This is a genomic window from Actinomyces oris (assembly GCF_001929375.1).
In the GTDB taxonomy this organism is placed as follows: domain Bacteria; phylum Actinomycetota; class Actinomycetes; order Actinomycetales; family Actinomycetaceae; genus Actinomyces; species Actinomyces oris_B.
The window spans coordinates 57,672-108,571 of the sequence record NZ_MSGO01000009.1; the positions used below are offsets into that span (position 1 = coordinate 57,672).

The window sequence follows — 50,900 nt, forward strand, 5'->3', positions numbered from 1 at the left end:
GGGGCGTCCGGCGCCGCCGACCTGCCCGGAGTGGTCGGAGTGATCGGGGTGCTTGGCCGGCTGCTCGGTGAGGTCTTCGGCTGCCTGGTGAATCGGCTGCTTCGGCATGGCTGTCTCCTCAGTGGAGGGTTTTCCAGGTGATGGTGACCAGCGCCCAGGTGAGCGCGACGACGCTCCAATCGCGCGCCCTCCAGGGGTCATCGGTCATCTCGGTGCGCCGCTTGTGGGCACCGAAGGCGCGCGAGTCCATGGACAGGGCGACGCGCTCGGCGTGCTGGATGGCCAGGATCATCAGCGGCAGGATCGATCCGGTCCAGCGGACCACGGGGGCGAGCAGCCCCCAACGCCCTCCGACTCCACGCAGTGCCCTGGCGGTGCGCAGGAGGACGAAGTCGTCATGAAAGCGGGTGATGAAGGCGATGGCCGCGGTGCCTGCCGCCCCGAGGCGGTAGGGCATGCGGAAGGTGGTGGTCAGGGTGCGGATGAGGGCCTCGGGGTCGGTGGAGACTCCTGAGACGAGGACCAGTGCGATGAGCGCGCCGATGCCGGTGCCTCCGGTCACCGCGTCGCCCAGGTCGTAGAGGCGCGCGGCCGTCTCCCGGTACTGGCTTCCGCCGCTGAGGATCCAGGTCATGAGCGCGGTGACCACCCAGGGGGCGATCACCGAGGCCACGGTGCGTCGCAGGGAGGCGCGCGCGGCGACGATCAGGACCGAGGCGGCCAGCAGGATGCCCAGGTTGAGGTGATGGTTGCGCAGGGCGAAGACCATCACCATGGCCGGCAGGACCGATGCGAAGAGGGTGAGGGGGTTGAGCGAGGTGAACAGGCCTCGCCGCGGCTGGGGCCTGGGCGGCACCGGAGGATGGCTGGGCAGGCAGGTGAACGCCGCACCGGCGTCGTCGGTCGCGGTGACCTCGTGTGCGGCTTCCGGCCCCGTTCCGGTCCGTACCGGCGCCCCCGGTAGAGCGATGATGTGGGTGCAGTGCTTCAGGGCGAGCTCGAGGTCGTGGGTGGCCATGATGACCGTGCGCCCCTGGTGGCGCAGCTGGTCGATGAAGTCCATGAGCTCGCAGGTGTTGTCCCAGTCCTGCCCGTAGGTGGGCTCGTCGAGGACGATCACGTCGCGCTCCTCGCTGACCATGGTGGCCACCGAGAGCCTGCGGGCCTGGCCGCCCGAGAGGGTCAGCGGGTGGTGGCCGCGGTGGGCGGTCAGGTGGAACTGCTCGAGGAGCTGGTCGACCCGCTCCGGCCGGGTGCCTCCGACGGCGAGCTCGGCTCTCACGGTGGTGGCCACGAACTGGTGCTCAGGGTTCTGGAAGACGTAGCCGACCAGGTGCCTGTCCTTGCCGACGTTCCGGCCCCCGACCGTTGCCTTGTCGGCACTTGAGCGGATGAGTCCGGCCAGGGCGGACAGGATCGAGGACTTGCCCGCGCCGTTGGGACCGACCAGCGCCACGAGCTCTCCGCCTCCCAGCCGCAGGGACACTCGCGGTGTGCGCCCCGGGACCTCGAGGTCGACCAGCTCGACGCTGGTGCGGGGCTCGGGCCGGGTGCGACCGGCGAGTGCCTCGCGGGTGTCGATGGCCTCGACCTGATGCCAGCTCTCGGCGGAGCCGCACGTCCGCCTCTCCAGGTAGCGCACCTCGTCGTCGGCGCACAGGTCGGCGAGCCGGGGCACCCGGATTCCGGCCTCAGCGCAGGTCAGCGCCGCCTCCGACGCCAGCGCCCCCGCGGGGAGGTCGTCGTCGGCCTCACGCAGGGCTCGGGGCATCCACACTCCGGCGTCGATCAGCTCGCGGCGGTGGCTCATGAAGACCTCGCGCGGCGAGCCGACGGCGATGGTCCGCCCGTCGGCGTCGAGGGCCAGGACCTGGTCGATGATGGGCAGTACCGGGTCGAGGTCGTGGTCGATGACGACGACTGCCGTCCCGGAGGAGGTCAGGGAGGAGATGAGTGCGTAGAAGTCCTCACAGCCGGTGGTGTCGATGGTGCTGGTCGGCTCATCGAGGACGAGGAGCTGTGGGCGCATGGCCAGGGCGACGGCGACCGCGAGCCGTTGACGCTGCCCGCCCGAGAGCGTCCAGGGGTCGTCCCAGATGCGCTCGATGAGTCCCACCGTACGCAGAGCCTCCTCGACCCTCGCCGTGATCTCGGACCTGGGCAGGCAGAGATTCTGCAGCGGGAAGGCGACATCATCGTGGACGGTGCGGGTGACGACGGCGGCATCGGGGCTCTGGCCGACGTAGGCGACGGTCTGGGCCAGGGTCTGGACGGTGGCGTCGGCGACCTCGGTGCCGGACAGTCTCAGGCTGCCGGCGTACTCCGAGGGCAGGCAGTGCGGGATGAGCCCGCACAGCGCGCGCACGAGCGTGGTCTTGCCACAGCCCGAGGGGCCGATGACGGCGGTGACCTGAGCGCGCAGATGGGTGAGGCTCACCGAGTCCAGGACCCAGCTCTCACGCCCGAGGTAGTGGACACTGAGGCCCTCGATGCTCACCAGCACCGCTTCTGCTGTCCCCGCCGCAGGCTGTTCGGCCTCGGGCTCGGTGAGCACGGCGGGCGCTGACTCAGGCACGGCCGGTCGAGCGGTGGTCGATGCCGACGCCGGCGCGGTTGAGCAGCCGGGTCAGGAGGATGGTGAGGCCGCCACCGACCAGGGCCGAGACGACGGCGATGACGACGCCGGCGCTCGCGGAGACGATGCCCGCCGAGGCGCTCATGACGGAGACGTACATGATGCCGTTGAGCAGGCCGAAGGTCATCGCCGAGAGCAGGTAGGACCACCAGGTCCACTTCCGGTAGAGCAGGAGAGCCAGGGGTACCTCGACGAAGGCCCCGCCGATGAGGTTGCCGACGATGGCCGCGGGGCCGACCGGGGTGGTGAAGACACTCATGATGCCCATGAGAAGGGCCGCGATCATCACGGCGCCGGGGCGGCGCACGACGGTGGCGGGCAGCAGGTACGGCACGAGCCACAGTCCCATGATCGCGCACCCCAGGAGCACGGCGTCTCGGGAGGCCCCCGCCGCCGGGGCCAGGTAGTTCAGCGGCACGAGGAGAATCATCGAGACGACCGCCAGGGCGGCGATCGTCATGAGATTGCGGGTGCCGAGCGCGGAGTCGGCCAGGCCCGAGCGCGACGACGTGCGCACGGTGGGTCGCTCCTGCCCAGTCGATGTCGCTGTGCGGTTGGTGGGGCTCATGTCTTCTCCTTGTGTGTTCTCGCAGGTCGTGGTGAACAGTCCGACGTCGTACCGGAGTACCGAGGACGCACCACCTCAGGCGCGCCAGCGCGATGACCGCACATCTACTCGAGCATCGTCATATTTGCAAATCATTATCATTATCTACCTTCAGTGAGATGTCATTCAATCTCGATGACGCGGTCGGCGCACTCATTGAGGAACTCGACGTCGTGGCTGATGACGATGACGACGCGACCCTCGCGCGCCAGGTCCCGCAGCTCAGCGGCGATGGCCACGAGATGACGGTGGTCGACACCGGAGGTGGGCTCGTCCAGGATGAGGACGCGGGTGCCCTGGTCGATCGCGGTGGCGATGACGAGGCGCTGCTTCTGCCCGCCACTGAGCGAGAGCGGGTGACGATCGGCCAGGTCGGCCAGGTCGAGGCGCTCGAGCTGCGGAAGGCCCGCCTCTCGAGAGACCGACTCGGTGAAGAGCTGGCGGTGGACGTCCTGCATGACGAGGAAGGCCTGCCCGGCGGCGAGCTCCTTGCCGCCGTACGTGACGCGCGCGTCCCGCTGGGTGCGTTGTAGGCCGCAGACTGCCCGCGCCAGGGTCGTCTTCCCGATCCCATTGGCCCCCATGACGCCGGTGATCGCACCGGCGGGAAAGGTGAGCTCGGGGATGTCGAGAATGAGGCGACCGCCTCGCTCCACCTTGAGGTTCTCAATGCGCAGCCCGCCCTCCCCCTCCTCTCCGGGCATCTCGTCAGGATCGACCTGGACAGTGCCAGCGATTGGTGGGGTACTGCGCTCGACGCCGCCGCTCGTGCCGTCGTCGACCCGCCTGTCCGCATGGCCGGCCAGCGCGGCGATCCGTGCGGGGCACAGGTCCAGGCGGGGCCGCTCCAGGGTCCGCAGACCCAGCCGCCTGCGCCGCACATCGTCGATCCGCCACAGCTCCTCCCCCGCCATGCGGTGCACGACGCGCCCCTGCCCCATGATGACGACCTCGTCGACGAGGCCGCGCAGGAAGTAGACGCGGTGCTCGGCCACCACCAGGGTCCGCCCCGCCGCCTTGAGCCGCCCGATGGTGGCGCGCACGTCGTCGATGGCCCGCGGATCCAGGTTGGAGGTGGGCTCGTCCAGGAGGATGACGGGGGTCTGCTGGGCCAGGGCCTGGGCGCAGGCGACCTTCTGGGTCTGTCCGCCGGACAGGCCGCGCAAATCCCTGTCGGCCAGGTCGGTGATGCCCAGCTGCTCCAGGGCCTCAGTACGACGCCTCCGGATCTCCGGGGCGGGTACCTGGTAGTTCTGGGGTGCGAAGGCGAGCTCGTCGGCTACGGTGGTCGTGAAGAACTGGGCGGCGGGATTCTGGAAGACCGTGGCGGTGCGCAGCCCGGAGCGCTCGATCGGGGTATCGCAGACCTCCTCGTCCCCGACAAGGACCCGGCCAGTGCGCTCGCCGTCGTGGAAGTGCGGGATGAGCCCGTTGAGCAGCCTCAGCATGGTGGACTTGCCAGATCCCGAGGCCCCGCACACGAGGGTGAGGCTTCCGGGTGGGATGTCCAGGTCGATGTCGTCGAGGACCCGCTGGCCGGTGGGATAGGCGTAGGAGACGCCACGAAGATGAAGGCGAGAATCGTGGGAGGGCGTCATCATCACCTCCCCCAGACGGGTTGCAGCGCCAGGACCACCAGGCCGGCGCTGAGCGCGAGGAGCACGGCATCGGCAGCCCCGAAACGCAGGCGGTCGACAACGGTGGGGCGACCACCGCTGCCCAGGCCCCGAATGAGGGCCGCGGCCGAGAGGTCGTCGGCGCTGCGAGCCGAGGTGGCCAGGACCGGGACGACGAGCTTCTCGATGCCGTCCAGCGGGTGGCGCCACAGGTAGGAGCCGCTGTAGCCACGCAGTCTCATGGCCTCGATAACACCCCTGGCCTCATCGAGGGCCACCGGCACGAACCGGAAGAGGACCGCCAACGGGACGGTGAGGAACTGTGGCGCGCGCAGCTGGTTGAGGGCCGCCAGCAGGGCACTGACGCGCGTGGTGGTGACGAACCAGGCCCCCAGCGACAGTGAGATGGCAAAGCGCAGCAGCCAGTAGGCGACGACCCCGAAGAAGACCGCGACCCCGGAAGGCCACCACAGGGGCACCTGAGTGAGCCCCCAGAACACTGCGGTGATGGCGGAGTAGCTGATGAGCACGCGCACCGGCTCGTCCAGGGCGATGAGCGCACCCACCAGAACGGCGATGAGTCCAACGGCTCGGTTGGAGGCCATGCCCATGACCAGCACGTTGCACACGAGCAGCAGGATGAACTTGCTGCGCGGATCGGCGTGGACACGAGGAGCAGCGGCACCCCTGGGACGGGGACGTCCCCCAAAGGCGGCATCCAGGACAGAGCGGCCCTCTCGAGCGAGCTCCTGCGGTGAGGCCGGGGACTCCTCCACGCCCACCGCAGGAACGTTGGACCCCCGGGGTCGCGTGCGCCGCATGCTCAGGCGACGCCCGCTCGCTTGAAGTGCTTGCGCAGCACCCTCATTCCCAGCAGGGCGCCGGCGCAGGCAAGGAGCGCGATGAGGAGCATCCACGCCAGGAGGAACATCGGGCTGATCAGCGCCTGGAGATCACTGGCGTACGTGTCACCCATGGACTCGCGGATGTGGGCGAAATAAGCCTCTGAGGCCCATACCACCGGCAGGATCGGGCTGATGGCCCACATGGAGAAGACGGCGAATCCCAGGGCATTGGTGACGGTTCTGTCGTATCCGCCGGCACGGGTGATGGCGTCGGCGGCGAGTCCCAGGACGGTCGCGACCAGCGGCGTGACCCAGGCGTGTCCGGTAACGACCATGAGGATGCCGATGATGAGACCCAGGATGGTGTAGGCGCCCATGGCCCGCGTCCGGGACACGTACAGCATGCAGATAATCGCCTCTACGATGACACCGATGATCCCGCCGACGAAGATCATGATCGGATGGATCGCCCCGAGCATCCCGGTGCCGAACAGGGCGATGAAGTACAGGGCGGTGAAGACTCCCACGTTGATGAGGTTGCGCGGTGAGGTGATGCTCGCCGCCCGACCACCACTGTTGCCGGCTGGGTTGGTCGCTGCTGTTCCGGCCGAACCGGCTGTACTGGCCATACCGAATCCTCGTCCTTTCGTCAGCACACCACCAGCTTTGGTGAGGCACACCTAAGTTTCTACTCCTTCTCAGAGGCTCCCGCAAGGGCCGAACAGGCGGTTGACAGGAACTTGACAAGTAGAATTAACCGTTGAAATGACGGGGAAACCGGGCTGCAAGGTGAGCCGGCCGCGTCTGGTCCTGCCCCGGGATAGCGAGCGGAGGCTAGCCCGGTGCACCCAGGCCGCCGCGACCCACGAGGTCGATGCGGTGCATCTCCTCGGGACGCAGGCGCCGCACCCGCCCCGTCAGGGACTCGGCGGCCTCATGGGCCGTCTCCAGCGGGTCCGGCAGATCCACGGGCGCGGTGGGCGGCGAGTCCAGGCGCAGGCTCTCCCAGGACACGGAGAAGTCGGCGCCCACCTTCAGGCAGGCCGCCACGAACGCTCCCCGCAGGGCGGCGCGCGTGGCCGGGGGAACCTGGCGGGCGCGCTCGATCTCCTCCGGCTCGCACAGGTGAGCCATGGCCCCCTGGGCGGTCAGGCGCGGCACCAGCCCGGTCTCGGCGTTGAGGTCGTGGTAGGCCAGGTCCACCCGCGAGCGCAGGGTCTCCAGGACCTGGCCGGACAGCTGGGGGTGGCGCTCGCGCTGGGCGCGCATGAGGCGACGCTTGATGGCCCAGTCGATCTCGGTGTCGATGGCGCCGTCGTCATGGTTGCGCAGCGCGGAGATGACGCGGGGCGCCAGGTCGGTGAGCAGGTGCTCGGCGCCGCGCAGGAAGTCGGGCGCTCCGGCGTCGTCCAGGTAGGCGGTCAGTCGCTCCAGGAATGCCTCCTGGATGTCGACGGCGCTCAGGCGCCGGCCCTGGACGGTGGTGGCGGGGACGTCCCCCCAGGGGCTCTCCCCCAGTGCGGACAGTGTGGCCAGGGGGTCGACCAGGGCCAGGTCGTTGAAGTCCCACCCCGCCTCGAGGGCGTCCAGGAGCAGGAGGGTCACGGCGCTGCGCAGCCCCGTTGTCGGTTCGGCCATGGTGGTGTCGGCGCAGGTGACGTGCAGGCGGCGCAGGCGGGCGGCGTCGGCGTGGGGCTCGTCGCGGGTGTTGACCAGGGCGCGCTGCCCGGTGGTGTCGGCCGAGGTCAGGGCCTGCAGGTGGGGGGCGCGCGGTGACAGGCCCCAGGCGGCCTCCTCCCCCGCACCGGGGCCGTCCTCGTTCGGCTCCGCTGGGCCGCCTGCCAGTGGGCGCCCGGAGCCGACCAGGACGGGGCGCGTGGCCAGGAAGGAGGTGAGGACCGCCATGGTGGTCTCACGGCTGGCGCCGGCTGCGTCGTCGGTGGCGTCGAGCAGGCTGCGGGGCACGGAGTAGCTCTCGTGGCAGCCGTAGGTGTGGCCGGCGGAGTCGGTGTTGTTGGCCAGGAGGTGGAAGCGGACCGCGACCCCCTCCTGGGCGAGGCTCGTGGCGGCGCGCTGTGCCATGGCGGACAGGATCGCCCGCCCGGCCTGGTCCTGGGCGACGAGGTCGCGCACGCTCACGCACTCGGCGGTGGCGTACTCGGGGTGGGCCCCGATGTCGAGGTAGAGGCGCCCGCCGTTGGGCAGGAAGAGGTTGGTGCTGCGGTAGCCGGCCGGCCGGTGACGGAAGATGAGCGCCGCCGCCCGCTCGACGTCCGGCAGGTCCGCCTTCACCGCGTCCTGCGGCCCTGCGGGGGCGCACAGGACGCCGAACTCGGTCTCCAGGCCGGTGACGCGCGGTCCCGGGGCGCTGGTGCTCACTGGCCGCCCTTCTGGACGAAGCCGCGCACGAACTCCTGGGCGTCAACGGCCAGGACGTCATCAATCATGTCCAGCACCGAGTCCAGGCCCTGGCCCCGGGCGGGGCCGGCGGGGGCGGGTGTCGGGTCGTCGTCGGGGGCGGGGTCGTCCTGGCGGCTGCGGGACGGCTGGGCGAACTCACTCATGTCTGCTCTCCTGACAGGGTGGCGGATGTGGTCACTGCTTCGGCAGCCCGCCCGGGGTCGCCGGGGCTCTCGCCCGTCAGTCGCGTCAGGACCTCGACGACGTCGACGGCGTCCTTGAGGGCCGGTGCCGTGGCGGTGCGGGTGAAGGACAGGATGTCGGTCAGGGGCAGGCGGCGCTGAGCCCTCTCACCGGTCTCCAGGACCATGGAGTGCCAACCGGCGGCGACCACCTGCCCGGGGAAGTCGCTTACGAGCCTACCTCTCAGCCAGGCCCGGGTCGTGGTGGGCGGCTCGGCGAGGGCCGCCTCAACCACCTCGTCACTGAGCCCGCCACGCGCGTCGACGCCGGCGGGCACCCGCTCGGCCAGGCCCCGTCCGGTCGGGGAGAGCTCGGACCAGGCCAGGTCGACGGCGTGGAGGACGTCGTGTCCGCCGGTGCCGGGATGGCGGCGGGCGGTGGCGTCCAGGAGCTGCTTCTTGGCGACCCACTCCAGGTGCCCGGCCGCTCCTTGCGACTCCCCCGGCTCGTGGCCACCGGCGCACTGGGCCTGAAGCTCGCGCAGTGAGGCCAGCGAGGCCTCCCAGAAGGCGAGGATCGCTCCGGTCTCGGCGCCTTCGGTGTCGGCGCCGTCGGCCAGCGCGGCCAGGTCCGGGCGCAGGGGGTCGCCCGTTGGCGCCGGCGCGGGGCGGCCGCGGTCCTTCAGGTGGCTGCGCACCGTCTGAAGGTAGTGCTCCAGGATCTCCAGGGCGCTCAGGCGCCGACCGTCGGCGAGCTCGAGCACGCCTTGAAGGCCGGTGTCGCGGGAGACGTCCCGGGCCTGGGCCACGGGGTCGGCCAGGCGCAGGCGGCGCCAGGCGGCGGGGACGCCGTCGGCCAGCACCTGGAGGACGAGGGCGGTCATGCCGAGCTTGAGCCAGGCGATGGTGTCGAAGCAGTTGGCGTCTCCGGCCACGAGGTGGAGACGGCGCCAGCGCTGGGGGTCGGTGTGGGGCTCGTCGCGGGTGTTGACCAGGGGGCGGTCCACCGTGGTGCCCAGGCCGACGATCCTCTCCAGGTAGTCGGCCCTCTGGCTGATCTGGAAGTCGGCGCCCTGGGCGACAGCACCGGTACCGACCCGGCCGGAGCCCACCAGGAGCGGGCGGACCACGAGCAGGGGGACCAGGGCCTGGACGAGGTCGTCGAAGTCGAGGGCTCGGGGCACGAGGTAGTTCTCGTGGGTGCCGTAGGTGGCGCCCTTGCCGTCGACGTTGTTCTTGAACAGTCGGGCCTTCACGCCTCCACGGCGCAGCCGCTCAGCGCCCCTGGCCACCAGGATGTCCCCCGCCCGGTCGGCCAGGGCGGCCTGCGCGGCACCGGTGCACTCGGGTGTGGCGTACTCGGGGTGGCCGTGGTCCACGTAGAGGCGCCCGCCGGTGCCCACGCAGGTGGCGGTGCCGCGCTGCCAGGCCTCCTCCTGGGCGGTCAGGCGCACGACGGCGGTGGTGCGCACCCGTCCGGGGACGGGGGCCTCGACGGAGGCGGCTCCGGGGATGTCGGTGAGCATGGAGGGGTCGGCCGCTGCGCGGTCCATCTCGAAGCCGCGGGCGTCGCGCAGGGGGTACTCGCCGGAGTAGTCCCAGCGCACGCCTCGGCTGCGCCCCGCCTCGCCCTCGGCGTCCAGGCAGGCGGCCACGACGTCCTCGGGCTCGGCCCCGAGGACGCCGTACTCGGTCTCCAGGCCCATGACCGTGACCTCACGGCCGGGGACCCGCTGGGTGCTCGCCTGCGCCACGGCTCTCACTCCTCCCGCGAGCGCTGGAGCACGCTCATGGAGACCACGGGGGTGCCGCGCCGCCCGCTGACGCGGGCCCAGTCGTCGGGATGGACGGTGGCGGGCAGGCCCTCGTTCTCCATGATCTCCTCGATGACGGCGCGGCGCAGGTGCTCTGACGTCAGGCCGCGCCTGCCGTTGGTGACCAGGTCCTTGACGGCCGCCTTCTTGGCGCGGTCGACGATGTTGGCGAGCATGGCGCCGCTGACGAGGTCGGCGACGTGGAGGATCTCGACCTGCCCGTCGGAGCGGGCGAGCTCGACCATCTCGGTGGCGCGGCGGCGGGTGTAGAGGGCCTCGATCACCTGCTCGATGAGGGCCTCCACCGCCCCCTGCGCGTCGCCGTGAGCGGCCAGGAGCTCCTCGCTGATGGGGAGGTCGGGGGTCAGGTAGGTCGCCAGGATCTCGGCGGCGCCGCGCCGGTCCGGCCGTCCGATGCGGATCTTGACGTCCAGGCGGCCCGGCCGCAGGATCGCCGGGTCGATCATGTCCTCGCGGTTGGTGGCGCCGATGACCACGACGTTGTCGAGCTCGTCGACGCCGTCGATCTCGGCGAGCATCTGCGGGACCACGGTGGTCTCCACGTCTGAGGACCGCCCGGACCCGCGGGTGCGGAAGAGGGAGTCCATCTCATCGAAGAAGACGACGACGGGCACGCCGGTGGCCGCCTTCTCCCGGGCGCGGGCGAAGATGACGCGGATGCGCCGCTCGGTCTCCCCGACGTACTTGTCCAGCAGCTGGGGGCCCTTGATGTTGAGGAAGTAGGCCTCGCCACGCCCGCCCGCACCCAGGGAGGCGGCGACGGCCTTGGCGATGAGGGTCTTACCGCATCCGGGCGGCCCGTAGAGCAGCACTCCGCGCGGCGGGGTGAGCCGGTGCTCGCGGTAGAGGTCGGGGTGGAGGAAGGGCAGCTCGACGGCGTCACGGATGAGCTCGATCTGCTCACCCAGTCCCCCGATGTCGCCGTACCCGACGTCGGGCACCTCCTCCAGGACGAGCTCCTCGACCTCGGAGCGCACCACGGGGCGCAGCGCCATGCGCACGGCCAGGTCGGCCACGAGCGCGTCACCGACCCGCGGACGGTGGTCGCTCAGGGTCGCCGAGAGGCTGAGGACCTGCTCCTCGTCGTGGCGGGCCAGGACCAGGACGGTGCCGTCGTCGTAGGTCTCCTTGACGGTGACGACCTCCCCGAAGCGCGGCGAGGGGCAGGTGGCGGTGATGACGAGGTGCTCGTTGAGGACGACGTCGTCGCCCGGGTGGAGGGAGGAGGACACGACGGCGGGCCCCACACCCACCCGGTGGCGCCTCCCGGCGATGGAGACGTCGGCGGTGCGCGCGGTGGCGTCCACGGCCAGGACGGTGGCGTGCGCCAGGGGCGGGAGCTGAAGGGCCTTGACGTCCTCGTGGAGGGCCGCCAGCTCCTGGCGCGCCGCCCTCAGGGCGTTGGCCAGGTGGGTGTTCTTGCGGCTGAGGACGCCGGCGTGCTCGCTGAGCTCCCGCAGGCGGTCGGTGACGTCCCCTCCGGCCTGGCTGCCGGCCTGCGCTGACGGGTCCCGGGAGACGCCCGTCAGCGTCTGCGCCACCGGGTCCTTGTGCTCCTCCGGCTCCTCATCCATGCGCGTCCTCCTCGACTGCGGTCCGGGGGTGCTGCGGGTCCCCCTCGATCCGTGTTGGTACAAGCGTACCAATCGACGTCCGTTTCGTAACCCGGATCCATGTCTATTGAGGAAGGCGGAGCGGCGTCGACGCCCACCGACCTCACACCGGACCGTGTCGAGGGCCCGGGCCGGGCCGTGACAGAATCGGCCCCATGTCTGAGACCCCCACGAGCCACGCCGCTCCCTCGTCATCGTCCAGCCGCCTGCTGCCCTCCGAGCCCCACAGCCCGCGAGTGCCGGCCAAGGTGTCGACCGATGGCCTGGAGACCACCTGGGGCGAGCGCTGGGAGTCCGAGGGGATCTACGCCTTCGACCGCAGCGCCGAGCGCGCGGAGGTCTTCTCCATCGACACTCCGCCGCCGACGGTCTCCGGCTCCCTGCACGTGGGGCACGTCTTCTCCTACACCCACACCGACACCGTGGCCCGCTTCCAGCGCATGCGCGGCAAGGCGGTGTTCTACCCCATGGGCTGGGACGACAACGGCCTGCCCACCGAGCGCCGCGTCCAGAACTACTTCGGGGTGCGCTGCGACCCCTCCCTGCCCTACGACCCGCACTTCACTCCCCCGCACACCGGCGGGGAGGGCAAGTCGATCAAGGCCCGCGACCAGGTGCCGGTCTCGCGTCGCAACTTCGTCGAGCTGTGCGAGCGCCTCACGGTGGAGGACGAGAAGCAGTTCGAGGCCCTGTGGCGCAGGCTCGGCCTGAGCGTGGACTGGTCGCACACCTACCAGACCATCGGCGAGCGGGCCCGCAAGGTCGCCCAGACCGCCTTCCTGCACAACCTTGAGCGCGGGGAGGCCTACCAGGCGGCGGCGCCGGGTCTGTGGGACGTCACCTTCCAGACGGCGGTGGCCCAGGCAGAGCTGGAGTCCCGCGAGTACCCCGGCTTCTACCACCGCCTGGCCTTCCACATCGTCGATGAGGAGGCCGCTGCCAAGGCCGAGGCCGCCGGCGCCCCGGTGGAGGGCGGCGTCGACGTGTGCATCGAGACCACCCGTCCCGAGCTGCTGCCGGCCTGCGTGGCTCTGGTGGCCCACCCCGACGACGAGCGCTACCAACCCCTGTTCGGCACCACCGTGTCCTCCCCCGTCTTCGGCGTCGAGGTGCCGGTCCTGCCGCACCCGGCCGCGGAGAAGGACAAGGGCGCCGGCATCGCCATGTGCTGCACCTTCGGTGACACCACGGACATCGACTGGTGGCGCGACCTGCAGCTGCCGCTGCGCGCGATCCTGCGCAAGGACGGGCGCATCGAGACGGAGACTCCCGAGTGGATCACCTCCGAGGCCGGCCGCGAGATGTACGAGGCCATGGCCGGCAAGACCACCTTCTCGGCACGCGAGGCCCTCGTGGCCCGCCTGGCCCAGACTGGTGAGATGCGCGGTGAGCCCGTCAAGACGGTGCGTCAGACGAACTTCTTCGAGAAGGGCGACAAGCCCCTGGAGATCGTCACCTCCCGCCAGTGGTACATCCGTAACGGCGGCAAGGAGTGGACGAACCCGGCCTCCGGCACGGACCTGCGCGAGGAGCTGCTCGAGCGCGGCCGCCAGCTGGAGTTCCACCCCGACTTCATGCGCGTGCGCTACGAGAACTGGGTACGCGGCCTCAACAACGACTGGCTGGTCTCGCGTCAGCGCTTCTTCGGCGTCCCCTTCCCGCTGTGGTACAAGGTCGGGGCCGACGGCGAGGTCGACTACGACGCGATCCTGACGCCGTCCGAGTCCGAGCTGCCGGTGGACCCCTCCTCCGACGTCCCAGCCGGCTACACCGAGGACCAGCGCGGCGAGCCCGGTGGCTTCGTCGGTGAGCTCGACATCATGGACACCTGGGCCACCTCCTCCCTCTCTCCCCAGCTGGCCTCGGGCTGGCTGAGTGACGAGGACCTCTTCGGCCGGGTCTACCCGATGGACCTGCGCCCGCAGGGTCAGGACATCATCCGCACCTGGCTGTTCACCACGGTGGTGCGCGCGGACCTGGAGTTCGCGGCCCTGCCGTGGCGGAACGCCGGACTGTCGGGCTGGATCCTGGACTCCGACCACAAGAAGATGTCCAAGTCGAAGGGCAATGTCGTCACCCCCATGAGCCTGCTGGAGCAGTACGGCTCCGACGCCGTGCGCTACTGGGCCAGCTCGGCCCGCCTGGGCCTGGACGCGGCCTTCGAGGAGACCCAGATCAAGATCGGCCGTCGCCTGGCCATCAAAGTCCTCAACGCCTCCAAGTTCGCTCTGTCGATGGGGATCCCCTGGGACGCCGACGAGGCCACCGTGGCCGCGGCTCCCGCCCCCTGCCTGGACGCCTCGGTGGTCAGTGAGCCGATCGACCGCGCGGTGCTGGCGGCCCTGGCCGACGTCGTCGACGTCGCCACGGCGGCCTTCGAGGACTTCGGTCACGCCCGGGCCCTGGAGGTCACCGAGTCCTTCTTCTGGACCTTCTGCGATGACTACATCGAGCTGGTCAAGGACCGGGCCAATGACTTCGATGGCTCACACGACGACGCGGCCGTCCGCTCGGCTCGGGCGACGTTGGCGATCGCCGTGGACACCTTCGTGCGCCTGCTGGCCCCCTTCCTGCCCTTCGCCACCGAGGAGGTGTGGAGCTGGTACCGCACCGGCTCGGTGCACCGGGCCGCCTGGCCGCAGTCCGATGGTCTGCGGGAGGCCTCCGCCGGGGCCGACGCCGAGCTGGTGGCCCGCGCCGGGGCTGCTCTGGCGGCGCTGCGCAAGGTGAAGTCGGAGGCCAAGACGAGCCAGAAGACGCCGATCCTCTCGGTGGAGCTGGCCGTTGCCGCCGACCGGCCCGAGTACGCCCAGGCCATTGAGGCGGTGCGTGCGGACCTGACGGAGGCCGCCAAGGTCACCGGCCCCTTCACCGTGGAGCAGACCGCCCCGGCAGCCGACTCGGCTGAAGGCGCCTCCCCGGTGACCGTGACCGCCGCCGAGCTCGGTGAGGCCCCGGCCAAGAAGAAGTGAGCCGCGAGCACCCGGCCCTGTGACGAACAGTGGCGCCGCCCCCTCCTCGGGGCGGCGCCACCGCTGTCGTTCTAGGGCCTGTCGAGCAGGTCCGCGCCTCCGGTTGTCTGTCGGAGGCTCAGCAGAATCCTGTACTCGATGAGGACGATGGCCACGGCGGCCAGCAGGGCAGCAAGCACGTCGATGCGGCTCTGAGTCGCGCAGTCGCGGCTGAGGAAGGGGATGAGTCGGGAGTCGAGCGAGGTCACGCGCTCCCCGAGGCAGCTCATCGCGTCCCCGTCGTCGTCCTGAATGCCCGCGTTTCCGACCGTGTAGCCCCAGGCGATCCCGATCATCAGTGCGAAGGCGCCGCCGAAAGGCAGCCGGGCGAAGCCACGAGGCAGATGGGCTCGATTCCGCCAGGACAGCACCACCGCGACGACGGCGATGGAGACGAACACGATGCTCACCCCCAGCCCCATGAGGTCGGCGCGGCGGCGGATGTCAACGGGAGGACTGGGACGCGCCGGATCAACGATCTCGTCGCTCACCACCGAGTACCCGCGGTCATCGTTCCCAGTGAGGACGAGAGTGTGACGGTTCGTCTCCACGCTGGTCGTGCCGGAAACGTCTGCGTAGGTCTTGGAGGTGGAGACCTCGGCTATCACGTGAACACTGCCGTCACCCTGGTAGGTGGCCCTGATGCGCCTGACCTCGCTCGTCGCGGAGGTCACCGGGATACCGTCCTGGGTCAGCTGTTTGCGCGCATCTCGGATCATCAGCTCGGCCTGCATAGGTGGGGCGACTCCGGTGGAGGCCTCAGGATTGGTCCATTCGGCGTCCAGCACCGCTTGATGCTTCTTGACCGCAGTCAGGACGAGGTCGGGGTCAGGGTGCCCCCGCATCGACTCCTGGACTCTAGGGACCAGCCACGGGAGAATACTCAGACCGACCACGGCCACGGTCAGAAGGACGATCAGAGTGTCGACCACGCGGGTTCTGCTCAGCGTCATCCCTTCTCCTTCAATGCCGCACGCTCACCGTCGAGTCTGGCACACCACGCGCCTCCTCGGGTGACGTCACCTCAGCTGCTGTCCCGTCATCACCAAGCGTCACTGTCCAGGCGGGCTGCATCCCAGGCAGGGCTTCGTACACTGCATCTATGACGATCAGCCTGAAGCCCCTGGATGCCGTCGACCGTGAGGAATTCATCGCCGACCTGCAGGAGGCCTTCGAGCACTTCGTAGGCGACGCACGAGCCTCATTCATCGACACATCCCTGCTCGAGGACGGAACCGTCAACCCCGCCGCCCCTCCGATCCTTCCGCGAGAGGACATTGAGGAGTCACTCAGCAGGTCCGAGGCCCAGGCTCTACGCATCATTGAGGACGGCACTGCGGTCGGCGGCGTCATCCTCACAGTGAAGGGAGATCGCGGAGAGATCGAGATTCTCGCGATCAATGCGAGCGCGCACGGACGCGGCATCGGCGCACGCGCATGGACCGCCATCGAGGAGGCGTACCCCGATGTGCGGGAGTGGGAGCTGGTGACCCCTTACTTCGAGGTGCGCAACATCCACTTCTACGTCAACAAGTGCGGTTTCCACATCGTGGAGTTCTTCAATGAGCACCACCCCGCCCCCTGTGCCCCGGGCATGGACAAGGACCTCTCCTTCCGCTTCGTCAAGTATGTGGGGCTCCCGGAGTAGGGGGACGCAATCCGTAGCGGCTCCGGCTATTCCTGATGGCGCGCCGTGGAGCCGCGGTCGGTGAGGACCGTGGGTATGAGCCTGCGGCGCTGGGGCGGATCCGGTTCTCCCCTGAGGTGCCTCAGCAGGAGCGAGCCGGCCTCGGCGCCCATGGCCTCACGGTCCACACTGAGCTCGCTGAAGGCCTCTTCTTTGCGGCCGCTGTCCTGCGTGATCCCGAGGGTGAGCACGGACAGGTCGGCGGGAACGGACAGGCCGTGGGCCTGCGCCGCGCAGGCCAGTCCTACCACGGCGGCGGGGTTGTTGGACAGGACTGCGCTGCACCCCTCGATGAGGCCGCCGGATCGCACGATGTCGGCGCCGGCCAGCGCCGCCTCCGGGACCTGGCGCACCAGGATCTCCACCCCCAGCTTCTGCGCGGCGTGTAGGAGCTCGTGGGTGTGGTCCTGGCGGGCGTGAGCGTCGTCGGAGGCGGTCTGCCGCATGAGAGCGATGATGCGGCGGTGCCCGAGCCCGGTCAGGTGCTCGACGCCGGCGCGGGCCATCTGAGCAAAGTCCGCGTCGATGCCGGGCGCCCCACCGGCGCGATCGGAGGAGCCGATGAGGACGGTGGGGACCTTCTCCTCCAGCAGCATCGCCTCGCGCTCATCGCCGTCAGCCACATCCATGAGAACCACCCCGCCCAGGGCGCCGGAGCGCACAAGCGAGCGCAGCTCGATCAGCGGCGTCGAGGAGGTCATGACCGGGATGACGACCTGGATCCCTCTCAGTGCCAGTGCACGGCGCACCCCATCGACGTAGTCGAGGTCATTGGCGTCAATGATGGAGCGCTGGCGCCGGAACAGGACCCCCACGGTGCGCAGCACCGGCGAGGCCAGTGAGCGGGCGGCGGTGTTGGGGTGGTAGTCGAGCTCGCGCACGGCCCGCATGACCCGTTCCCGAGTGCTCGAGCTCGTCGAGCGCTGGCCGCTCAGGACGTAGGTGACGGTCGAGGGCGACACCCCCGCCGCCCGGGCCACGTCAGCGCGGGTCGCCGCCATCGGTTCCTCCAGCGGACGCATCCAGCCAGCAGGCACCGTTGGGTGGTACGACGACGGCGCCCACGGCACCCGCAGCATCCGCTGCATCCGCCCCGTCCGCCTCGCTCCAGTGCCAGGAGGTGATGAGGGGCGTGCCGGCTGCCTTGATCGCCACCGGCTGCTCGGTGGTGTTGAGGACGATCCCGGTGGTGCCGTTGCACAGGTGCAGGATCCCGGGCTCGCTGTCCAGCCACTCCACTGCCCCGCGCCCGAGTCGGAGCTCGCGCCGCAGGGCGATGGCCCGCCGGTACAGGGTGAGGGTGGAGTCCTCGCGCCCCTCCTGGGCCTGGGGCGAGTACTCGCCCCAGCCCTCGGGCTGGGGCAGCCAGGTGCGGCCGGTGGCGTTGTAGCCGAAGGAGGCCCCGTCCCGCGTCCAGGGCAGGGGGACCCGGCAGCCGTCGCGCCCCGGGATGACGTGGTTGGTGCGCTCCCACAGGGGGTCCTGGCGGGCCTCGTCCTCCATGGTGGTGTGCTCGGGCAGTCCGAGCTCCTCACCCTGGTAGAGGTAGGCGCTGCCGGGCAGGCCCAGCATGAGCAGGGTGGCGGCGCGCGCCCGGGCCAGGCCGAGCTCGGCGTCGGGCTGGGGATCCTTGGGGCCGATCCCGGGGTCGGTGTCCATGTCGGCGGGGTAGGCCAGGCGGGAGGCGTGGCGCACGACGTCGTGGTTGGACAGCACCCAGGTGGCGGGCGCCCCCACGGCGCCGTACTCGCTCAGGGAGACGTCGATGACGCGGCGCAGCTCGTCGGCGTCCCATCCGGCGCCCAGGAAGGGGAAGTTGAAGGCCTGGCTCATCTCGTCGGCGCGCACGTACTGGGCGGCATCGGCCTCCGTGGGCACCCAGGCCTCGGCGACCAGGAGGATGTCCTCACCAACCTCGTCCAGGACACGGCGCCACTCGCGGTAGATGTCGTGGACCCCGGGCTGGTTGAAGGCCGGTCCGACGTCGAGCAGCTTCTCGTGGGCCGTGTCTTCGTCCGGGGAGCCGGCGGTGTTCCACCGGTCGGGGCCGAGGTCGTCGTCGGGCAGGCCCTCGGCCTTGACCAGGCCGTGGGCGACGTCCACGCGGAAGCCGTCGATACCGCGCTCCACCCAGAAGCGCAGGAAGGTGCGGAAGTGCTCGTGGACGTCCTCGTTGGACCAGTTGAAGTCGGGTTGCTCGGCGGCGAACAGGTGGAGGTAGTACCAGTCCCGGTCCTCGCTGCGGCCGGTGAGCGGCTCCACCGGCTGCCAGGCCGGCCCACCGAAGAGCGAGCCCCAGTTGTTCGGGGCGCCGTCGTCACTGTGGCGGAAGATGTAGCGGTCACGCTCGGGAGATCCCGGGCCCGCCTCCAGGGCGGCACGGAACCACTCGTGCTGGTCGGAGGAGTGGTTGGGGACCAGGTCAATGATGACGCGGATGCCGACCTCGTGGAGGTCGGTGATGAGCGCGTCGAGGTCCTGCAGGGAACCGTACTCGGGGGCCAGGTCGAAGTAGTCCGAGACGTCGTAGCCGGCGTCGACCTGGGGCGAGGGGTAGAAGGGCGAGAGCCACACGGCGTCCACGCCGAGTGCCACCAGGTGGTCGATGTGCTCCCGGATCCCCTGGATATCGCCGATGCCGTCGCCGTTGGCATCGGCGAAGGAGCGGGGGTAGATCTGGTAGATGACGGCATCGCGCCACCAGGCGTCGATGTCGGTGCGCTGCAGGAGGCCCTGCGAGCGGTCACTGGTCGAGGTCATGAGCAGGTCCTGGTCGGGCCGCGGCATTTCGGCCGGGTGAATGAAGAGGAGGGATGGTGGAGTGGGAGGTCGGAGGAGGCATCCAGCGTAGTCCCGAACGATCTCTGTGGGGCGGCGCGGTGCTGCCGCCCCACAGAGACGAACGGGTGGGTGGGCGGGCTCTCCAGTGAGCCGGGCCCGGACTGCGTCTGTCCTTACTGCTTGAGTCCTCCTGCGGCCAGTCCGGCCACGATGCGGCGCTGGAAGAGCAGCACCATGATGACCAGCGGCAGCGTCATGATGACTCCGGCCGCCATCTGGGAGCCGAAGGGAGTGTTGAACTGGGAGTCCCCGGTGAACTTCGACAGCAGCACCGTGGCCGGCTGCATGGAGGGGTTGATGATCATCGTGACGGCCACGAGGAACTCGTTCCAGGCGCCGATGAAGATGATGATGGCGGTGGTGAAGATTCCCGGCGCGGCCAGCGGGAGGATGACCTTGCGGAAGGCCTGGCCGGGGGTGCATCCGTCAACCATGGCGGACTGCTCGAGCTCCTGGGGCATCTGCCGGAAGAAGCTCGTCAGGTTCCACACCGCCAGCGGCAGCGAGAAGGACAGGTCTGGGACGATCATCGCCTGGTAGGTGTCCGTCCAGCCCCAGGCGGCGAAGTTCTTCAGCAGGGGCACGATGATGGCCACGAGCGGGAACATCGAGGTGGCGATGATGAGGAGCATGAGCAGGCCCTTGCCCCGAAAGTCGAGGCGCGCCAGGGCGTAGGCGGTGAAGGTCGCCACGGCCAGCGCCACGATCGTCACGACGATCGAGACGACCAGGGAGTTGATGAGGCCGTTGGCGAAGTCGTTCTTCTCGGAGAAGACCGCCTTGTAGTTCTCGAAAGAGGCGTGGCGGGGCCACCAGCTGTTCTCGAAGATCTCACTGTCGGGGCGCAGCGAGGAGACCAGCATCCAGTAGAAGGGCGCCAGGCAGTAGATGACGATGAGGCCGATTCCGACGGTGGAGAAGAGGCTTCCCCAGTCTCTCTTGGTTTTGCGGACAGGTGCGGCGGTGGAGGTGCTCATGCCTGCTGGCTCCTTTCAGTAGCCGTCTGGGAGGCCGGGGTGGAGGAGCCGGAGCGCTTGAAGAAGGCGCTGACCGGCAGCTTGCGCTCATTGCGCTTGCGCCGAGCCTCGTCGTTACCGCTGAGGTCGGTCCTGGTGATCTTCAGGAACGCGACGGCGAAGACGAAGACGTAGAGGAACAGGATGAGGGCGTAAGCCGCGGCGCTGCCGTAGCGGGAGTTGGAGCTCTCGTCCTGGACCAGCATGGAAAGGGTCTCCACGCTGCCCTTCCTGGGGCCGATGAGGATGTAGGGCAGGTCGAACATGCGCAGGGCGTCCAGAGCACGGAAGACCACGGCCACGACGAGTGCGGGCTTGACCAGCGGCAGGGTGATGGAGGTGAAGCGCTTCCAAGCGCTGGCGCCGTCGATCTTGGCGGCCTCGTAGACCTCGTCGGGGATCAGCTGGAGCCCGGCCAGGGTGAGCAGCCCGATGTAGGGGGCCGTCTTCCACACGTCGGCGATGATGATGGCCGCCTTGGCGCTCAGGTCCCCCGAGGCCCACATGACGTGCCTGCCCAGGATGGCGTTGGCGACACCGTTCTGGTTGAAGATCCAGCCCCACAGGATGGCGGAGACGGCGGTCGGGATCGCCCAGGGCACGAGGATGGAGGCGCGCACGATGCCGCGCCCCCTCATCGCCTTGTGCATGATGAGCGCCATGGCCACACCCAGGATGGTCTCCAGGACCACGGTGACCACGCCGAAGAGGGTCGTGTTGTAGAAGGCGACCCAGAACCGCTCACCGGCGCTGGAGAAGATGTCGGTGTAGTTCTTCAGACCCACGAAGGGCTCGGTGGTGGAGAAGAAGCCGTCGTCCTCCAGGCGGGGCCGCCCGAAGAGCGACTGGTAGAGGGACTGCGCGATGGGGATGAGGATGACGATCGTCAGCACCAGCACCGTGGGCGAGATGAGCAGCCAGGCCAGACGGGCCTGGGCCTTGGAGCTCTTGGACTGGCGGTTGACGACTTGCTCGGAGTGCGTCGTTGTACTCATGACTGTCCTTTGACCGTCCTTTTGACTGTCCTTGTTGACCTAAGTTGACCTGACCGGATTCATACGGGACGCCGCCTGCGGCACTCGCCGGTACCGGCGCCTATCCCTCCAGCTTCTTCAGGTTGCTGCTCAGGCCGGTGATGACGTCCTTGGCTGTCCTGCTCCCCGGCTGCTGGATCGCGGGATAGATGCTGTCCTGGATCGTGGCGGTGACGTCGCCGTAGTAGACGGCCTGGGGACGGCTCTTGGCGTTCTCAAGGCTCTGCTTGAGGATCGGCAGGTAGGGGAAGTCCTTGAGGAGCTCGGGGTCGTCGTAGAGGGATCCGAGGATCGGGGCGAGCGTCTGGGTCTTGAGCTGGTAGCGCTGGGACTCCTCGTTGATCCACCACTTGACGAACTTCAAGGCGGTTGCCTTGTTCTTGGAGCCCTTGGTGATGGCGCAGTTGTGCCCACCCAGGGTCGGCACGAATGACTTGCCATCGATGCTCGGCAGGGCGGCGACGTCGAACTTGTCCGTTCCCAGCGACTCCTTGTTGTTGGCGTACTGGTAGGGCCACTGACGGAGGAACAGGAGGTCGCCCGCCTCGAAGGCGTTACGTCCGTCCTCCTCCTTCCACTCCAGGGACTCCTTGGGAATGTAGCCCTTGGAGAAGCCGTCGATGAGCCACTGCAGACCAGTGACCGACTCGGTGGAGTCGAGGATGACCTGGGTATCGGCGTCGTAGAAGCCGCCGCCTGCGGTGTGGATGAACTCCGAGGCGCAGCAGGTCAGGCCCTCGTACTTGGCGAACTGACCGCCGAACCCTCCGATGTTCTCGTGGCCGGGCAGGGCCCGGACCTTGTCGATGGCGGCCTTGACCTCGTCCCAGGTCTTGGGGACCGCGACGCCGGCCTTGGCCAGGAAGTCCTTGCGGTAGAACATCATCGGAGCGTCAGTGACGAAGGGGACCGCGAAGAGCCTGTCCTTGTAGAGGCCCGTCTTCCACACGGGTTCGAGGATGTCGTCGTTCTTGAGCTCGTCCTGGGGCAGCTCGACCACCCATCGGTTGGCGGCGAACTCGGAGACCCAGACGTTGTCCAGGGAGACGACGTCGTAGGCGTTGGAGTTGATCCTGGCGGCGTTGATGAGGGCGGTGCGCTGCTGGTCGGCCTCGGCGGAGAGCTCGATGAGCTTGACCTCCTCACCGGGGTGGGCCTTGTTCCACTCATCTATCCTGGCCTGCACCTTGCCGGCCGAGTTGTCCTTGCCCTGGACCCAGGTGATTGGTCCGGTGCCTTCAAAGGTGACAGGGCCGTCGTCGTCTCCGCGGGAGGTGGAGCAGGCCCCGACGGAGGCCAGCGCCGCAGCCAGGGCCGAGCCCTGGATGAACTGACGACGGGGTAGGGGTGACATGTGTGTTTCCTCCTTGAAACTGTTGCGGAGCCCATCGGCTCCGTTCCGGAAGGACCCACATCGTCGACGCGCGTCGACTTGGGCATGAGATGCACGTTACACATCTGCAACCGGTCGGTCAAACCTTTTCGAGCGCGCCACCCCGGAGTCCTTGAGAAGAACCTCTGAACCCAAGCTCCCCCGCCATCGCCCGCGCCCCGCGATCTCCACGAGACCACCGCACACCGCCTGTGAAAACCTCCACAGCGTCGCTCTTCTTCTCTCATCTCAACGGCGCGCCACCCTGACCACCGCCTGACACAATGAGGCCGTGAGCTCTCACCACTCCTCGCCCCAGGCCACCAGCACCAGGCCGCCGCGCTATCCCGCCCACATGGCCGGCGGGGTCTCCCGCACCGAGATCCCCTTCCAGCCCGAGGCGCACTGGTCGGTTCCGTGGCTGCTGGCCGACCGCATCGCCCGCAGCGGCGACCGGCCACTCGTGGCCCGCAAGTCGCCCCTGTCGGGGGACTGGCAGGAGGTCTCGGCCCGAGCCTTCGGCGAGGAGGTGGCCCACGTGGCCGCGGGCCTCATCGGCATGGGGCTCGAGGCCGGCGCCGCCGTCGGCATCATGGCGCACACCTCCTACGACTGGTTCCTCCTGGACATGGCCATCGCCCGCGCGGGCCTCATCTCCGTGCCCATCTACGAGACGAGCTCGGCCGAGCAGGTCGAGTGGATCGTCACCGATTCCGACGTGCGGGTGGTCATCACCGAGAGTGGCACGCTGGCCGAGCTCGTACGCGGCGCCGTCGCCGGTATCGAGCACACGGTGAGGGTCCTCGCCCTGGACTCCGACGCGATCACCACCATCGTCCAGGCGGGCTCGGGCGTCAGCCCCTCCCAGGTCGACCAGCGCACCAACGCCCTCACGGTCGACGACGTCTACTCCATCATCTACACCTCCGGCACCACGGGCCGCCCCAAGGGCGTCGAGCTCACCCACCGCAACGCCGTGGGCATCCCCTATCACGGGGTGCGCTACCTGCCCGGCGTCCTGTGGGGCACCAACGTGCGCCTGCTGCTGTTCCTGCCGCTGGCCCACGTCTACGCCCGCTGCCTCCAACTGCTGTCCCTGGCCGGCGAGGGCGTGCTGGGCCACACCCCCGACGCCAAGACCCTCCTGCCCGACCTGCAGTCCTTCGCCCCCTCCTACATCCTGGCCGTCCCACGCGTCCTGGAGAAGATCTACAACGCCGCCGACGCCAAGGCCGGCGGTGGCGCCAAGCTCAAGCTGTTCCGTTGGGCCGCCAAGGTCGCCATCGCCTACTCCCGCGCCCTGGACGCCCCTGAAGGGCCCTCCCGCAGCCTGCGTCGGGCGCACGCCGTGGCCGACCGTCTCGTCTTCCGCAGGATCCGGGGACTCATGGGCCCCAACGCCCGCTTCATCATCTCCGGCGGGGGGCCGCTGGGACAGCGTCTGGGGCACTTCTACCGCGGACTGGGCCTGGTTATCCTGGAGGGCTACGGCCTGACTGAGACCATCGGCCCGGTCAGCGTCAACACCGACTGGCTCAATAAGATCGGCACTGTCGGTCCACCCGTCTGCGGCAACGAGATCCGTATCGGTGAGGATGACGAGATCCAGGTCCGCGGCATGGGCGTCTTCTCCACCTATCACAACAACCCCTCGGCCACCGCCGAGGCCTTCACCGACGACGGCTGGTTCCGCACCGGCGACATCGGCGCCCTCGATGACGACGGCTACCTGCGCATCACCGGACGCAAGAAGGAGCTCATCGTCACCGCCGGGGGCAAGAACGTCGCCCCGGCCCAGCTCGAGGACCGCCTGCGCGGCCACCCGCTCATCAGCCAGGTGCTCGTCATCGGGGACGGGGAGCCCTTCATCTCCGCACTCATCACGCTGGACAAGGAGATGCTCCCCCAGTGGCTGCGCAACCACGGGCTGGCGGCGATGGACGTGGTCGAAGCCTCCTCCCACCCGCAGGTGCTCGCCGCCCTGGACCGGGCCGTGGCGCGCACGAACCGCGCGGTCTCCCGGGCCGAGTCGATCCGCACCTTCCGGGTGCTGGCCACCGACTTCACCGAGGCCAACGGACTGCTCACCCCGTCGCTGAAGGTCAAGCGCGGCCCGGTCATGGAGGCCCACGCCGACGTCATTGCGGACATCTACAGGTCCACGCGCAAAGGGCCGCAGGAGTAAACGGGAGCAAACGTCGTCACCAGCCTCAGGCGGGCATACTTGCCACCATGACCGACGCCTCCGCCCGACCGACCGACTCCGGCCCCTCCGCCTCGTCCGAGGAGCACGCCACCGAGCTCCTGGTCCCGGTTCACAACGGCATGACGACGCCCTGGGCGCTGGCCGAGCGCGTGCGCCGTAGTCCCGACGGCGGGCTTATCGCCCGCAAGTCCCCCTTGGGGCGGCGCTGGCGGGAGATGAGTGCCAGCGCCTTCCGCACCCAGGTGCGTGAAGTGGCCGCGGGTCTGGTGGCCCGAGGTCTTCAGCCCGGAGACGCCGTCGGCATCATGTCGCACACGTCGTATGAGTGGACGCTTCTGGACTTCGCCGCCTGGGAGGCGGGCCTGGTCGTCGTCCCCGTCTATGAGACCTCCTCGGCCGAGCAGGCCCAGTGGATCCTCACCGACGCCGGCGTGAAGCTCATCGTCGTGGAGAACGAGGCCATGGCCTCCATGGTCGGCGCGCTGGCCTCCACCGTGCCCGAGCTGGAGAGTCTGCAGGTGCTGTGCGTCGAGCGCGAGGACGTCCTGGGGCTCATCAAGTCCGGTCGCGGCGTGGACGCCGGCGAGCTCGACCGGCGCAGCGCGGCCCTGACCTCACAGTCCCTGGCCACGATCGTCTACACCTCCGGAACGACCGGCCGCCCCAAGGGCGTCGAGCTCAGCCACGGTAACCTCGTGCACCTGTGCGTCAACGTCTGCCCGCACGTGCCCGAGGTCCTGGGCGGGGCAGCGGTCCGTTTCCTGCTGTTCCTGCCCCTGGCCCATGTACTCGGCCGGTTCATGGAGATCTCGGTCGTCTGCTCGCGTGCGGGCGTGCTGGGGCACGTGCCCGACGTGCGTAATCTCGTCAACGACCTGGGCTCCTTCCAGCCCACGGCGGTCCTGGCCGTCCCACGGGTCTTCGAGAAGATCTATAACGCCGCGGATGCCAAAGCGACCGGAGCCAAGCAGAAGGTCTTCCGCCTGGCGGCCAAGACCGCGATCGCCTACTCGCGCGCCCTGGACACCCCGCAGGGCCCGTCGCGCCGCCTCAAGGCTCAGCGCACCGCCTTCGACAAGCTCGTCTTCTCCACCCTGCGCTCCGTGCTGGGCGGGCAGGTCACGCACGTGGTCTCCGGGGGCGGGCCTCTGGGCGAGCGCCTGGGGCACTTCTACCGCGGCGCCGGGGTCACCGTCCTGGAGGGCTACGGCCTGACCGAGACCATGGGGCCGTGCAGCGTCAACCTGCCCCAGGCCACCCGGATCGGGACCGTCGGAACCCCGCTGCCCGGTTGCGCGCTCCGTTTGGACGACGACGGGGAGATCCTGGTCCGGGGCATCGGCACCTTCGCGGGCTACCACAACAATCCCGAGGCCACGGCCGAGGCCTTCACCGCCGACGGCTGGCTGCGCACCGGGGACATCGGCTCCTTCGAAGGCGCTGAGGGCTTCCTGAGGATCACTGGGCGCAAGAAGGAGCTCATCGTCACCGCCGGAGGCAAGAACGTCGCCCCCGCCCCTCTGGAGGACCGCCTGCGGGGTCATCCGCTGGTCAGCCAGGTGCTCGTCGTCGGTGAGAGCCGTCCCTGCATCGGCGCGCTCCTCACCCTGGATGCCGAGATGCTGCCACTGTGGCTGTCCTCCCACGGGCTGGAGGAGATGACGGTGGTCGACGCCGCCCGGGACCCGCGGGTGCGCGCCGCCCTGGAGCGGGCCGTGGCCCGGGCAAATGAAGCGGTCTCGCGGGCCGAGTCGATCCGCACCTTCGAGGTGCTGCCCACGGACTTCACCGTGGCCAACGGCCTGCTGACCCCCTCGCTCAAGGTGCGCCGTGCTGAGGCGGAGAAGCGTTTCTCGGCCGAGATCGAGGCGCTCTACACGCGCACGCCACTTGTCCCCAACGCCACTGTCTCACCGTCACAGGACTGAAGGCCGCCACGAGAGCACGCTGGGCTCGGCCCGATAGCTGCTCCACGACCGCGATCTCACTCGCCCCGGCCTCAATGGCTCATGTCGAAGGGAGTCACCGAGAACTCACCCGAACAGCTGCGTCCGGAGGTTCCTGCGGCTATGACTGCTTGGCGCGCTCGGCCTCATGCCCGTCACGGATCTCCTCATGGTGCTGGATGACCTCGGCGACGATGAAAGTGAAGAACTTCTCGGCGAAGATCGGGTCAAGACCGGACTCCTCGGCCAGGGCCCGCAGACGTGCCACCTGCTGCCGCTCGCGCCCGGGGTCGGCCGGCGGCAGGTCCAGTCGGGCCTTGAGCAGGCCCACCTGCTGGGTACAGCGGAAACGTTCGGCCAGGAGATGGACGAGGGCGGCGTCGAGGTTGTCGATGGTGTCCCGGTAGACGGCCAGCTGCGGGGGGATCCCCTTCTGCCCCTCACTCATGCGGTCCGGCTCCGCTCCCCCACCTTGTTCGTCGAGCGCAGCGTGCCCGATCCGGACTGATAGCTGGGCTTCCCGGTGCCCCTGACGGCATCGGCGTCGACGACGACGCGCCCGACCTCAGGCAGGGAGGGAACCTCGAACATGGCCTGCCCCAGGACCTCCTCAACGATGGAGGTCAGCCCCCGGGCGCCGGTCTTGCGCTCCAGGGCGAGGGAGGCCACTGCCTCAATGGCCGCCTCGGTCAGCTCCAGCTCGACGCCGTCGAGGCTGAAGAGGTACTGGTACTGGGAGACCAGAGCGTTCTTGGGCTCGGTCATGACGCGCACGAGCTCACGCACCCCCAGGTCCTGGACCGTGGCGATGACGGGCAGACGGCCGATGAACTCGGGGATCAGACCGAACTTGTGGAGGTCCTCGGGGCGCACCGGTGAGGTGAAGACGTCCTGCGACCCCGTGCCAGTAGCCAGCTGAGCTCCGAAGCCCACCATCTGGGCGCCGGACTCCTTGCGCTGACGCTGGCGCACGATCTCCTCGATACCGGCGAAGGCGCCTGCCGCGATGAAGAGAATATTGGTGGTGTCGATCTCCAGGAACTCCTGGTGGGGGTGCTTGCGCCCGCCGCCGGGAGGCACGGAGGCCGTTGTGCCCTCGATGATCTTGAGCAGTGCCTGCTGCACGCCCTCACCCGAGACGTCGCGGGTGATCGAGGGGTTCTCCGCCTTGCGACCGATCTTGTCGATCTCGTCGATGTAGATGATGCCCTTCTCAGCACGCTTGACGTCGCCGTCAGCGGCCTGGATGAGCTTGAGGAGGATGTTCTCCACGTCCTCGCCGACGTATCCCGCCTCGGTCAGAGCCGTGGCATCGACGATGGCGAAGGGGACGTCGAGGAGGCGAGCCAGGGTGCGGGCCAGGTGAGTCTTACCGGTTCCGGTGGGCCCCAGCAGGAGGATGTTGGACTTGCCCAGCTCCAGGCCGTCCCCCTCGGCCACGGAGCGCTCCTTGACCTGGACACGCTTGTAGTGGTTGTAGACCGCCACGCTCATGGCTCGCTTGGCGGCCTCCTGACCGATGACGTACTGGTTGAGGAAGTCGAAGATCTCCTGGGGCTTGGGCAGCTCGAGAGGCACGCCTGCGCCGGAGTCGCTCAGCTCCTCGTCGACGATCTCGTTGCACAGCTCGATGCACTCGTCACAGATGTAGACACCGGGCCCGGCGATGAGCTTCTTGACCTGCTTCTGGCTCTTTCCGCAGAAGGAGCACTTGAGCAGATCCACACTCTCAGCGTTACGTGCCACAGTTTCCTCCAGGTTCGTCATCGGCCCCCGAGCCCGGGCGGTCCTGCGTCAGCCTACGGGCTGGTACGGCAGGTGCGCCGAGGGCATGGCGGCGTGTCCAGTCCGCAATATGCCACGTTGAGCACCGCGCTGCCAGCGTTTGCGAGTTGTATTTCCACCGGCTGCACATGCAGTGCTCCCGCCGGTTGCTGGAGGGAGCACTGCACGCAGCGTCAGCACAGCGTCGACGGCCCGGCCTGTATCCCGGCGCCTCCTCAGGAGGAGTGCGGGGAGGCCGGGGTCTTGCGGGAGGTGAGCACCTGGTCCACGATCCCGTACTCCTTGGCGGCTGCGGCCGTGAGAATCTTGTCACGCTCGAGGTCGGCGTGGATCTTCTCGCGGTCCCGGCCGGTGTGCGCGGCCAGGGTGTCCTCCAGCCAGGAGCGCATGCGGTCGATCTCGTTGGCGACGATCTCGATGTCGCTGGCCTGTCCTTGCATCCCCTCCATGGCGGGCTGGTGGATGAGGACGCGCGCATTGGGCAGGGCCAGGCGCTTGCCCTCGCTTCCGGCGGCCAGGAGCACGGCTGCGGCGGAGGCCGCCTGCCCCAGGCAGACGGTCTGCACCTGTGGCTTGATGTACTGCATGGTGTCGTAGATGGCCGTCAGCGCCGTGAAGGATCCGCCGGGACTGTTGATGTACATGGTGATGAGGCCGTCGGGGTCCTGGGACTCCAGGACCAGGAGCTGGGCCATGATGTCATCGGCGGAGGCGTCGTCGACCTGGACGCCCATGAAGACGATGCGGTCCTCGAAGAGCTTGGCGTAGGGGTCCTGACGCTTGAAGCCGTAGGCGGTGCGCTCCTCGAACTGGGGCAGCACGTAGCGGGCCTGCGGCATGGCTCCGGCCTGGCGGGCGATGGCCTCGAAGTAGGGGCGGGTCGAGGACATGTCAGTTGTCTCCGTTCTGCTTGCCGATCTCCCGGCTGGAGCGCACGATGTGGTCGACGAACCCGTACTCCAGGGCCTCCTGGGCCGAGAACCAGTGGTCGCGGTCGGAGTCGGCGATGATCTCCTCCACCGTGTGCCCGGTGTTGGCCGCGGTGATCTCCGCGAGCTCCTGCTTCATCTTGATGATGAGGTCGGCGTTGATGCGGATGTCGGTGGCCGACCCTCCTGCGCCGCCGGAGGGCTGGTGCATGAGCACGCGGGCATGAGGGGTGAGGTAGCGCTTGCCCTTGGCACCGGCCGACAGCAGGTGCTGCCCCATGGAGGCGGCCAGCCCCGTGGCCACGGTGGCGACGTCGGGCTGGACGTACTGCATGGTGTCGTAGATGGCCATGCCGGCGGTCACCGAGCCGCCGGGACTGTTGATGTAGAGGTAGATGTCCCGCTCGGGGTCCTCGGCGGCCAGCAGCAGCATCTGGGCGCAGATGGCGTTGGCGTTGTCGTCACGCACCTCGGAGCCGAGCCAGATGATGCGCTCCTTGAGGAGGCGGTTGTAGATGGAGTCGGTCAACCCCAGACCCGCGCCAGCGGCGTCGGCTGCCTGGGGAGGGGCGACCGCAGCGGGTGTGTAGAGCTCGCTCACGTCAGTCCTCTCATGGTCGGTGTCGCCAACGCTAACGCGACGCCCCCGGCCACCATGCCCGCCGTCGCACCCTTTTCGCCCACGGCGCAGGTGCGCTCGCCGGGGGAGGGGCACCAGGGCACGCAGCCTCCGCCGGCGCTGCGCACGACCCTCGACACCTCCGCACAGCCATCTATGAGTCACAGCGCTCAGTTTTACCGCAACGTACAAATACGATAGGGTGTCATCATCTATTTCGGAGGTTTGAGGTCGCCGCCTCAGCGCCTCGCGTCAGCGAGTGAACGGAAGGAGCAGAACGGAGCCCATTGAGTACGCAGCCCTCCCCCACATCAAGCAACACCGCCCCCGAGGAACGCGGCACTCGCCAGGGCCCCGAAGCCTCCCGCATGCAGGGTCACTGGCTGCTGGCCACGCTCGGCAAGAGAGTCCTGCGCCCCGGCGGCATCGGCCTGACCCGGCGCCTGTTGGAGGCCGCCAAGCCGACATCGGCCGACCGCGTCGTCGAGCTGGGGCCCGGAGTCGGCCGGACCGCCGAGATCCTCCTGGCAGCCCACCCCGCTTCCTACAAGGGCGTGGACCCCAATCCTGAGGGGCGCGAGCAGGTCGCGAACATCCTTGCCGCGCACGCCAAGCACACGGACACCGAGTACGTCGTGGCCGACGCCGCCGGAACCGGCCTGCCCGAAGCGAGTGCGGACCTCGTCGTCGGAGAGGCAATGCTGACGATCCAGTCCGATGACCACAAGCGCGAGATCATCGCGGAGGCGGCTCGCATCCTGGCGCCGGGCGGCCGCTACGCGATCCACGAGCTGGCGCTGCGGGCGGACCGCTCCCCCGAGGAGCTCAAGGAGATCCGCAAGAGCATTTCCCGCACGATCAAGGTCGGAGCCCGGCCTCTGACCGAACCTGCCTGGAAGGAACTGCTGGAGGAGGCCGGTCTGGAGGTGACCTGGACCGGACGCGCCTCCATGAGCCTGCTCGAGCCCTCACGCATCGTCGAGGACGAGGGCGTTCTGGGTGCCCTGCGCTTCTGGCGTGCCATGCGGCACACCCCGGGGGCGCGCGACCGGGTCAACGCCATGCGGCAGAGTTTCCGCCTCCAGGGTGAGGCCCTGCGCGCCATCGGCATGGTCGCACGCAAGCCAGGCTCCCCCACTGAGAGTACTGAGAGCACTGTGACGAATCGGGAGCCGGACGCCACCGAGGACGCTGGCGGCTCTACCGGCCGAGAGGCTCCATCATCATGACGGACGTTGTCACCAGGGCCCCAGCCCCCACGGGCCGGCCGACGCAGGGTGACGAGGATCGCGGTGATCTCAGGCTCGAGCACGTGACGATGGTCCGGCGAGGCCTGACCCTCGTGGAGGACCTGTCCGTGACGGTCCGCCCCGGGCAGACCCTCGCGGTCACCGGAGCCTCCGGCGCCGGAAAGACGACGCTGCTGCGGGCGATCTCGGGCCTGTCGGACACCGACGCCGGCACGGTCCTGCGCCCCGAGGGGAGCCTGTCCCAGGTGTTCCAGGAGCCGCGGCTCATGCCCTGGTACTCGGCCCACCGCAACATCTCCCTGGTGGTCGGCGGACCGGCACCGGACCTGACGGCCGTCCAGTGGCTGGAACGGGTGGGGCTGGCCTCAGCCGGCCATCTTCCACCGACTCATCTCTCTGGCGGAATGCGGCAGCGGGTGGCCATCGCCCGCGCGCTGTCGACCGGACCGAGCCTGCTGCTGGTGGACGAGCCGTTCTCCGCCCTGGACCGCCCACTGGCCAACGCGCTGCGAGCCGACCTCACCGACCTGCTCGCTGACCAGGACGTCATCACGGTCTGGGTCACGCACGACCCCGATGAGGCCGAGGAGGTCTCCCACCTCCACCTCCATCTCGACGGCCCACCCGGCACCTGGCACCTGTCCGCCTGAGCACCCGACAGCGAGTCCCACTCCGCCATCCGCGCATTTTGTCACGCGCTGTCACCACCTTCACTCACCCCGACACACAAAGGAGCACGAGCAGCATCATGATCAGCCACGCAAGCTCACACACCGATACCGCAAGGACACTGGGGGCACCGATCAGGCGGCGTTCCCTCATGACCCTGGCCGGACTTGGACTCCTCTCCCCAGCGATCCTCTCGGCGTGCTCATCCCGCTCCGGCAAGGCCGCCTCCAGCGGGACGGGCGGGCACATCGACACCCTGCGCGTGCACGTGCCCACCACCTTGGCCTACATGGCTCCCATGGCGCTGTTCGGCCAGCAGGGCAAGCTGGCGCCTACGATCGGCAAGGCCACCGTGGAGAACTGGTCCAGCGCCGAGGCGATGAAAGCGCTGCTCATGCAGAAGCAGACGGATCTGGCCGCCACCCCCTCCTACGCCGCCGCGAACCTGTTCAACAAGGGAGTCCCACTGCAACTGGTGGCAATGCAGGTGTGGGGCATGCTCTACGTCGTCGGCCCGGAGGGCTCGTCGGCGCAAGGCCTCGAGGCCATGCGCGGCAAGAAGGTGGCGGTCCCCATGCCGAACAACATGCCGGATCTCGTCTTCCGCTACCTGCTCGGCCAGAAGGGCTGGGACGCCTCTAAGGACCTGCAGGTCCAGAACTACGCCGACGGCCAGGAGGCGCTGTCCAACCTCCTGGCGGGCAACGTCGAGTTCGCGGTCCTGCCGGAGCACCCCGCCAGCGTCAGCCTGGCCAAGGCCAAGCAGCAGGGCAAGGTGCTGGAGCGGACAGCGGATCTCCAGAAGATCTGGGCCGAGGTGACCGGTGGGGAGGCGAAGTTCCCCATGGCCGGGTTGGTCATGCCGCGGGAGATCACGGACTCCAACCCGCAGGCGGTCGGAGCGGTCCTGAGCGAGGTCGAGGCGTGCATCGCTGCCACGAATGCAAAGTCGGAGGAGACCGTCAATACCATCGCCCAGAAGACGAAGGTCCCCGCACCGATCGTCACCGAGGTGATCCCCCGCCTCCAGCTGAACCTGGTCCCCGCGGCCCAGGCCAAGGACCAGCTGGTCAACTTCTACACCCGCCTGTCCACCCTCAACCCAGACATCGTCGGCGGCAAGATGCCGGCCGACGACTTCTATCTGAAAGATCCCCGGTGACTCCGGAGCGGCCCTCACGCCTGGCTCGTTGGCGCGCACGCCTCCTGTGGTGGGCCGGTGTCGGCCTGGCGATCCTCATCTGGTACTGGGCAGCGCTGGGCCGGCCCGAGTACGCGCTCCCCGGCCCGGAGACGACCTGGCGCGCCCTCCTGGGGCTGATCGACGACGGTGGCCTGGGCTGGACGCTATGGCTCACCCTCTCCAGAGCCATCATCGGCCTGGGGCTGTCCTGCGTCATCGGCATCCCGACAGGCTGGGCACTGGGTACCTGGACCTGGCTGCGCGAGCTGCTGGACTCCTGGGTGCAGGTCCTCATGGCGGTACCGCCGATCGTGCTCGTCGTCGTCGGGATGATCTGGCTGGGACCGACAGCCGGGGTCGTCATCCTCGTGGTCACCCTGGTCACGCTCCCGCTGCTCGTGGCCTCCATGCGCGACGCGGTCCTCAACGTCGACAGCGACCTGCTGGAGATGGCGACGGTCTTCTCTAAGCCCGGCCCGTGGACGATCCGCCGGATCATCCTTCCCGCGGTCGCACCACCGGTACTGTCAGCGCTGACAGTCGCCGTCGGGCAGTCCGTGAGGGTCACGGTCATGGCAGAGCTCCTGAGTACCCCGACGGGGCTCGGTGCCGAGGTCCAGCAGGCGCGCACTAATCTGGAGACGGCCGACGTCTTCGCCCTGTCCGTCATCATGGCGGCCCTGACACTGCTGCTCGAGCTGTGTCTCCTGCGCCCGCTGCGCCGCCGTCTCATGGCATGGTCGCCTCAACACTCGTAGCGTTGGCGGTCTCCACAGCCCTCACACTCCAACACCGATCACCCAAACACCGTAGGAGCACACATGTCCCCCTCATCCAGCACCCCCTCCACCGAGTCCCTGTTCCGGCTCGGCCTCAACGCCGCCCTGCCCATCTCTGAGGAGGCGACCACCTCACGGGTCGTGGTCAACAACGACATCCTGCGCACGGTCGTCTTCACCTTTGACGCCGGTCAGGCCCTTACCGAGCACTCCTCCCCCCGGGCAGTGATCGTCACGCTCCTGGAGGGCGAGATGGACTTCTCCATCGGCGAGCGCACCGAGAGGATGGGCGCCGGGGACGTCATCTACCTGGCGCCCGGCGACCGTCATGCACTGACGGCCGCGACCCCGTGCCGCATGCAGCTGGTCATGGTCGACGTTGACCAGGACGGACCAGCGAGCGAGAAGTAGCCCCAGGAACGGGCAGCCACCACCGACCGGCGGCCGCCATCGCACGGGGTGGGGCGCGAAGCGCTGAGGCCTTCGCCCTCACCCCGTCTCCTTGTGACATCCACTAAATCAAGCACCCCTCCAGACTCGCCAAAGAACCCGGGCGGCCAGGCCTCACCTGAGGTATCAGGCGCAGTGTCGCGGCTCACTCGACCCCCCGGTCATGAGGCCACGGTAAGCCAACTCACGCCTTTTTGTAGGAAACCTAAACCTTCCATAGGTTAGGTTGTAGGCGCCCGAGATCTTGACGTGACCCGCTTCCCACACCATGGCATCGATGAGGGCGGCGTGGCACCATCGATTTTATCCAACCGATAGCACTGGAGCGCCCGCCTGCCTGACGACACCAAAGCCCCCGGCCCAAGTTTCTCTCCGCCGTCAGTCAGCCACATTCTTTTACGATTCAATAACCCCATCCCTACTCGAACAGCATGTCTTTTCCGCTTGCCGCACCACCCAGTAAGGGGCTACTCGTGTTCAGCACGTTCGCACAACTCCATGTTTCAGAGAGGACCACCGCATGATCGTCATTACCCTGCTGGTGGGAATCCTGTTCTGGATCGGAATTGACATCTGGGCCGGCATCACCTCGAAGTGGTATAAAGCCGTGGAGCTGAACCCGAACATCGCCTCGGACGACTTCAGCGTCCTAGTACCGATCTACGGTAATGTCAAGTACTTGCAGAACGCGGATTACCTGCGCCCCTATGGAGATCGAGTAGTCCTGTGCACCACCTCTGGTGAGTCCGAGGAGTTCTACCGCGACCTTGAGGACATCGCCATTCGCTACGGGTTCAGAATCTTCCGCAGCAACTACGTCCCACGCAAGGTGGGCCGCAGGCGGAGCACCTCGGGAATCACCCGGGACACGGTTGTCCGCGACGCGCTGCTGGCCGCTCCTCTCAACTCCTACATCGTCTGCCTAGACGCCGATACCACGGCACAGGAGCCGCTGACCCACATCATCGGCGCCCTGGTGGCCAACAAGGCCGACTTCGCCTCGGTCACCATCGTGCCTCAGAAGAAGGGTCCCTTCATCGTCCAGATGCAGCGCCACGAGTACGTGGTCTCGATGCGCGCACGCAGAATCATGCCGTGGCTGCTCAGCGGCGCACTTCATATTGGCAAGACCGACGTCATGCGCCAGATCATGGCCCGCCACTCGCTGTTCTTCCAGGGCAATGACATCGAGTCCGGGATTATCGGAGACGCACTGGGCTACAAGGCCGTTCACATTCTTGCCCATGTCAACACCAACGCTCCCGACACGCTGTACTCCTGGTGGCGCCAGCGGATCGCCTGGAGCGGCGGTTCCTTCAGACTTTTCATCATCAACTTCAGATTCGTCTTTCAGCACCCCTTCTTGTGGCTGTACAGCGGCATCGTGGTGATCAGTATGTTCGCCCTCAGGTGGATAGCCGTTGTGAATCCCGGATGGACACTTCTGCTGGCACTGCTCATCTACTACGCCGCTATCGTGTGGCTTCACTGGGACCACGGCAACAAATGGCTGATCTTCCAGCCCTTCTACTGTCTCTTCGTCAGTCTCATCGTGGTTCCCATCGGTGTCGCCTACTATTTCAGGATGGCTATTCCTGAGCGTAACTTCGGGGTCATTCGTCCCAAGCGCAAGGAGCTTGTCACAGCGGGCTGATCTCTCCGGGACGCCTCATCGGTCAACGCGGGCGCTCTCGTCCCAGCGGCAGCTCCCCCGCACGGCAGGCAACGGGCCCACCTCCTCATGGAAGGTGGGCCCGTCTGCTTGACGCGGGGCATTCCGCATGCGCGTGAGCCGTATCAGCTCATGTGCCTCAGCGGCCGTGAGCTCACTCGGCGTCCTCGTCCTCGGCGGAGTCGGCGTCCTGCGCAGTGGCAACGGCTGCGGCCTGAGCCGCCGCGGCGGTGTCGTCCTCGTCAGAACCGATGAAGGCGGACAGGTCCACGGACTCGCCCTTGGAATCAACCACCGCGACCTGGCGCAGCGCCATGGCCAGCGACTTGTTGCGGGCGACCTCGGAGATGAAGGCGGGGATCTGGCCTGCCTGCTGAGCGCCCTGGAGGAACTGGGCGGGCTCCATGCCGTACTGCTGAGCGGTCTGGAAGAGGAACTCCAGCAGCTCGTCCTGAGCCACACCGACCTTGAGGTCCTCAGCCAGGACATCGAGGATGATCTGGTCGCGCACACCGGTGACGACGTCCTCGCGAATCTCCTTGGCGTGCTCCTCGTCGCCGTCCTTGCCCTCGGCCCGCAGGTGCTGGGCGACCTCGGCCTCGACGACGGCCTCGGGGACGTCGAAGGCGACCTCGCTGCGCAGGTGCTCGAGGAGGGCGTCACGGGCGGCGACCGCCTGCTCCCCGGTCTTGCGCTCGGTGACCTGCTTGACGAGGTCCTCGCGCAGCTCCTCGACGGTGTCGAACTCGGAGGCGATCTGGGCGAACTCGTCGTCGACCTTGGGCAGCTCACGCTGCTTGACGGCAGTGGCGGTCACCGTGACCTCGGCCTGCTCACCGGCGTGCTCCCCGCCGGCCAGCTCGGTGGTGAAGGTGGCGGACTCGTCGGCCTTCAGGCCGCGCAGGGCGGTGTCCAGGCCCTTGAGCATGTTGCCCTTGCCGATCTCGTAGGAGACGCCGGAGATGGAGTCGACCTCCTCGCCGTCGATCATGGCCTTGAGGTCGATGGTGACGAAGTCGCCGGTCTTGGCCTTGCGACCCACGGACTTCAAGGACCCGAAGCGGGCACGCAGGTTGTCCAGCTCGGTGTCGACGTCCTCATCGGCGACCTCGACGGCGTCCACGGTCAGCTTGGTCTGGCTCAGGTCCGGCAGCTCGATGACGGGGCGAACAGTGACCTCAGCGGTGAAGGCCAGCTGGCCGCCGTTCTCGCCGGTGGCGTTGGGCAGCTCGACGACGTCGACCTCGGGCTGGAGCATGGGGACCCGCTCGGCCTCGGTGATGGCGTCCCGGTAGAAGTCGGAGAGCTTGTTGTTGACGGCCTCCTGAATGACGGCCCCGCGGCCGACGCGCTGGTCGATGACCCGGTTGGGGACGTGACCGCGACGGAAGCCGGGGACCTGGATCTGGGAGCCGATCTCCTTGTAGGCGGCATCCAGACTGGGTTTGAGCTCCTCATAGGGGACCTCAACGGTCAGCTTGATGCGACTGGGGTCAAGATTCTCGACAGTGGTCTTCACGGGGGTTGCTCCCAAGATCTGAGTTCTGCGGTAACACCGACTCGCTCGAAGGCGCTCGGCGGACGCGCGTCTGTGGCGTCAATCCGTGCCATCTTAGGGCAAACGGACAGTGGGATCGATGCGGCGTCCGCCCCTGGCGCATGAGTCTGGACACAGGAGGAGACACCGAGCGGGGTGCGTCATCATTATCGGGCGCATCGGCATATTCACGGGCCGCGCACCCGGCGTTGACGCGCTCCTGATGCGGTCTGCGCGCACGCCGCGCCCACAGGACGAGGAGTCGGGCTGGCGGGATTTGAACCCGCGGCCCCCTGCTCCCAAAGCAGGTGCGCTACCAAACTGCGCCACAGCCCGTGACGTGACGAAAGGGGCCGCCGAGGAGCGGCCCCTTTCGGCTCACAGAGCGGGTGACGGGAATCGAACCCGCGCAATCTGCTTGGAAGGCAGAGGCTCTACCATTGAGCTACACCCGCATGGATGAAGGGTTTCACCCCTCCACCAGCGGCCTCACTGCTCGATGAGGCCCTCCTTGTAGGCCCGCGCCAGACGGCGAGGCACGGAGATCTCGCGGCCCTGGACGCGGATGGTGTTGAGCTCGGTGAGCTTGGCCTTCCACTGTGAGCGGCGGTTGCGGGTGTTGCTGCGGGACATCTTCCGCTTCGGCACTGCCATGGGCCCGCTCCTCTCTCATGAACCTGGGGATCGGACGCCCCCTCGAAACTGGACCGAGGGACACCATAACGACATCGCCGGGACCGCTTCCAGTCCAAGACCACCTCAAGGCGTGTGACATCGGTCCCGCACCCGCCCCGTGCGAGGATCCCGCCATGGCCCCGCACGCCCCTCGTACACCATCGCACCAGCCGTCTCAGGAGCAGGGATCCCCCGGGCTCATCACGCTGACACACGGCGAGCAGCCCGAGATCGACCTGGAGATCAAGAAGTCCCACTTCCTGGCACGAGCCTGCCGCACGGACTCCATGGACGAGGCCCGCAGCTTCATCGCGAACGTGCGCTCCACCTACCCCGACGCACGCCACCACTGCTCGGCGCTGACGCTCACCGACCTCTCCGACGAGCACGCCCTGGCCGCCCCTTCCCCACCCACCGAGCGCTCCAATGACGACGGAGAGCCCTCCGGTACGGCCGGCCGGCCCATGCTCGACGTGCTGAGGGGAACGGGGCTGGTCAACACGACCGTCGTCGTCACCCGCTACTTCGGCGGGACGCTCCTGGGAACCGGCGGACTGGTGCGCGCCTACTCCGAGGCGACCGCTCAGGCGCTGCAGGCGGCCGCACGTGTCACCCTGACCCGGCTTCATCTGTGGGATCTGCGGGTTCCGGTGGCTCAGGCGGGCAGGATCGAGGCGGAGCTGCGCTCCCGCAATCCCACTGCGGCATCGGGGCCGACGGCGGAGGGCGGGACGGCCGCCCCCGCCCCGACCATTCACGTCGAGGAGACGATCTGGGGACCGACCCACGCCGTCCTCGTGCTGGCCACGTCCTGCGCTGATCCCGCGCTCCTGCACGCCCCATTGGCGGCCCTGACTCGCGGCGAGGGGACGGCCGAGCCCGCCGGCAGCCGACTGGTCGAGCTCCCCGCACCCCCGGCCTGACGCCCGGGGCCGGCTTCCTGTCCCTCCGGCGAAGCCCTCACGGCACGTACGGGCGCCGAGGGGCGCGCGACCACGATGCGAGCAGATGCCGGGCGGATGTGGCGATCACCGTCGGACACGGGGTAGGGTTTCGTCAACATCCGGGGCACCGAGCCCCTGATGAGCGGTTCACGCCCGGGCAGGCGCAGCCAGTCGTCTTGAGGAACGGAGGGAGGACCCGTGATGGTGATGACCGTCATGTGCACCGCGTCCTCTATGGCCTCCACGGCCTCCATGCCCATCGCTCCCGCGTGCTGCTGTCGGTGTCGGTAGGGCGCCAGGCCACGACATCTGTGCGCGTACCGCTGCGCGCATGCCCGGCGCTCCCGGAGCAGGCGGTCATTCCTGCTGTTTGAGCCACTCCGTACGACGTGGCCGCCCCCGACGGACGCGGACCGTCCCCACTTCTCTTCCTCTCACGAGCTCTTGCGGGCCCGACTCCGCCTCATCACGCAGCGCCGCCGGTCTCCGCAACCACGGGGCTTGCCCAACCGACATCCGAAGGACATCACTATGACGTACGCACCCGACGCAACCGCCCTGGTCGGCGACACTCCCCTGGTCCGCATCAACCGCGTCACCGACGGCGCCCCCGCCACCGTCCTGGCCAAGGTCGAGGCCTTCGAGCCGGCAGCCTCGGTCAAGGACCGCATCGCCCTGTCCATCGTGCGCGCCGCGGAGGCCTCCGGTGACCTCAAGCCAGGCGGCACCATCGTGGAGGCGACCTCCGGGAACACCGGAGTCGGTCTGGCCATGGTGGGTGCGGCCCTGGGATACAAGGTCATCATCACCATGCCCGAGACCATGTCCAAGGAGCGGCGGGCCATCATGCGCGCCTTCGGTGCGGAGCTGGTGCTGACCACCGAGGGCGGCGTGGCCGGGGCGGTCAGGCGAGCTGAGGAGATCCAGGCCGCCACCCCCAACTCGATCCTCGCCTCCCAGTTCACCAACCCCGCCAACCCCAAGATCCACCGCGAGACCACGGCCCGGGAGATCCTGGCGCAGACCGGGGGCGACATCGACGTCTTCGTGGCCGGGATCGGCACCGGGGGCACGCTGACCGGTGTGGGCCAGGTACTGCGCCAGGAGAAGCCCGAAGTGAGGATCTACGGCGTCGAGCCCGCTGAGTCCCCGCTGCTGAGCGAGGGCCAGGCCGCTCCTCACAAGATCCAGGGTCTGGGCCCCAACGTGGTTCCCGAGGTCCTCGACCAGGGCATCTGGGACGAGCTGCTCCACATCGAGTCCGACGTCGCCATCACCTACGCACGCCGTGCCGCAGCCGAGGAGGGCCTCCTGGTGGGGATCTCCTCGGGCGCCGCTCTGGCTGCCGCCAGCGAGCTGGCCAGGCGCCCCGAGCTGGCGGGCAAGACCATCGTCACCCTCCTGCCCGACACCGGTGAGCGCTACCTGTCCACGCCTCTGTTCAAGGATTTCCTCGACTGATGCCCCCGACGGCGGCGAGGCTGGGAACAGGCGAGCCGCCGTCGGTGTTGTCAGCGTCGCAGCGGGTGAGGTGAAGGCTCACCAGCCGACCTGGGCCGCACCATCACCCATCAGAGGAGCACACCATGCACAACTCCAAACGGTCCCTTCTGGACCTGGCCCGTGAGGACCTGGCCACGGCCCGCAGGCGCGACCCCGCCGCCCGCTCCAGCGTGGAGGTGGCCCTCCTCTACCCGGGTGTCCACGCCCTGTGGGCGCACCGGGCGGCTCACAAGCTGTGGCACAAGGGGCACCGCTTCGCGGCGCGCGCCCTGTCTCAGGCGGCCCGCAGCTTCACCGGCATCGAGATCCACCCGGCCGCCAAGATCGGTGAGCGCTTCTTCATCGACCACGGAATGGGTGTGGTCATCGGTGAGACCGCGGAGGTCGGCGACGACGTCCTGCTGTTCCACGGAGTGACTCTCGGCGGGGTGTCCATGAGTCCCGGCAAGCGTCACCCCACCATCGGCAACAACGTGCAGATCGGCGCCGGCGCCAAGGTCCTGGGGCCGGTCGTCGTCGAGGACGGGGCCAAGGTGGGGGCCAACGCGGTCCTGGTGAAGAACCTCCCGCAGGGTCATGTCGCCGTGGGTGTGCCCAGCCGGGCCCGCGACCCTCGCACCGACCCCGAGCTCATGATGGACCCGACCATCTACATCTGAACCATCTCTCAGCGGCCCAGCGAGCACCTCACGGACTCACGCCTTCCCTCGAGTGCTCCTGTGCGCTGCGGCATGCCCCGGGGCCGCCCGTTGAGCGCGCTCGTGCAGCCGGTCAGCGGGCGATCACTCCGGTGGCCAGGTCGCGCAGGCGCTTGAAGACCCGGCCGCCGGAGGCGCGCGAGCCGTCATGCTCGTACTCGCTGGTGATCCAGGTGCGCAGGCCGGGGATGAGCGCGGCCGTCTCCAGGGAGGTGGTCATCGGCACGAACACGTCGCGGGCGTAGACGGAGGCCGCCCCGGGGGTCGTCGTGGCCCTGAGGCGGGCCGGGTCGTAGAGCGCCGGCCACTCGTGCACGGCCAGGAGATCGGCCACCTCCAGCCAGGGGCGTAGACCGGCGTCCTCGACGAAGACCTCACGACGCACGTGCTCGCCTGTCAGCAGGGTGGGATCGTCGTCGAAGACCGCGGGGCGCACTCGCTGGGCGGCCCAGTCGGTGGTGCCGGTGTCGGCCCAGCAGGACTCGTGGATGACGGCGTAGAGCGGGAACCTGCCGCCGAAGGGCAGGCACTGCCCCAGGTCGTAGCGGAAGGCCCAGGAGTCGGGGTCGCGCTCCAGGAGGTAGTGGATCGTGTCCGCTCCGCCGGCCCCGCCCAGCAGGGCGCCCAGCGAGCGCAGGCGCTCAGGTCCGACGAGGTCCCCTCCTGCCGTCCTCACCTCACCCCGACCGGCCTTCTCAGCCAGGGACGCCATCCGGTCTCGGTCCTGGGGGAAGCGGGCGTAGTACTCCTCGCTCTTGAGGCGCATCGCCTCATAGCTGAGGGCGTAGACCTCGTCGATGCTGTGCCCGACGGCGGGCAGGCCACCGGTGATGTAGACCTTCTCCAGGCTCTGGGCGTGCTCGGAGAGGTACCGGGTGACGCAGAACCCTCCGAAGGACTGGCCCAGCAGGCTCCAGCGCTCCAGGCCCAGGGCGCGGCGCAGGTCCTCGCAGTCCTCGACGATCTCGTCGGCGCGCAGGTGAGTGAGCAGCCGGGCGGTGTCTGCCGGGGCACCGGCGGCATCGGGCCGGTCCACCGGGCTGGAGGCGCCGGTGCCGCGCTGGTCGACGAGGATGAGTCGGTGGTGCTCCAGGATCGCACCGATCCAGCCGAGCCCGGAGTCGGCGCTGGGGCGCGGCGCCTCGCAGCCCGGCCCGCCCTGGAGGAAGACCAGTGGAGGCCTGGAGAGCGGGTCGATGCCGGCGACTGAGATCTCGCGGGCGTAGACGGTGATGGACTCCGTCCCGTCCGGGGCTGAGTCCCCCTGCCCGCTGCGGTCCAGGGCAACGGTCAGGTGGTGGTCGCGGGTCAGCAGGCCGGCGGCCGAGGAGGACCAGCTCGAGGAGTGCAGGGTGGGCGAGGCGTTCGACATGCCGCCACCTTAGTGGCGCTCGGCGGGACTCCAGCCGGTTTCAGCGGGCCTGGCAGGTCGGGCACCAGAAGAGCCGGCGGGACGCCACCTCCCGCTCCGCCACCGGGGTCCCGCAGCGCAGGCAGGGGCGGCCGGTGCGGTGGTAGACGTACCACCGGCCGGCCTCGGGGTCGTGGGGCGGCAGGGGGTCGGGGACGTCGTCGAGGTCGACGGTGGTGATGAAGCCGGTGGCCACCCCGTACTCCATGAGGGGGCGCAGGTCCTCCCAGATGGCCCGCAGCCGCTCCTGGCTGATGCGGTTGCCCGCCCGGAAGGGGGAGACCCCGACCCGGAAGAGCGTCTCGGCCCGGTAGATGTTGCCGGCCCCGGAGATGACGGCCTGGTCCATGAGCAGCTCACCGATGCTCTTGCGCCGCGAGCGCGCCTTGGCCACGAAGGTCTCCACGTCGGCGTCGGCGCGCAGCGGGTCCGGGCCGAGGCGGCCGCGCACGGCGGCCACGCCCTCGGCGTCCAGCAGCTCGCAGGCCGCCGGTCCGGTCAGGTCGGCCACCCCGTGCTCGCCGAGCAGCCGCAGTCGTACCGCACCACGCGGCTCGGGCGGCTCCCACTCGTCAGGGGCCGGGCCGCGCGCGGCAGCGTCCTGGTCCCCGGGTTCGAGGCTCCCGCCGTTCAGTCCGGTCAGGGCCGAGCCTCCCCCGCGCTTGAGGGCGTGCTCGCCGCGCTCTCCGACGCGCCGACGCGGCGCTCCGATGGCGTGTGGCGCGGTGAACTCACGGTCGCCGTCGAAGGTCCACGCCCCGTAGAGGCCCAGGTGGATCCGCAGCCAGGTGACGCAGGCGTCGTCGAGGGACATGTCGGCGCGGGGGCCGAAGGGCAGGAAGAGGTGCTTGCCGTGGGCCTGGCTGCCCAGGAGGACCTGTCCGTCCAGTCGGCTCGCCCCGTCGGCGAAACGCCCCTGCGGTGAGCGCACGCGCAGGCTCTGGCCACCGTAGAGCTCGTCGAGGGCGGCGGCGAGCCGGTGGATGGTGTGCCCCTCCGGCATGCTCAGGCCCCGGCGGGGGCAGCACCGGTGGGATCAGCCGCTGGAGCGGCGGCGTCATGAACGCGGCTCTCGTAGTCGGTGAGCTGGGCGATGCGACGCACGTGGCGCTCATCGCCGCTGAAGGGCTCGGCGAGGAAGGCATCGATGATCGCCAGGCCCGCCCCCAGATCATGCATGCGACCGCCCAGGGCGACGACGTTGGCGTTGTTGTGCTGGCGGGCGAGCCTGGCGGTCTCGATCGACCAGGCCAGGGCGGCGCGCACCCCGTCAACCTTGTTGGCGGCGATCTGCTCCCCGTTGCCGCTTCCCCCGAGAACAATGCCCAGGCTTCCGGCGTCGGCCACGACGGCCTCCCCGCAGGCCAGGCAGAAGGCGGGGTAGTCGTCATCCGGGTCGTAGGAGTGGGCTCCGTGGTCGACGACGACGTGCCCCTGCTCCCTCAGGTGCTCGATCACGGCGCTCTTGAGCTCGTAACCGGCGTGGTCGGAGGCGATATGGATGCGCATGGGCAGAATTGTGCCTCACGCGAACAGCGCTTCGCACCATGAGGCAAGGGGCGCCGTCAGGGCGCCTGAGAGCACCGGAGCGGGTTAGCGTGTCCGCTATGACTGACGCCTGCGCGACCTCACCGACTCCTACCGGCCCCTCATCGGACGCACCGGCCCGGCGCTCTCAGGCGGAGAGCGCCCCCTGCCCCGCTGCTGATGCTGTCCTCGCCGGCGTGCTGGAGACGGCGCACACCGACACCTCCGTCCGCCCCCAGGACGACCTGTTCCGATTCGTCAACGGCCAGTGGCTCGCCACCGCCGAGATCCCGGCGGACCGCCCCAGCAGCGGCGCCTTCACCACGTTGCGCGACGAGGCCGAGGCCGCCTGCCGCCAGATCGTCGAGGAGCTCGCCGAGCAGCTCTCCTCCGAGGCGCCCGAGGGGGACTCGGAGGTCCTGGCCACCAACCGGGGCCGAGTCGGCGCCCTCTACGAGGCCTTCATGGACGAGGCCCGCCTGGAGGAGCTCGGGGCCGGGCCACTGGCTGAGGAGCTGGCACCGGTGCTGGGCGCCTCCTCCAAGAAGGATCTGGCCCGAGCCCTGGGAGAGATGACGCCCATCGGCTTCATGGGCGTGGTCGGTGCGGATGTCGAGGTGGACATCAACGACCCGGAGCGCTGCACGAGCTGGATGGGCCAGTCGGGGCTGGGACTGCCGGACGAGTCCTACTACCGCGAGGAGGCTCAGGCCCCGCTGCGCCAGGCCTATGTGACGCACGTGGCCAGGATGCTGGCTCTGGCGGGCCTGACGGAGTCCTTCGGCGCCTCGGGTGAGGAGCTGGCCGAGCGGGTCATGGCCGTGGAGACCGCCCTGGCCAAGGGGCACTGGGACCGCGTTACCTGCCGTGACGTGGAGAAGATGAACAATCCGATGTCCTGGCGGCAGATCGTGGACTCGGCCCCGGGCCTGCCCTGGCACGAGTGGCGCGAGGGAATCCGCGCGGCCGCCCGGACCGCAGGCATCGAGCAGACCGCTTTCCTCGACGAGGCCATCGTCACCCAGCCCGACTACCTCCCCCACGCGGCCGGTGTCTGGCAGAGGACCGACCTGGAGGACCTCAAGGCCTGGGCCGCCTGGCACGTCGTTCACGGACGGGCCACCCTGCTGTCGGGGGCCTTCGTGGAGGAGAACTTCGACTTCTACGGCCGCACGCTCCAGGGGACCGACGAGCTGCGGCCCCGCTGGAAGCGTGGCGTCGGCCTGGTGGAGTCCTGCCTGGGCGAGGCGCTGGGCGAGATCTACGTGGAGCGGCACTTCCCGCCGTCGCACAAGTCGGCGATGGAGGCCCTGGTGGGCCGGCTCATCGAGGCCTACCACCAGTCCATCTCCTCGCTGGAGTGGATGAGTCCGGCCACGCGGGAGCGGGCCCTGGAGAAGCTGGCGCTGTTCACCCCCAAGATCGGCTACCCGGTGCGCTGGCGCGACTACTCGGCCGTCGAGGTCGTCCCCGGAGACGTCCTGGCCTCGGTGCGCAGCGTGGAGCGGGCCGACATGGCCTACTCGCTGAACAAGCTGACCAAGCCGGTGGACCGCGACGAGTGGCACATGACCCCCCAGACGGTCAACGCCTACTACAACCCCACCATGAACGAGATCGTCTTCCCCGCGGCGATCCTCCAGCCGCCCTTCTTCGACCCGCAGGCCGACGACGCCGTGAACTACGCGGGCATCGGCGCCGTCATCGGTCACGAGATCGGCCACGGCTTCGATGACCAGGGCTCCACCTTCGACGGCACCGGAAAGGTCAGCGACTGGTGGACCCAGGAGGACCGGGAGGCCTTCACCGAGCGCACCAGCGCGCTCATCAGCCAGTACGACGCCTACACGCCCGAGGCCGTCGTCGCCAAGCACCGGGACGCGGGCACGGCACAGGCGGAGATCCCGCACGTCAACGGCGCTTTGACCATCGGGGAGAACATCGGTGACCTGGGCGGTCTGGGCATCGCCCTCAAGGCCTATTGCCTGGCCCTGGCCGACTCCGGCATCTCGTCAGTGGATGAGGCCCCCCTCATCGACGGACTCACCGGCCTGCAGCGCTTCTTCTACTCCTGGGCACGGATCTGGCGCTCCAAGAGCCGCCCGGACTACGCCGAGCTGCTCCTGACCGTCGACCCGCACTCACCGGCGGAGTTCCGTTGTAACGGAATCGTGCGCAACGTGGATGCCTTCTACAAGGCCTTTGAGGTCGATCCCAACGACGCCTTGTGGCTGGATCCCAACGAACGGGTCTCTATCTGGTAGATGGCCCGGATACTCGGAATCAAGCCCAAGCAACCAAAACCCGTTGCCCCAGTTAGACGAATCCACAACTACTCACGACTGAGGTCGATACCTCATCTACCAAAAAACGTGGAACCTCGCCCTGAGGGGCGCTAAGGTGGGGGCAACACGGTGACACCCCGACTCACCGGTTGCCACCTATCCCCCTAATTTCTAGGAGTACTCATGCGTCTCGGACGCCCCCTGGCCGCCGCAAGCGTGATGGCCGCTGCCATCGGCGCCTCCCTCGCCGCCTCCCCCGCGCTGGCTGACAACTCTCCCTCCTTCAAGTTCGCCGAGGACCAGCAGAACATCGTCAGCCCCTCAGACCCCGCCTTCTCGGTGTCCGGAACTGGTTGCACCGGCAAGGACGCGGCGGTCGGAATCGCCCTCTACACCCCTAAGGGCGTTATGTCCACCGTCGTGACGGCCACCCCCGACGCCGCGGGCAACTGGTCCGCCAGCCTGAACATCCCCAAGCTGGTCAAGTCCACCGGCGTTGAGGCCAAGACGGACGGCTCGGACGACGGCTGGTCCATCGGAGCCGGCTGCGTCGCCTACGGCGAGAAGAAGGGCCAGATTCAGGAGGCCATCGCCTTCGACGACACCAAGGTGGAGGGTACCTACAAGATCATCACCGACCAGAACGGCACTCAGAAGATCACGGTGAACGTCAAGGGCTTCTCCCCCAACGAGGAGGTCACCCTCACCCTGGTCAACAAGAACGACCCCTCCAAGACCTACCCCGTCGGCAAGCTGAAGGCTGACGCCAACGGCAACGTCACGGGTGAGCTGCCGGCCCCCACGAACGTGCCTGACGGCGAGTACACGCTGACCTTTGAGGGCTCCCGCTACGGCGAGGGCGGCAGCAGCACCAAGACCGTCGTCGTCAAGAACCACCGCTTCGACCTCGCGGCTGACGGTGACAACGGCATCGGCGACAACGGTGGCGCCACCGCCAACCCGACCGCTCCCGCCGGCAACGGCAGCGTGAACGTCCCGGCCAGCACCGGTGCCACCACTGCGGCCTCCACCTCCCACAAGCCCCTGGCCAAGACCGGTGCCAACGGCCTGCTCTTCGGAGGCATCGCCGCGGCCCTCGTGGCCATTGGTGGCGGCGTCCTCGTCGTGCGTCGCCGTAAGGCCTGATCGCCTCCTTCCAGTCTGACTGGGAACATGTCCCGCCGGGGAGACAGCACCACCGCGTGCCGTCTCCCCGGCGGCCTTGTGTCATCCCGCAGCCCTCAGCGGCGCGCACATCCGCGCCTGACGGCACAGCACCGACCTGAAGCGGACACTGAGACCATGGACTCCACCTCTCACGACGAGCACAGCGCAGACCCCTCAGACGCCTTGGCCGCCACCGGGGACCCCGCCGACGCCGTCTCCCCTCCGCCTCAGCGCCGTCGACGTCGGGGAGGCACAAGCATCAAGCGCTGGTCGAGGCGACGCAGAATCGTCGTCGGCCTGAGCGCCGTGGTCATGACGACCGCTCTGGCACTGGGAACGGACGTGGCCGTCCTGGTTCATCGCCCCGCGCGCGTCGACATCTCCATGCCCTCCACGTCCTCCCCGACGGCGGGCGAGACCTGGCTGATCCTGGGAACCGACTCGCGCGCCACCGTTCCGGGAGACCAGAACCGCTACGGATCCACTCAGGAGGTGGAGGGCTCCCGTGCCGACGTCATCGCCCTGGTACGCCCCACCCAGGAGGGACTCACCGTCATCAACCTGCCCCGGGACCTGACCATCAACAGCAAGGGAAGGGAGCTGGACCGCCTGGCCACCACCTACGTCCCGGGACCGCAGAACACGGTCAACGCCCTGTGCACCGGCCTGGGAATCCCCACCACGCATCTGGTGACCATCGACATGGCTCAGTTCGCCACCATCATCGACTCCCTGGGAGGCATCGAGGTCGACGTCCCCGAGCCGGTTCGAGACGCCTACACCGGACTGAACCTCACCTCCGCCGGCCACCACCGGCTCAGCGGCATCGACGCCCTGGCCCTCGTCCGCTCGCGACACCCGGAGATCCAGCGCGACGGCAGATGGGTGGCCATGAGCCAGGCCGATGGCGCCCAACGCCGCAGCCAGTCCACGGCCACCGTCATGCAGGCCGTGCTGTCCGCCGTCGGGCAGAAGGCCAGCAACCCCGTCTCGCTCCATCAGCTGGCACACACCGTGGCCGGGAACATCACCCTGGACTCAGGTACCGGGCTCAGCGACCTGGCCGCACTGGGACGCAGTGCCGCGAAAGCCGGGCGGGCCGGAGCCACGACCATCGTCGACCTTCCGACAGGACCTCGGGACGAGTCGATCATCGTCTCACCCAGCCAGGAGTCGCGTGACCTGCTGGCCCGCTATGGGTACAGCCCCAAAACCTGTCGGCCAACCGGCTCCTAGTCACTCACCTTCGAGACCGCGAGCCTTTCCCGCCGTATCAGCCTTTCATCGCCCTCCTCACACGACTACCCCACTTTTTCACGTGAGAGAGGACACTCACACGTGTGTCTGGTATCACTCCAGAGACCCGCGCCCTCACCTTATTCATCGTTACGGTAGATAACGAGTCGGCGGAGAACCAGATCGCCGACAGCCATCGTTCCCCCGTCAGACCTAGGAGGACACATGCGTCTTGGACGTCCCTTGGCCGCAGCCAGCGCGGTGGCCGCAATGACCGGAGCCTCGCTCATTGCCTCCCCCGTTCTCGCCAACAGCTCCAACAGCAACAGCCCGAGCACCCCCAGCAGCACCGCCGAGGCAACCACGCCCCCCGGCAGCCCTGCTCAGCCCAGCCCGGCTCCCAGCCGCGCCACCGAGGCCACACCCGCTCCCGGCAGGACCGCCGAGGCCACACCCGCTCCCGGCAGGACCGCCGAGACCACTCCCGCTCCCGGCAAGACCGCCGAGGCCACTCCCGCTCCCGACAAGACCAGCGAGGGCAGCAGCTTCAAGATCACCCAGCAGAAGACCTTCGTCTCGGCCAGCACCAACACGTCCTTCACCATCTCGGGAACCGGCTGCACCGGGAAGCAGGCCGCCGTCGGCATCGCTCTGTACGCACCGGACGGCACCATTTCCGACGTCGTCAAGACCAAGGCGGCCGCGGACGGCAGCTGGACCTCAGACCTCGACCTGGCGGCACTCATCAAGTCCATCGGCTCAACCACCGCCACCACTACTGATGGGTGGACCATCGGCGCCGGCTGCATGACCTACGGCGACAAGACTGAGACGACCCAGGTGACCAAGCAGCAGCAGACGCAGATCTACTTCGACGACACGCGCATCTCCGGCTCCTACGAGGTCTCCACCCGCACGGAGAGCCAGTCCCAGACCTTCACCTTCAACGCCCAGGGCTTCTACGCCAGCGAGAGGGTCACCGTCCTGCTCAAGAGCAAGAGCGACTCCAGCATCTGCTACACCCTCGGAGAGCTAACGGTTGACGCCGACGGCAACCTCACAGGCAACCTGCCCGCTCCCACTGACGCCCCTGACGGGGAGTACGTCCTGGTCCTGATCGGCTCCCACCACAGCGAGACGGCCACCAGCCAGACCGTCACCACGGTCTCCCGCCACACCTTCACCATCGAGAGCACCGAGCGCTCCACCACCGAGACCACCGAGAACAATGGTGGCGGCAACAACGGCGGTGGTGGTGACAAGCAGGCCGGCAGTGACAAGACCACCGAGCAGAAGGCCAGCGAGCGTCAGACCACTGAGCAGAAGTCCACTGAGCAGAACAACACCGAGCGCTCGACCTCCGAGAACAACGGCGGCAGCAATGGCGGAAGCAACAGCAACACCAACGCCGGAAACAAGCAGGCCGGTGGTGACAAGCGGACCAACGCCGGCAACAACAAAGGCGGGGCCGAGAAGGGCAACAACCTGAGCTCGAACGCCGGGGAGCCCTCCTCGGGCAACCGGGCCGGCAGTGAGACCTCCAAGGACAGCGATGGATCCCTGGCCCACACCGGTGCCAACGGCATGATCTTCGGCGGAATCGCCGCATTCCTTGTCGTGGCCGGAGGCGCTGCCCTGGTGCTGCGTCGGCGCAACAAGGCCTGAGCCGGTTGTGACCTGATCCGCTGGCGTTCCCCAAGCCACGGGAACAGCCTCGGCGCCGGGGGACGACACG

At 68.7% G+C, this 50,900-nt stretch carries 41 protein-coding genes and 2 tRNA genes; 17 read left to right on the forward strand and 26 right to left on the reverse strand.

All coding sequences use genetic code 11. The features are described 5' to 3' along the window. Positions 1-118: 118 nt before the first annotated feature. The 9 genes from BKH32_RS02815 to arc form a co-directional block, all read right to left on the reverse strand. A complete protein-coding gene (locus BKH32_RS02815) occupies positions 119-2,497 on the reverse strand; it encodes an ATP-binding cassette domain-containing protein (protein ID WP_075248594.1) in 2,379 nt (792 codons plus the stop codon). Positions 2,498-2,567: 70 nt separating this feature from the next. Beyond that, positions 2,568-3,203, reverse strand: coding sequence for an ECF transporter S component (locus BKH32_RS02820; protein ID WP_075248533.1), 636 nt, complete (start codon positions 3,201-3,203; stop codon positions 2,568-2,570). A gap of 161 nt (positions 3,204-3,364) precedes the next feature. Next, entirely contained in the window at positions 3,365-4,840 is a 1,476-nt protein-coding gene (locus tag BKH32_RS02825) for an ABC transporter ATP-binding protein (RefSeq protein ID WP_075248534.1), read from the reverse strand. 2 nt (positions 4,841-4,842) lie between these two features. After that, a complete protein-coding gene (locus tag BKH32_RS02830) occupies positions 4,843-5,679 on the reverse strand; it encodes an energy-coupling factor transporter transmembrane component T (protein ID WP_081376666.1) in 837 nt (278 codons plus the stop codon). Positions 5,680-5,681: 2 nt separating this feature from the next. Continuing rightward, the gene (locus BKH32_RS02835; RefSeq protein WP_081376667.1) at positions 5,682-6,332 is read right to left on the reverse strand and encodes an MptD family putative ECF transporter S component; all 651 of its coding nucleotides are present in this window, start codon (positions 6,330-6,332) and stop codon (positions 5,682-5,684) included. A gap of 205 nt (positions 6,333-6,537) precedes the next feature. Then, complete coding sequence (locus BKH32_RS02840; RefSeq protein ID WP_075248535.1) at positions 6,538-8,082, reverse strand: proteasome accessory factor PafA2 family protein; 1,545 nt, start codon at positions 8,080-8,082, stop codon at positions 6,538-6,540. Further along, complete coding sequence (locus BKH32_RS02845; protein WP_003786115.1) at positions 8,079-8,267, reverse strand: ubiquitin-like protein Pup; 189 nt, start codon at positions 8,265-8,267, stop codon at positions 8,079-8,081. The genes BKH32_RS02840 and BKH32_RS02845 overlap by 4 nt, the downstream gene beginning before the upstream one ends. Then, positions 8,264-10,039, reverse strand: coding sequence for a proteasome accessory factor PafA2 family protein (locus BKH32_RS02850; protein ID WP_256690587.1), 1,776 nt, complete (start codon positions 10,037-10,039; stop codon positions 8,264-8,266). The genes BKH32_RS02845 and BKH32_RS02850 overlap by 4 nt, the downstream gene beginning before the upstream one ends. A gap of 5 nt (positions 10,040-10,044) precedes the next feature. Further along, positions 10,045-11,694 carry a proteasome ATPase gene (arc, locus tag BKH32_RS02855; RefSeq protein WP_075248536.1) on the reverse strand — a complete coding sequence of 550 codons (1,650 nt, stop codon included), beginning with the start codon at positions 11,692-11,694 and terminating at the stop codon, positions 10,045-10,047. 194 nt (positions 11,695-11,888) lie between these two features. Between arc and valS the strand changes: the two genes are divergently transcribed. Further along, positions 11,889-14,705, forward strand: a complete 2,817-nt coding sequence (gene valS / locus BKH32_RS02860; RefSeq protein ID WP_075248537.1) for a valine--tRNA ligase — start codon at positions 11,889-11,891, stop codon at positions 14,703-14,705. Positions 14,706-14,776: 71 nt separating this feature from the next. Here valS and BKH32_RS02865 read toward each other — a convergent pair whose 3' ends face one another. Continuing rightward, positions 14,777-15,697, reverse strand: a complete 921-nt coding sequence (locus BKH32_RS02865) for a hypothetical protein (protein ID WP_075248538.1) — start codon at positions 15,695-15,697, stop codon at positions 14,777-14,779. A 149-nt stretch (positions 15,698-15,846) separates the two neighbouring features. Here BKH32_RS02865 and BKH32_RS02870 point away from each other — a divergent pair, with 149 nt between their 5' ends. Further along, complete coding sequence (locus BKH32_RS02870; protein ID WP_075248539.1) at positions 15,847-16,392, forward strand: GNAT family N-acetyltransferase; 546 nt, start codon at positions 15,847-15,849, stop codon at positions 16,390-16,392. Positions 16,393-16,418: 26 nt separating this feature from the next. On the opposite strand, the gene BKH32_RS02875 is transcribed toward BKH32_RS02870, so the two are convergent. The 5 genes from BKH32_RS02875 to BKH32_RS02895 form a co-directional block, all read right to left on the reverse strand. Beyond that, a complete protein-coding gene (locus BKH32_RS02875) occupies positions 16,419-17,432 on the reverse strand; it encodes a LacI family DNA-binding transcriptional regulator (protein WP_075248540.1) in 1,014 nt (337 codons plus the stop codon). Further along, entirely contained in the window at positions 17,413-19,191 is a 1,779-nt protein-coding gene (locus tag BKH32_RS02880) for a glycoside hydrolase family 13 protein (RefSeq protein ID WP_075248541.1), read from the reverse strand. Before BKH32_RS02880 ends, BKH32_RS02875 begins: the two co-directional genes overlap by 20 nt. Positions 19,192-19,385: 194 nt before the next feature. Continuing rightward, positions 19,386-20,249 (reverse strand): carbohydrate ABC transporter permease, encoded by an 864-nt coding sequence (locus tag BKH32_RS02885; RefSeq protein WP_075248542.1) that lies wholly within the window; start codon positions 20,247-20,249, stop codon positions 19,386-19,388. After that, positions 20,246-21,283, reverse strand: a complete 1,038-nt coding sequence (locus tag BKH32_RS02890) for a carbohydrate ABC transporter permease (RefSeq protein ID WP_075248543.1) — start codon at positions 21,281-21,283, stop codon at positions 20,246-20,248. Before BKH32_RS02890 ends, BKH32_RS02885 begins: the two co-directional genes overlap by 4 nt. A gap of 100 nt (positions 21,284-21,383) precedes the next feature. Continuing rightward, on the reverse strand, positions 21,384-22,676 hold the full coding sequence (locus BKH32_RS02895) for an ABC transporter substrate-binding protein (protein WP_075248544.1): 1,293 nt from the start codon (positions 22,674-22,676) through the stop codon (positions 21,384-21,386). Positions 22,677-23,049: 373 nt separating this feature from the next. Here BKH32_RS02895 and BKH32_RS02900 point away from each other — a divergent pair, with 373 nt between their 5' ends. Further along, the gene (locus BKH32_RS02900; RefSeq protein ID WP_256690636.1) at positions 23,050-24,879 is read left to right on the forward strand and encodes an AMP-dependent synthetase/ligase; all 1,830 of its coding nucleotides are present in this window, start codon (positions 23,050-23,052) and stop codon (positions 24,877-24,879) included. Between the two features lie 47 nt (positions 24,880-24,926). Further along, the gene (locus tag BKH32_RS02905; RefSeq protein WP_075248546.1) at positions 24,927-26,828 is read left to right on the forward strand and encodes an AMP-dependent synthetase/ligase; all 1,902 of its coding nucleotides are present in this window, start codon (positions 24,927-24,929) and stop codon (positions 26,826-26,828) included. A gap of 139 nt (positions 26,829-26,967) precedes the next feature. Here the strand turns inward: BKH32_RS02905 and BKH32_RS02910 are convergent, their stop codons facing one another. The 4 genes from BKH32_RS02910 to BKH32_RS02925 all read right to left on the reverse strand — a co-directional run bounded on the left by BKH32_RS02910 (position 26,968) and on the right by BKH32_RS02925 (position 30,161). After that, entirely contained in the window at positions 26,968-27,294 is a 327-nt protein-coding gene (locus BKH32_RS02910; RefSeq protein WP_075248547.1) for a chorismate mutase, read from the reverse strand. Continuing rightward, complete coding sequence (gene clpX, locus BKH32_RS02915) at positions 27,291-28,592, reverse strand: ATP-dependent Clp protease ATP-binding subunit ClpX (RefSeq protein WP_075248599.1); 1,302 nt, start codon at positions 28,590-28,592, stop codon at positions 27,291-27,293. The genes BKH32_RS02910 and clpX overlap by 4 nt, the downstream gene beginning before the upstream one ends. 254 nt (positions 28,593-28,846) lie before the next feature. Next, positions 28,847-29,521 carry an ATP-dependent Clp protease proteolytic subunit gene (locus BKH32_RS02920; protein ID WP_075248548.1) on the reverse strand — a complete coding sequence of 225 codons (675 nt, stop codon included), beginning with the start codon at positions 29,519-29,521 and terminating at the stop codon, positions 28,847-28,849. 1 nt (position 29,522) lies between these two features. Further along, positions 29,523-30,161, reverse strand: coding sequence for an ATP-dependent Clp protease proteolytic subunit (locus BKH32_RS02925; RefSeq protein WP_003786603.1), 639 nt, complete (start codon positions 30,159-30,161; stop codon positions 29,523-29,525). 305 nt (positions 30,162-30,466) lie between these two features. Between BKH32_RS02925 and BKH32_RS02930 the strand changes: the two genes are divergently transcribed. From BKH32_RS02930 to BKH32_RS02955, 6 genes are all read left to right on the forward strand, one after another. Then, entirely contained in the window at positions 30,467-31,408 is a 942-nt protein-coding gene (locus tag BKH32_RS02930; protein WP_343213282.1) for a class I SAM-dependent methyltransferase, read from the forward strand. Next, a complete protein-coding gene (locus tag BKH32_RS02935) occupies positions 31,405-32,079 on the forward strand; it encodes an ATP-binding cassette domain-containing protein (RefSeq protein WP_075248550.1) in 675 nt (224 codons plus the stop codon). Before BKH32_RS02930 ends, BKH32_RS02935 begins: the two co-directional genes overlap by 4 nt. Positions 32,080-32,177: 98 nt before the next feature. Continuing rightward, the gene (locus BKH32_RS02940) at positions 32,178-33,260 is read left to right on the forward strand and encodes an ABC transporter substrate-binding protein (RefSeq protein ID WP_075248551.1); all 1,083 of its coding nucleotides are present in this window, start codon (positions 32,178-32,180) and stop codon (positions 33,258-33,260) included. Beyond that, complete coding sequence (locus tag BKH32_RS02945; RefSeq protein ID WP_075248552.1) at positions 33,257-34,039, forward strand: ABC transporter permease; 783 nt, start codon at positions 33,257-33,259, stop codon at positions 34,037-34,039. The genes BKH32_RS02940 and BKH32_RS02945 overlap by 4 nt, the downstream gene beginning before the upstream one ends. A 63-nt stretch (positions 34,040-34,102) precedes the next feature. Next, entirely contained in the window at positions 34,103-34,471 is a 369-nt protein-coding gene (locus BKH32_RS02950) for a cupin domain-containing protein (RefSeq protein WP_075248553.1), read from the forward strand. Positions 34,472-35,030: 559 nt separating this feature from the next. Continuing rightward, the gene (locus tag BKH32_RS02955; protein WP_075248554.1) at positions 35,031-36,164 is read left to right on the forward strand and encodes a glycosyltransferase family 2 protein; all 1,134 of its coding nucleotides are present in this window, start codon (positions 35,031-35,033) and stop codon (positions 36,162-36,164) included. 172 nt (positions 36,165-36,336) lie between these two features. On the opposite strand, the gene tig is transcribed toward BKH32_RS02955, so the two are convergent. The 4 genes from tig to rpmF all read right to left on the reverse strand — a co-directional run bounded on the left by tig (position 36,337) and on the right by rpmF (position 38,373). Next, positions 36,337-37,701: a trigger factor gene (gene tig, locus BKH32_RS02960; protein ID WP_075248555.1), complete on the reverse strand. Its 1,365-nt coding sequence runs from the start codon at positions 37,699-37,701 to the stop codon at positions 36,337-36,339. A gap of 280 nt (positions 37,702-37,981) precedes the next feature. Then, positions 37,982-38,055, reverse strand: a tRNA-Pro gene (locus tag BKH32_RS02965). Between the two features lie 48 nt (positions 38,056-38,103). Then, positions 38,104-38,174, reverse strand: a tRNA-Gly gene (locus BKH32_RS02970). A 34-nt stretch (positions 38,175-38,208) separates the two neighbouring features. Further along, positions 38,209-38,373, reverse strand: coding sequence for a 50S ribosomal protein L32 (gene rpmF / locus BKH32_RS02975; RefSeq protein WP_003784449.1), 165 nt, complete (start codon positions 38,371-38,373; stop codon positions 38,209-38,211). Positions 38,374-38,528: 155 nt separating this feature from the next. On the opposite strand from rpmF, the gene BKH32_RS02980 reads away from it, so the two are divergent. From BKH32_RS02980 to epsC, 3 genes are all read left to right on the forward strand, one after another. Then, complete coding sequence (locus BKH32_RS02980; RefSeq protein ID WP_075248556.1) at positions 38,529-39,317, forward strand: IMPACT family protein; 789 nt, start codon at positions 38,529-38,531, stop codon at positions 39,315-39,317. A 552-nt stretch (positions 39,318-39,869) separates the two neighbouring features. Then, the gene (cysK, locus tag BKH32_RS02985; RefSeq protein WP_075248557.1) at positions 39,870-40,799 is read left to right on the forward strand and encodes a cysteine synthase A; all 930 of its coding nucleotides are present in this window, start codon (positions 39,870-39,872) and stop codon (positions 40,797-40,799) included. A gap of 125 nt (positions 40,800-40,924) precedes the next feature. Next, positions 40,925-41,500 carry a serine O-acetyltransferase EpsC gene (epsC, locus tag BKH32_RS02990; RefSeq protein WP_075248558.1) on the forward strand — a complete coding sequence of 192 codons (576 nt, stop codon included), beginning with the start codon at positions 40,925-40,927 and terminating at the stop codon, positions 41,498-41,500. 112 nt (positions 41,501-41,612) lie between these two features. On the opposite strand, the gene BKH32_RS02995 is transcribed toward epsC, so the two are convergent. Genes BKH32_RS02995 through BKH32_RS03005 form a run of 3 tightly spaced genes read right to left on the reverse strand, consistent with a single transcriptional unit; the run spans position 41,613 to position 44,459 of the window. Next, complete coding sequence (locus BKH32_RS02995) at positions 41,613-42,911, reverse strand: alpha/beta fold hydrolase (protein WP_075248559.1); 1,299 nt, start codon at positions 42,909-42,911, stop codon at positions 41,613-41,615. Between the two features lie 40 nt (positions 42,912-42,951). Beyond that, a complete protein-coding gene (locus BKH32_RS03000) occupies positions 42,952-43,953 on the reverse strand; it encodes an Fpg/Nei family DNA glycosylase (protein WP_075248560.1) in 1,002 nt (333 codons plus the stop codon). 2 nt (positions 43,954-43,955) lie between these two features. Then, positions 43,956-44,459, reverse strand: a complete 504-nt coding sequence (locus tag BKH32_RS03005) for a ribose-5-phosphate isomerase (protein ID WP_075248561.1) — start codon at positions 44,457-44,459, stop codon at positions 43,956-43,958. A gap of 98 nt (positions 44,460-44,557) precedes the next feature. Here BKH32_RS03005 and BKH32_RS03010 point away from each other — a divergent pair, with 98 nt between their 5' ends. The 4 genes from BKH32_RS03010 to BKH32_RS03025 all read left to right on the forward strand — a co-directional run bounded on the left by BKH32_RS03010 (position 44,558) and on the right by BKH32_RS03025 (position 50,830). Continuing rightward, complete coding sequence (locus BKH32_RS03010; protein WP_075248562.1) at positions 44,558-46,741, forward strand: M13 family metallopeptidase; 2,184 nt, start codon at positions 44,558-44,560, stop codon at positions 46,739-46,741. 204 nt (positions 46,742-46,945) lie between these two features. Next, entirely contained in the window at positions 46,946-47,908 is a 963-nt protein-coding gene (locus BKH32_RS03015) for an LPXTG cell wall anchor domain-containing protein (RefSeq protein ID WP_075248563.1), read from the forward strand. Between the two features lie 156 nt (positions 47,909-48,064). Further along, the gene (locus BKH32_RS03020; protein ID WP_075248564.1) at positions 48,065-49,165 is read left to right on the forward strand and encodes an LCP family protein; all 1,101 of its coding nucleotides are present in this window, start codon (positions 48,065-48,067) and stop codon (positions 49,163-49,165) included. 225 nt (positions 49,166-49,390) lie between these two features. Then, entirely contained in the window at positions 49,391-50,830 is a 1,440-nt protein-coding gene (locus BKH32_RS03025) for an LPXTG cell wall anchor domain-containing protein (protein ID WP_075248565.1), read from the forward strand. Positions 50,831-50,900 lie beyond the last annotated feature (70 nt).

Bases quoted from the DNA above. Each gene is read 5' to 3' on its own strand.
- BKH32_RS02820 (WP_075248533.1), bottom strand. From the start codon at position 3,203: ATGAGCCCCACCAACCGCACAGCGACATCGACTGGGCAGGAGCGACCC.
- BKH32_RS02825 (WP_075248534.1), bottom strand. From the start codon at position 4,840: ATGACGCCCTCCCACGATTCTCGCCTTCATCTTCGTGGCGTCTCCTAC.
- BKH32_RS02830 (WP_081376666.1), bottom strand. From the start codon at position 5,679: ATGCGGCGCACGCGACCCCGGGGGTCCAACGTTCCTGCGGTGGGCGTG.
- BKH32_RS02835 (WP_081376667.1), bottom strand. From the start codon at position 6,332: ATGGCCAGTACAGCCGGTTCGGCCGGAACAGCAGCGACCAACCCAGCC.
- BKH32_RS02845 (WP_003786115.1), bottom strand. From the start codon at position 8,267: ATGAGTGAGTTCGCCCAGCCGTCCCGCAGCCGCCAGGACGACCCCGCC.
- arc (WP_075248536.1), bottom strand. From the start codon at position 11,694: ATGGATGAGGAGCCGGAGGAGCACAAGGACCCGGTGGCGCAGACGCTG.
- valS (WP_075248537.1), top strand. From the start codon at position 11,889: ATGTCTGAGACCCCCACGAGCCACGCCGCTCCCTCGTCATCGTCCAGC.
- BKH32_RS02865 (WP_075248538.1), bottom strand. From the start codon at position 15,697: ATGACGCTGAGCAGAACCCGCGTGGTCGACACTCTGATCGTCCTTCTG.
- BKH32_RS02870 (WP_075248539.1), top strand. From the start codon at position 15,847: ATGACGATCAGCCTGAAGCCCCTGGATGCCGTCGACCGTGAGGAATTC.
- BKH32_RS02875 (WP_075248540.1), bottom strand. From the start codon at position 17,432: ATGGCGGCGACCCGCGCTGACGTGGCCCGGGCGGCGGGGGTGTCGCCC.
- BKH32_RS02880 (WP_075248541.1), bottom strand. From the start codon at position 19,191: ATGACCTCGACCAGTGACCGCTCGCAGGGCCTCCTGCAGCGCACCGAC.
- BKH32_RS02885 (WP_075248542.1), bottom strand. From the start codon at position 20,249: ATGAGCACCTCCACCGCCGCACCTGTCCGCAAAACCAAGAGAGACTGG.
- BKH32_RS02890 (WP_075248543.1), bottom strand. From the start codon at position 21,283: ATGAGTACAACGACGCACTCCGAGCAAGTCGTCAACCGCCAGTCCAAG.
- BKH32_RS02895 (WP_075248544.1), bottom strand. From the start codon at position 22,676: ATGTCACCCCTACCCCGTCGTCAGTTCATCCAGGGCTCGGCCCTGGCT.
- BKH32_RS02900 (WP_256690636.1), top strand. From the start codon at position 23,050: ATGGCCGGCGGGGTCTCCCGCACCGAGATCCCCTTCCAGCCCGAGGCG.
- BKH32_RS02905 (WP_075248546.1), top strand. From the start codon at position 24,927: ATGACCGACGCCTCCGCCCGACCGACCGACTCCGGCCCCTCCGCCTCG.
- BKH32_RS02910 (WP_075248547.1), bottom strand. From the start codon at position 27,294: ATGAGTGAGGGGCAGAAGGGGATCCCCCCGCAGCTGGCCGTCTACCGG.
- BKH32_RS02920 (WP_075248548.1), bottom strand. From the start codon at position 29,521: ATGTCCTCGACCCGCCCCTACTTCGAGGCCATCGCCCGCCAGGCCGGA.
- BKH32_RS02935 (WP_075248550.1), top strand. From the start codon at position 31,405: ATGACGGACGTTGTCACCAGGGCCCCAGCCCCCACGGGCCGGCCGACG.
- BKH32_RS02940 (WP_075248551.1), top strand. From the start codon at position 32,178: ATGATCAGCCACGCAAGCTCACACACCGATACCGCAAGGACACTGGGG.
- BKH32_RS02950 (WP_075248553.1), top strand. From the start codon at position 34,103: ATGTCCCCCTCATCCAGCACCCCCTCCACCGAGTCCCTGTTCCGGCTC.
- BKH32_RS02955 (WP_075248554.1), top strand. From the start codon at position 35,031: ATGATCGTCATTACCCTGCTGGTGGGAATCCTGTTCTGGATCGGAATT.
- rpmF (WP_003784449.1), bottom strand. From the start codon at position 38,373: ATGGCAGTGCCGAAGCGGAAGATGTCCCGCAGCAACACCCGCAACCGC.
- BKH32_RS02980 (WP_075248556.1), top strand. From the start codon at position 38,529: ATGGCCCCGCACGCCCCTCGTACACCATCGCACCAGCCGTCTCAGGAG.
- cysK (WP_075248557.1), top strand. From the start codon at position 39,870: ATGACGTACGCACCCGACGCAACCGCCCTGGTCGGCGACACTCCCCTG.
- epsC (WP_075248558.1), top strand. From the start codon at position 40,925: ATGCACAACTCCAAACGGTCCCTTCTGGACCTGGCCCGTGAGGACCTG.
- BKH32_RS02995 (WP_075248559.1), bottom strand. From the start codon at position 42,911: ATGTCGAACGCCTCGCCCACCCTGCACTCCTCGAGCTGGTCCTCCTCG.
- BKH32_RS03000 (WP_075248560.1), bottom strand. From the start codon at position 43,953: ATGCCGGAGGGGCACACCATCCACCGGCTCGCCGCCGCCCTCGACGAG.
- BKH32_RS03005 (WP_075248561.1), bottom strand. From the start codon at position 44,459: ATGCGCATCCATATCGCCTCCGACCACGCCGGTTACGAGCTCAAGAGC.
- BKH32_RS03010 (WP_075248562.1), top strand. From the start codon at position 44,558: ATGACTGACGCCTGCGCGACCTCACCGACTCCTACCGGCCCCTCATCG.
- BKH32_RS03015 (WP_075248563.1), top strand. From the start codon at position 46,946: ATGCGTCTCGGACGCCCCCTGGCCGCCGCAAGCGTGATGGCCGCTGCC.
- BKH32_RS03020 (WP_075248564.1), top strand. From the start codon at position 48,065: ATGGACTCCACCTCTCACGACGAGCACAGCGCAGACCCCTCAGACGCC.
- BKH32_RS03025 (WP_075248565.1), top strand. From the start codon at position 49,391: ATGCGTCTTGGACGTCCCTTGGCCGCAGCCAGCGCGGTGGCCGCAATG.